Raw genomic sequence first — 56,946 nt, forward strand, 5'->3', positions numbered from 1 at the left:
ACAATTCGGCGGCCTCGAACCGCACCCGTTCCCGCCGGGCCCGTTGCTCCGCGGTCAGACCACCACCATCGGAATACCGCATCCCACCGGCATACACCCACCGGCATACACCCACCGGCATACACCCACCGGCAAGAGCAACCGTCACCCCGAAACGAAAAGATCGGTAACAGGTGCGCTGATTCACACCCTGATTCACCCAATCGTATGGCACATGGGGAGACGCCGGTTCTGGTTTTATGTGACGGTGCACGACGACTTACACAGAGGGATAGCGATGGGCCGGAGAACCCTGACGCGTAGGGGTGGACTGGCGCGGGTGGGGCTGGCTGGTCTGTTGCTGGCAAGCAGCGGTATCACGGGGGCGACTGCCGGGACGGCTGCCGCGTCGGCGACGGACGGCACGTTGACGGTCCAAGTGTTGCGGGACTTCTTCGGCACCGGCGTGATCAACACGACGATGGACGTGCCGCAGCGAGGCATGCACGTCGACATCTCCGACCCACAAGGCCGTCACGTCACCGGTATCACTGATGCCACCGGAAAAGTCGTGGTGCCGCCGTCCACCGTGCTGACCGGCGGCCACTACCGCGTCGATGTCACGGTTCCCGAGCCCTACAGCGGTTATCTGCGGGCGGCGCCGGCGTCGACGGCGACCAACCACTTCGACAGCTTCACGACCTTCGTGGACGTGTCGGACGGCAAGGACGACTCGGTGATCACCGGGGTCTGGAACCCCGTCCACTATGCCCTGCCGGATTCCCGTTATTTCGTGCCGATCCAGAACGCTGCCAACGGGCAGGACACCCGGGCATTGGTGGCGTTCGGTGTGAACGCCCGCGGTACGTGTCCTGACGATGTCGCGTGCCCGACCACGCTCGCCACCCAGGACCAGGTGGGCACGACGTTCGGGCTGGCCTACGACAAGGACCGGCGCCGGCTGTTCCAGAGCGCGTTCGCCCGGCGGCACACCCTGTACGGGCCGGAGGGCGCGGACGCGATCTACACCGTTCCGGTCGACGGCGGCGGCGAACCGACCCTGTTCGCGAAGGTGCCGGGCGCCGCGGTGACGCCCCACGACACCACCAACATGATCAAGGACGGCGGGTTCACCGACGCGCCCGGCAAGGAGAGCATCGGCGGCCTGGCCCTGTCGGAGGACGGCTCCACGCTGTACGCGCTGAACCTGCTGACCCGGACTTTGGTCAGCTTCGACGCCACCGGGACCACCGCCTCGGCGCCCGCGGCCACGGTGCCGGTCCCGGACCCGGGCTGCGCGGCGCCCACCGACTGGCGGCCGTTCGCTGTCGCCGCACACGATGCCACCCTGTACGTCGGTGGTGTGTGCAGCGCGGAAAGCACGCAGAACCGCGCGGACCTGAAGGCTGTCGTCTACACCTACGACGGCACGCGATTCACCACGGTGCTGACCCAGTCGCTTGACTTCGAGCGCGGCGATGTCCTCACCGGCCGATCTGACCCTCCCCAGACCAACCACTGGAACCCGTGGAACACCGACCTGTCGACCTGGGAAGAACACGACGTGACCGGTGACGGCACGATGGTCGACCCGCAGCCGCAACTGGCCAGCCTGGCTTTCGCGCGTGACGGGTCGATGATCCTCGGCTTCCGCGACCGGTTCATGGACGTGGTGGGCTGGGATGCGCTGGACCCGCGGCCGGGCAACAACGCCAACCAGCGCGGCTTTTCCGGTGGCGACATCAACATGGCCTGCGTCAATCCCGCCGGTGGATACTCCTGGGAAGGCACCGCAAACTGCCCCGACCACGCGAACGACATCAACGACGGCGATCAGGCCGGCGGCGTGGTCGAGTACTTCCCGGGTGACTACTTTTCTCTGCAGGGCCCCGCAGGGCGCGCGGCGCACCAGGAAGCCGCGCTAGGGTCGGTTGCCTACATTCCGCAGCTGCAATGGGTCGTCGGCACGCAGATGGACCCGACCGTCAACGCCGCCACGGCCGGGACCGGTTACTACGACATCACGACCGGCGCGGGGCCTGGTAACAACCCTCCGTCCAACGCGTACGAGTTCGTCGGTCGGGGCCGGAACGGGAACGGGTTCGGCAAGGCCGGTGGGCTCGGGGCCATCGCGTACCAGGCGGCGAACGCGCCGATCCAGATCGGCAACCTGGTGTGGTTCGACGGCGACCACAACGGCGTCCAGGACCCGGCGGACGTGCGGCTACCGGACGCGACGATCAACCTGCTGGACTCCACCGGCAAGCAGGTCGCCACGACCAGGACCGATGCGGCGGGCGAGTACTACTTCGGCGGTGTCGGCGCCGCCTACGAGCTCACGCCGGGCGCGGAATACACGGTGCAGTTCAATGTCTGCACCGCGGACACCGGCACGGTGCCAAGTCAGCCACCGGCTACCGACCTTCGGTTCACGCTCCCGCTGACCGGCGACGACCGGGTGCACGACTCCAACGTGACCCCGCCGACCACCGGACAGCTGTGCAACGGATACGCGCCTGTCACGGCACCGGCCAACCCCGGCGAAGTCGACCACACCATCGACGCCGGCGTGTACATCCCACAGCCGGAGCCGACCACGACGACGCCGCCGACGACGTCCGAACCGCCGACGACCCCGGCCCCGACCACGACGGTCCCCGCCAGCAAGAACACGGGTTCGCTGGCCGACACCGGTGTTTCCGGCCTGCCGTGGGCGGTCCTCGTCGGTGTCCTGGTCCTCGGTGTGGGCGCGGCACTCGCGTTCGTGAGCCGGAAACGCCGCACCAAGCAAGGCTGAACAAGGTCTGCCCGCCCGCGATCCCCGACTCGCGCGGGCGGGTAGACCACCTGTCCCGGTAGACGACAACGGGCCATTCACGTGGCCGACGAGATCGGCCGGCCCGAGGTGGTCGCAGAGCGTGTCGCGATCAACGGCACGGCCAACAACGCGGGGACGAACCCTGCGGCGAAGGTGATGTCGCCGCAGGGGAGCCGTGTGGCGGCTGGATCGACTTCGTCTACGGCTGGCGAGCTGTAAGTGGTCTCGACTACGTCTAGTGTGAGGAATCTGCCTTCGTCGGGCGGGTTGCTCCGGCGTGGTCGTCGCCGTTGTAGCGGCAGTTGTCGATTTGGGCTGGCCGCCCTGATCGGGTGCGTGGATCATGTGGCCGTTGCCGTGTAGAGACCAACGTGGTGGATGTTGTCGGGTGTGCCGTAAGAGATGAGGTCGCCCGGCGGCAGCGGCTGTCTGGCCGGGACGCGTGAGCCTGCGTCGAATTGGGTCTGTGCGGTGCGGGGCAGGGTACTCCGGCCGCAGCGTAGGCGGCTTGGTGAACCCGGAGCAGTCGAAGCCGCCGTCGTGGAGGCCGTCGTCGCCCCAGACGTAGGGCAGGCCGCGTTGTCCGCAGGCGTAGTCGATCGCGCTTCGCGGTTGGGTGCCTGGATGGCGTTACAGTCTCCGCTGCCGATCACGGCTTCGGTGTATCTGGTGGCTTGGTCGAGGACCTGGTCGACGTACCAGTCAGCGTCGTTGTAGGCGCGTAGGGCTGCGCGGAGGTCGCCTCGGTCTACTCCGTGGTCGCAGAGGTGGAAGGCGGCGGCGCGGACGGCGTCACGAGGGTTGTAGCGGACGGTGGCGTGTCGCCGCCGGGGTGGGATGGTGTGAGTGGCGGCGACCTCGTCGAAAGTCGGGGCGAGGAACTGCATGGGTCCTGCGGCTCCGGTGTGGGTTTCGCCATCCAGCGCAAGCCCCGCGCCCGCAACCGCGTGGCGATCTCGGTATGGGTGTGGGAGACCGGAAGCGCCAGGTGAGCGGGCGGCCGTAGACGCGGATCTCACGGAGCGTCTGGTCTCGGACCTCGATCTGTCGGACCGGTTGGTTCACGTCGCCGCAGATCAACGGTTTGGGCTCGCCCTTCTGGGGGTCTTGACCTCACGGATGCGGTATTCGGCGCGCTTGACCGTGGACCAGGCTCAGTGGCAATCCGCCTTGACCCCGTAGGGCACAAACCGGACCTGGGCTGACCTGCGACTTCGTATCCCGGTGCCTACTGCGGCCTTGCAACGGGACCTGGGCTGACCTGCGCAAACACTTGATCAGTTGAGTGCCCCCGGCAGGGCGCCAACCTGCGCAGCTCCGCGGTGAGCTTGCTGTCTTCGCGACGGTGGTGGTGTTGTCGTGATCGCAGGACGGCTGCGGAGTTACATGCGGGAGTTGGGCGTCGACGTGGGGGAGTGGCGCGAGGTGGCTGATCTTGCGTCCGTCGGGATGGTGTGGATTGGTTGGCGTGGCGGTCCGGTGGAGGACTGGCATGCGGTTCCGTGGTGTCGGATCGACACACCCGAGCTGGTGCGGGCTTCTGTGGCGACGACCCGTGCGGTGCGAGGGATGGTGCGTGTCCGGCTGCCGGAGCAGGTCTGTTCTCCGGTGGCCGGTGGCGAGTCGTCGGAGCACGCGTATGAACTGCTCGGGGACGTCGGTCGGGTGATCGCTGATCCGGGACGGGTGCTGCCTGACGGGAGGACGGTGGCCGAGGTGGCGCCGAGTGAGGCGCATGCGGGGGAGTTCGTGGGGTTCGTGGATTCGGTTGTGCGTCGGTGGGCGGCGTTGGCGTTCGAACACGGGTTGTGCGCGGTGGTGTTGATGTTGGCGTCGGTGGCGGCTCGGTCGGCTCGTCACTGGTGGGGGACGCCGTGGTGGCCTGTACGGGTGGAGGAGTTCCTTCGACGTCTGGACGACCCTGACCGGTGGGGCGATCCATTGGTGACGGCCCATGTCCGTCTGGTTCGGGAACGGTTGCAGGGGATCGATCGCCGGGAGCTTCGGCGAGAACTGCTGGTAGGGCCGGATCGGCTGGATCCGACGGTGTTGGCGTCGTGTCTGTCCGCTGGGTTGGGCGATGGCTTGCTGGTGGACAGGCCGCGTGTTGCAGGGACGTGGTTTCGCGATGTTGCCGCGTTGCTCGAGCCGGAGACGCCAACCGCGGTCAGAAGTCGCGCCGAAGCCGCGTTGACGATGACACCCGCAGGACAGGCCGAGGAAGGATTTCGAGTCGCCATCGGGACTGAACGTCCTCCTGGGTGATTGGTGCCGGAGCGGTCCCCAGTTTGTGCGTGGTGGTGGAGAGCAGTGTCCGAGTCGTCATCGATGGTCTTGGTCGGCTCCAGCGCGGTCTCTGCGCGGCTGGTGACACAGCCCGGTCGGCGGGTCGCCGTAGATCGTCGAAAAGTCGGCGGACGCGTGTCCCCGGAGGGGCCGATTTTCGGAGTTCAGGGGTGTCACAGCGCAACGTCTCGACGCGGCGCACCGCCCTCTGACGGGAGGATCTCCATGTCCCGGCTCGTCCCGCAACCACGCTCCGGCGGGCACTCGCCCTGCTCGTCACGGTCCTGTCCGGTAACGATGGCGCGGCTCGACAGGTCCGTTCACGCAACGTCCAGGCGTGTGCTCGGCATGACAAGTCGTGGTGCCGTGCGGCGGAGTGGGAGCGCACGGTGATCGCCGACTTCGCTGCGGACGACGGCGGAGCGCACCCGGCCGAGGGTTCCGCCGAAGTGGATGACCAGTGGGCGTTGCGGCTCTACACACCGGCGCAGGCCGCGGAGATGTTGGCGGTGAAGGAGAGCTGGCTTCGGCGCAAGGCCGGGCTGCGTGCGATTCCGTCCACGTTCGTCGGCAAGCATCTGCGGTTTTCGGCAGCGGATCTGCGTGCCATCGCCGCGCTCGGTACCCGCGCCGCGCGGGACTCCCGGAAGCATCCGCAGCGGCGCTGACCGTCACCAGCGGAACCGATGGGTTTCCACCAGGTCGGGACGGCCGCCACCGAAGGCTGCTTCACACCGGAGACCTGTCGGCTCCTGCACGACGGCGCGCCACGCGGGACAAGTGCGTCCGCGAGCGACCACATACGGCTTGACATTCGCCCCGAGGTCGGCGGCAGGCTGGTGCTCGGTCCGCCCAAGACCCGTGCCGGGGTCCGCGCGGTGCACCTGCCGCCGTTCCTGGTCGAGCTGCTCACCGAGCACCGGGCACAGCAGGACCACGAGCATGTGTTCACCACCACGGACGGCGGGGGCCTGCTGCGGCGGTCGAACTTCCGCCGTCGGGTCTGGCTGCCCGCCGTCGGCGGTGACTCACGACGAGGGTGGGCGCCGCTGATGCCCGGCCTGCACTTCCACGACCTGCGTCACACGCACAAGACGTGGTTGATCGAGGACGGTGTGCCGGAGATCGCCCAGTGCAAGCGGCTGGGGCATCGGCTGCCGGGCGTGCGCGGCACCTACTCACACGTGACGCAGGTCATGGTCGATCAATTGCTGCATACGCTCCCGAGCAGGAGCGCCCCAAGATCGTTTGCTCCCAATCTGCTCCCACGACAGCAGAACAGCCCGTCGGTGAAGATCACCGACAGGCTGTCTGACCTGCGTATATCGCTGGTGGACGATACTGGGATTGAACCAGTGACCCCTACCGTGTCAAGGTAGTGCTCTCCCGCTGAGCTAATCGTCCGAGGCGGAGACGGGAATCGAACCCGTGTACAGGGCTTTGCAGGCCCTTGCCTAAGCCACTCGGCCACTCCGCCACGATTCCTGAAGGCTAGCACCCAGGAGTCTGGCCTGAGCCCAAGGGGCCCTCTGCCGAGCGGATGACGAGACTCGAACTCGCGACCCTCACCTTGGCAAGGTGATGCGCTACCAACTGCGCTACATCCGCATGCTCCGTGGATTTCTTGGAACTTTTCCCTTTTGGGGCTTGTCGTTCCCGTCTTCCCCGGTGCGAGAGGAACTTTATTACATGCACCGCAGCGGGATCAAATCGGGGGTCACTTGATCCCCTGGGAGGCCCGCTACCTGCACTTTTAGGTCAGATCGTTGGAGATCAGGTGGGTCAGGGCCTCGTCGACGTCGACCCACAGGTGCTCGTTCCCGGGCACCACGACGTCGTACGTGCGGTCGAGGAAGTCGGCCAGTTCCTGTGCCGAGGCCTCGAACATGGCGTGGCCGGACGGCGAGCTCAGTTCGATCACCACGACCTCGGGGTCGTCGGCGGCCGGGCGGATCCGGACGTCGCCGTCTCCGGCGTCGGCGATCAGGCCGTCGGCGAGCAGGTCGCGGGCGAACACCCACTCCACCCATCCGGCACGGCCGGTTCGGAACGCGGCGACTACCGCGTACGGATCTTTCGTGTCGTAGCGGAGCTCCACTTGCACCGGGACAGCCGGGGTCCTCGGCGCCAGCAAGTCGAACACCGCTGTCGAGCGGAGTGTCACGTGGTCGTTGCGCATCGTCGTTACCCTCTTCTCCCTTCCCGGCCAATCGAACGACCGAGCTCTCTACATGTGACGTATATGTGGCGAGGAACGCTCGACTCTGCGGGGTTTATCACCCGATTGGGGTCATAACACTCCACTGGGCGACCGTGTCGATGCGTTCCGTGTCCACTGCGTCCGGCTTGCCCCCATCTTGCTGGGTTTAGCCTGAACCCGGTACCGGCTGTTGCGCGAATGTTGGACGTGAGGACCTCTCTGGTGGCTGACTCGCCCGCCCCGCCGCGACACCAGCCCGACCGACGTCCCACCGACGTGGAGCTCGTCGGACGGGTCACGGCGGGTGACCGCGCGGCGTTCGGTGAACTCTACGACCGGTTCGCGAAACCGGCGTACTCGCTCGCCCGGCGCATCTGCGTCGACCCCGACCTCGCCGAGGACGTGGTCCAGGAGGCGTTCCTGGCCCTCTGGCGCAACCCTGCGGGCTACGACCGTTCACGCGGCGGCTTCGGCACGTGGCTGATGACCGTCGTGCACCACCGCGCGGTCGACGCGGTGCGCCGGGAGAACACACAGCGTAGACGAAACGTCCCGCTGACCGACGAGGTCTCCGAGTGGAACGTGTCACCGGCCGAGGGTGCGGACCACGCGGCGTTGACCGGTGTGGTCGGCGCGGAGGTGCGGGAGGCGCTGAAAGGGCTGCCCGAGGACCAGCGGCAGGTGATCGCGCTGGCCTACCTGGGCGGCTACACGCAGATCGAAGTCGCGGCGTTGACCGGCGTACCCCTGGGCACGGTGAAATCGCGCACATTCGCCGCCATGCGCAGACTGCGCGCGGCACTGCACTCGGCATGGGCTGGGGAGACCGGCGGCGACACGCCGGGCAGGACGACGGGAGCACAACGGTGACCGGGGTGCAGAGGGACGATTGGTGCCCTCACGAAGAGCTCGCGGTCGGTTTCGCGATGCACGCGCTCGAACCGGACGACGAGGCCTGGCTGCGCGCGCACCTGCCGGAGTGCGCACGGTGCCGGCAGGCGGTCCGCGCCACCCAGGAGGTGACCGCCACGCTGGGCGGGTCGTTGCGCCAGTACGAGCCGCCGCAGCAGCTGCGGACTCGGCTGATGGCCGCGATCGAGAACACACCGCAGGTGCGTGCGCCCGTGGCCGAGCCGATCGCGCTGGAGTCACGGCGTCGCCGTCGGTCCGGTGGGTGGGGGCGCAAGCTGGCCGTGGCCGCGGCGGCGCTCGTCGTGGTGGCGGGGATCGGCGTCGCGGGCGTGCGGTTCGACCAGTTGAACGATCAGGTCGCGCAGCAGGACGTGCGTGCAGAGCAGTTGGAGCGCGCGCTGCGGGTCGCGGCCGACCCGGAGACGAACCGGGCCGTGCTGCGGACCAAGTCGGGCGACACGTTGGCGGTGCTGCTGTCCGGTGACGACGCCGCTGCGGTCGTGCCGGTGAAGCTGCCGTCCAACGACGTGGCGGGGCAGACTTACGTGGTGTGGGGGACCAGTGCGGCGGAGCCTGTGGCATTGGCCACATTCGACGTCGCGGCGGACGGTTCGGACGTGCGGCTGCTGGCGTGGTCGCCGGACGCGCACGAGCACAGCGGGTTCGCGATTTCCCTGGAAGCGGGCCGTCAGGCGCCCGTGAAGCCTTCGGCTGTACTGGCATCCGGCCAGGTCGGCACCGCGTGAGGGACGCATGAGCGATGATGTGCGCATGACCGCAGAGCAGCGCGAAGAGACCGAGGGTGCGGAGCACCGTCACTGGTTCCGCCGCAACCCCGCGCTGAACATGACCTACCGCATCGGTGTCGGCGTAGTCGGCGGCCTGGTGCTGGTCGCGGGTGTGGTGATGATCCCGTATCCCGGGCCGGGTTGGCTCGTCGTCTTCGCGGGTCTGGCGATCCTGGCCACCGAGTTCGAGTGGGCCGGCCGGGTGCTGAGGTTCGCCAAGCGCTACTACGACGGGTGGGTCGCGTGGTTGAAGCGGCAGAACGTCGTGGTGAAGGCGCTCGTGCTGGCCGCTACCGGGCTCGTGGTGGCGTTGACGTGCTGGCTGCTCGGTGCGTTCGCGCTGGTCGGCGGCTGGTTCGGGCTCGACTGGGCCTGGCTGCACAGCCCGATTTTTGGTTCGCGGGGATGATGTTGTAAGCTATGGCCACACCGCGAGAGCGGGAGCGAGAACCGAATACGGGCGTTTAGCTCAGCGGGAGAGCGCTTCGTTCACACCGAAGAGGTCACTGGTTCGATCCCAGTATCGCCCACGCAGGTCAGAGGCCCGGAGCCATTCACGGTTCCGGGCCTCTGACGTTGTGCAAGCAGCGAAGTACAGCAGCGGGTCAGATGTCGAGGCTTTCGCTCAACTGCTGTAGCGCCTTTCGCGTCGCCTCGTCGGAGACCTCGGTGTAGATCTCCATCGTGACCTTCATGTTCGCGTGACGCAGGATGCGCATGATCACCCGAGGGTGAACGCCCAGCTCCGCGAGTAGCGACGCGCAAGACCGCCGCCCGTCGTGCACGGTGATCTTGGGTACGCCCGCTTTCTCGCAACGTCGATCCCACGAGCGGTTGAAGTTCCGAGGCTCGATCGGCGTGCCGTGTCGAGTCGTGAACAGCAGTCCGCTCTCTCGCCAGGAGACATCGGCGTGTTTTCGATCGGCCACACGCTGCAACCGTCGTAGCCGAATCGCGGTCGTCGCGATCGGGGGCATCGGCAGGGCGTCGTCTGAGGCCTCAGTTTTAGTCGCCCGGTGCAGTAGCTCACTGCGGACTCGCTGGAGCTGGTGCCCGATGTCGAGCTTCCCCGTCGACTCGTCCGCCGCGTCCTCGGGCAGACCCAGTACCTCGCCCTTGCGCATGGCCATCGCAATGACCAGTACGTACGCGGCGTAGAACGGGTCATCGTCCTGTCGCGCCGACACCAGAAACGTTTTGGCCTCGTCAGTCGACCACCGCCGTACGTTCCGCTTCCGCCTGCGCTGGCTGTTGCTGGGAACCTTCACCAGCTTCATGACGTTTCTCGTCAGCAACTCCTCCACCATCGCCTGTGACAACGCCGACCGCAGGCAGGCACGGACGTCGGTCAGCGTCCGTACGCTCAGGAAGCCCTTGCAGCACTTCCCGATAGCACAACACCGCCGCTTTTCCTCCGCCCGACGTGCGTCTTTGCCCTGTGCGCAGCACTGGCACGTCTTGGCGAGCGCATTAATCCACTGCTGGCCGACCTGCACCGTGAAGTTGAGCGGCTTCTCACCCAGGATTGGAACGACGTGCAGACGCACGAACGTCTCATACGTCGCGTACGTCAACGGAGCCGAGTTCGGTTTAATGACCTCCTCCAACCAGTTGAGCAGGTACGGGCCCACCTTCGGGATCTTGGTGGTGACCGGTCCCGCCTTGGCGTCGTTGAGAAGCTTGACCCACTTGTCGTGGACCTCGTCTCTGGTCTTTCCGTACACGTACTTACGCTGGCGCTTGCCGTTCGGCAGCGTGACCCAGGCGTACGCCGCGAAGCCGTTGCGGTACGGGTAGATCGAGCCCTCGCCGTTCTCGCGTGCTTTACCGGCCACCTCAGGCCGCCTCTGCCACACGCTGGATGTACTCGTCCACCCACTCGGGCAGCACCCGCCTGTTGCCGCCATCCTTGACCGAGCGGATGCGGCCGGAGGCAACGAGCATCTTCGTCTTGGATAGGCCGTAGCCCAGCAGTTGAGCTACCTCTTTCACCGTGTACCACTTCGGCCGGAGTGTGACCGTCATGCTGCTACCTCCTGTTCGTATTTGCGTTGCCGTTGGTCGCGGTTGCGTTCTGCGATGGCCAGGGCCAGTTCGCGTTCGGCGTCGTTGTCGTAGCCGGTGCCGGTGTAGGTCCAGTCATTGACCAGGAGCACCGTTCCGGGGTCGTGGCCGAGCTGGTCGAGCATTTCGGCGGTGCGGAACGCGCGGCGTTCGGCGCGAATGGCCTTGAAGGTGGTGGAGTAGGCGCGGGACTTGCTGAGGAAATGGCCCCGGAAGGCGAGCATGTGTGCCCAGCGCCGCAGGTTGAGCTTTGAGTACTGGTCGAGGTCTCCGAGGTCCCACGCGGTTTGGATGATCCGGCGGTGGTGGTCGGTGACCCGCAGGTGGTCGATGTCGAGTTGCGAGCGGATGGGCCGGTCGGCGGCCTCGCTCTTGCCGGTGCCCTTGGTGGCGTACTTGGCGACGTACCCCGCCAGGCGTGCCTCGCTGATCTCTCCGGAGTCGTCTTCGACCTCGTGCGCGCCGGCGGGTCGGATACGGCGGACGTCGACCTGCGTGCCCCACCGCAGGCTGACGGGTGTGCCGTCCGGGCGTTCCCGGTCCAGGCCGACCGCGCGGGCGGCGCCCATGATGGCCGCTTCCAGCAGCTCGACCGTGGCCCACGCCGGGGTGGGGTCGGCGGGGCCGTCCGGCCCGTCGAGGCGGATGACGGCGTGGAAGTGGACCAGGCCGCGCCGTTGGTACTCCGCGACCTTGGCGTAGGACAGCCGGGCGTGGTCGGTGAACGCGGTGCGTGCGGGCAGTCCGGCGGCCTTGAGCAGTTCCCGCCGCAGCGCCTGGGTGAACCGGTGCCACAGGTCCCCGGCGTTGGCCTGCCAGAGCACCGAGCCGACGTAGTCGTAGGTGTCGGGGTCGAGCGGGGTGCCGATGGCGGGGTCGTCGGGGTGGTGCCAGGTGCCGCACGCGCACGGCAGGGTCTTACCGCGGTTGGTGGTGCGCCGGTTGTGCACCGGCCCGAACGACGGCGCGGTGAGGGTGGCGAACACGCGCGGTTTCTCGGTGACCGAGGTCGGCACATTCTTGGAGCCGCCGGCCAACCCGGCGTGCATGAGGTGGTAGGCGTCGGCCGCGTAGCGGTCGGAGCAGGAGGGGCAGACCGAGGAGCGGCGGTTGCCGCAGGGGATGAACACGTCCCCGCCGTGCCAGTCCAGCAGCGCGCCCGTGGTGGCGTGCTGGACCTGCCAGCCGCCGGTCATCCGGATGGGTTGGGCACATCCGCCGGTCGCGGTGACCTTGTCGCGCCAGTCCCGGTAGTCGGCACGGCGCAGCCGGTCCGCGATGCGGTCTTCCAGGGTCAGCACAGGTGGCACCTCCTTTCGAGCAGACGAGGGAGCGGGCACGGCCGGGGGAAGTGGCCGTGCCCGCTCGGGAGGGCAGGCGGGTCCTGCCGTGGTTCGAGGGTGGAAGAGCGTTTCTAGGGCTCGTAGAAACACTCCACGTCGTAGCCGTGGTAGTCCTCGCAGTTGGTGCACCAGAACATGCCGGGCGGGACCGGCCCTCTGCCCCATCGGTTGTGGCAGTTCGCGCAGCGCCAGCGGTGTTTCCTGGTGTCGGAGTCCTCGACGTACCAGTTGACCTCGCAGTGTCGGCAGATCGGCGGGGCATCCGACGGAACGTCGGGGTTCCACTCGTGGCCGCAGTCCCGGCACCGGTACTGGGAATCGCGACCGCGTTTCAGCTCCCCCTGCCCGTGCGGCCACTCGCAGGCGGGGCAGCGGGAGGGCGGGTCGTGCAGGCGGACGGGAATCCGTGTCGGCATCATGGGTCCTCCTGGTCAGTTGGTGAAGGCGTGCCCGTTGTGTGCGTGGACTTCAGCGGCGATGCGGTCTGCCAGGTCCGGCGGGACGCGAACGGCGGCCCGCACGTCGTCGGCGGTCAGCGCGCGGCCCTCGGCGGCGACCTGGTCGGCCCTGGCCTTGACGGCGTCGCGGATCTGGTCCGGCAGCTTCAGCCGGGTACCGGTGGCCGGCGCGGCCTGAACGGGTGCGGGCGGCGGTGCGGCCGGTGCGGGTGTCGGCGGGGCCGGGGTGGTGGTGTTGGCGCGGTGGTAGGCATCGGTGATGGCCTGGTTCATCCGGTGCTGAATGACCGGCATGACCTCCGCGACGCCGAACACCACGACCGGCACCATGACGTGAATGGCCAGGTTGCCCACCTCGAACCGTTCACCCTCGCGCACCGCGATCGTGGGGTAGACGTTCATGAACAGCGTCGAGGTCAGCAGGATGCGTTTGAGCCAGTCCACCCATCTGCTGCCGACCTCGACGCCGTGCGACAGGATCTCCGACTCGAACACCAACAACATGATCAGGATGCCCGCCAGCATCGGTTCGGCCAGCCACGCCGCCCACCACAACGGGTCGGTCAGCGGCCGGTGACCGGCGAGGAAGTCCTGAACCCCGGCAGTGGTGAACCCGAGGCCCAGGGCGAGGAAGAACCACATGCCGCGTGTAATCAGCCGCCGCTGGGACTCGATCCGCACCGCGACCATGTCCGGGTTGTCCACCAAGCCCCGCAGTCGCGCCGACTCAGCGACCTTGCGGCGCAGGCCGACGACCCGCTTGGTCACACCGGCCTGAACGTCGATCTCGTCGGATTCGTTGGCCTGCAACGGGTTCACCTCCTCATGTGCAGTGCGGCCATGGAGTGTGCTTCGGCCATGTGCCGGTGGTACTCGGCCAAATCGGAGTAGGCGTTGGCGAGTTGTCCGGCAAGCTCCGCCGCGTGGTCCTGGTCCGCCGGCGACGTGGAGCCGCGACCGATGCGGATCAGCACGTCCACGTAGGGGGCAACGAGCCCCTGCGCTTGCTCACGCAGTTCGTGCCCGGTGACGTCACGCCAGTTCACCGCCCGGCCCGCCTTCCCTCGCGATGGGCCATGGACAGGCGGTGGTAGTGCTCCGCCTCCTCGCTGTGCGCCAGGAACAGCCGGTGCGCGATCTCGGCTGCCTGCACGGCCTTGGCGTCGGGCAGTTCGCCGTGGTCGTCGGCGTGGCGCAGGACCAGGTCGTTGAATTCCTCGGTCAACGCCGGGATCGAGCCGTACAGCGCGGCGGTACGCGCGCCGCTGCCGGTGCGCGGTGCCGGGGCCGTCTGCTTCAGGTCCCAGGTGAAGCGGCTCGCGCGGCTCATCGGGTACCCGCCAGGCGTGACCACCGGATGCGGATCCTGTGCCCGGCGTTGGTGAGCTTGACCAGGTAGAGGTTCTTGCGCACCGCGCCGTGCCGTTGGGTGGTGAACTCGCCCTGCGCGGCGAAACGCTGGCTGATCAGCGACTCGACCACGTCCGCGACGTCGTCGGCGGCGTGGCGGCAGTGCCCGTCACCGTCCAGCGCGACCACCCTGCCGGACGGGTCGAACTGCCCGATCCGGCCGTCCTGGATCAGGTCCAGGATCGTGACCAGCAGGTCCGGGGTGCCGCCGTAGCCGGACGGCTTGCCGCGCTCCACCGATCCGGTGTCCGCAACGGGCTGGTCGTCGGAGTCCGCGAACAGGTCGATCTGGTCGGGGTGCGGTCGGCGGGCCATCACAACCGCCCACGGCGGTGCTCGATCTCGCGGCGGACGAAGTCGCGCAGGATGTAGAACACCGCCACGACACCGGCCAGCGCCAGCACGAGCGTCCAGACGAAGAACGCGCCGGTCCCGTCGACCTGGTAGACGACGAACAGCACCCCGGCCGCGAAGGCGAGGAACAGCGCGAACCGCCACGCCGCCCACAGCCGGATACCCAGGTTCCACATGACTGTTTCCTCCACTTCGGATTTGAGCGATGTGCTTGCGCGGCAACGACAACAGCCGCGTGACGTGCGATGTGCGCGTGCGGTGTCAGGCGACCGCGTGCAGGCGCGGGCGGCCCGAGGTGACGAACTCGACCAGGTCGCGGATGTCCTGGTCGGACTGGTAGGAGGCCCGCACGCGCAGCGGGTTGCGGGAGCCCTGCTCCACCACGAACCCGATCCCGGCGTGCGCGGGGTCCAGCGGGATCTCGTCGGCCAGCGCCCCGCGCAGCCGCATCCCGTCACCCAGGACCATGTCCACCTGGTTCTGCGAGGTCACCGACAGGCACACCCGCGAGGTGAACAACTCCCGGACCGGGACGGTGTCCTTGGTCGGCTCCTGGACGTAGCCGCACACCCCGAACCCCGCCGCCCGACCCTGCGTCATGATCTCCGAGAGCAGCTTGAGCACCGCCCGCACCTCCGAGGCCGGGCCGTAGCTGGTCATCATGCCGAGTTCGTCGATCTGCAGCAGCCGCAACGGTGTCTCGGCGGACGCGGTGAACTTGCGCCTGCCCTGCTCCCGCAATACCGCCTGACGGGTCTTGAGTTCGTCCCGGAAGGACTCGACCACGCCGACCGCGTCGTCCCACTCGATGGCGCGGCGGTGGAACAGCGGAGCACCGATCTCGGTCTCCATCCCCTCCTTGAGGTCGATCACGTCCGGCACCACCACGCCGTCCCGCAGCAACGGAGCCATCCCCCGCAGCGGAGACCACAACAGCGAGCCCTTGCCCGACCCGGTCGCACCCGCCACGAACAGGTGCTGCCCGACGAACGACTGGGTCCACGCCGCGCCGTACTCGGTGTCCCCCAGCTCGATCGCACCCAGGTCCACCTCGTCGGCGGCGTGCGGCAGGTCGATCGCCGGGATCGGGTCCGCGTCGAACGGGTTCTCACGCTCGACCACCAGGCCGATCACCTGCGGCTTGATCTTCACCACCGCGACCCGCTCAGCCCGCAACGCGTGCGCCAGGGCGTCGGCGTGCTCCTCGAACATCGACGGGGTCTGACCCCGGTTGATGCGCACGTGGATCGTGTCGATCGACGGCGACACCGACCGCACCCGCAGGATGCGCGGCACCACCACGGCATCGGTGCGACGGTTGACCGTGACCAGGTCGCAGTCCAACAGGATGTCCGCCCACTTCCGGCCCACGTAGGTCACCCAGCGACGGCGGAACGCCCGCAACCACGGTGTGGCCACCTGGTCGAACGACGCCGGGTGACCCCGGTACCACCCCGCCGCACCCACCAGCACCCCGCCGACGATCCCGCCCGTGGTCTGCGCCCCCAGCTCCAGCACGCCAGCGCCCACAGCGGCGGCCAGGCCCGGTGGCACCGTCACCATGCCGGGGTGCCGGAACCCCCACTTGATCGCGCGGAACTCCAACCCCTGACTACGAGTCGGTTTCGGCATGACAGCCGCCCCTTTCTTTGGATGTGGTCGTTGGAAACCAGAGACCCGACCAGCCGTGTTTGGCGTGGTCGGGTCTCTGGCGAGAAATTGCCGAGAATTACGTCCTAGTCGTCTTTCAGGTACGGCTTCACGTCCTGCATCGCGACCAGCAGGTTCGCCACCGCCCGCGTCACCGCCTTGTGCCGACCGGCGAAGCGGAACTTCGCGAACGGCATCCCGTCCACCGCCTCCCCCAACTGGTTCATGGCCTGGTCGATCGCGTCGACCGCCTGGTTCGCGCCGTAACGAGCAGCCACCGTCAGACCCTCCAGTTCCGCGCGACCAGGTCCGCCTCGTACTTCCTGGCGTCCTTCGTGAACTCCTCGATCTCCCGGACCGCCTTGTCGCACAACGACTTCAGCTCGTCCGGCGACGGCACCGCCCACGCCTCAGCCGGGATGTCCGCGTCCTCCGCCTTCGCGATGAACCCCCGGACGTGTTCGTCCACCGTCTCCTGCAACAGCACGATCGCGGCCCTGAACGACGCGTAGTTCTCCTGCGCCGCCTTGTTCACGATCTCCACCACACCACCCCATTTCCGTATCGAACGAGAGATACAAAGCCCCCGGCACCGGACGCCGTAAGTCCCGGGGGCAACGAATCTCCCGGCACCGCCCGCAAGTGCCGGAAAAAGGCATGGATCTATCCACTGTGGAATTCTCAAAGAACAAACGGACACCCCCGCTTGACGGCAACACGGCCTACCCCGACACAGCAGGGCGGTTCACGCGGCCACAGGAGCCCGATTCTCGAAGCGATCAGGGGCCACCGACGGGCAGATCAGCCGAGCGGCTTGAGGCCCATCGCACGCCACGCCAGACCGGACACGACCTCACCCCTGGCGTTCTTGAAGCTGTACGGCGACACCGTCGCGCCCACCAGCTCCACCAGCGTGCCGTCCTCGAAACCCGGACCGGGGTCCGTGCCGAGGATCACGCGGATCTCCTCGCCCTTCTGCCCCTTGGACTTGGCGAACACCGACACGACGAACTGCGACGCACCGTCCCGGTCGGTCACGACCTCCGTCGTGCCGTCCACCTCCCGCGTCTTCATCGCGGGCTCCTCCGTCACCATCAACCGCCAGCCGGTGAGCACCACGGGGATGTCACGCATGTCGCCTCCTCTGTACAGAACTTGGTAGCTATAGATAACCACAGTTCTGTACCGAACTCAAGCGACATCTGTACAGAGGTTGCATATGCGAATACGACGGTCGTGAAGGGTGGGCGTCCCTGAATCTCGGGACGCCTGTCTAGCCCTCAGCAGCGAACTTGTACTCCAGGACGTACGAAGCCGAATCGAGCACCATGAGGTTCACCTCAATCGGCAAGTCCTCAGCTGTGTAAGCGGTTCGCACGATCTCGATGACCGGCGTGCCCTGTGCCAGCTCCAGCGTCTGTCGCTCGTGCTCCCGAGGCATCCGTGTGCGGAGTTCTTCGCGGAACCGCACAGGTTTATAACCCAGCTCCGCAAGCCTGGCGTACGAGCCGCCTTCACCGGTGTTCGGCTGAGTGATCAACGAGCCCTCTACCAGGTGAGCCGGGTAGTAGGACGTAGCGAGCTGAACGGGCTTGTCCTCAACCGCGAAGCGCCGACGTCTCACGACGACTTCGGTACCCTCGTCCAGCTCAAGAACGTGGGCAACGATCGCCGGAGCCGCTTCGGTCACAACCTCCGTGCCCTGGTCAAGCGGTCGAATGCCGAGGTCGGCACTCCAGATCGAGCGACCGGCACCCCAGACCACCGTCTTCAGGCGATCGGGCGACACTCGCCTGATCGGACGGAACTCGCGCACGAACGTGCCAGAGCCGCGCTTGGCGACCACCAGGCCCTCGTTCTTGAGAACATCCAGTGCACGGCGCGCCGTAGGTTGCTCCACGCCGTACTTAGCCATCAGATCGTTCTCGCCAGGAACCTTCGCACCAGGTTTGAGCTGCCCTGAGTCGATCTCTTGGCGAAGCTCGTCAGCGATCTCCCGGTAGCCCACGCGGGCTGAAGCGTCACCCATGGGCCACCTCCTCTATGACTGGCTGTAGTTCTGTACAGCTCCAAGTTACCCCGTCTGGGTCGCTCCTACGCAACGGCCCCTTCTGACCACACCAACGTGTTCAGAGTTTCTTTTCTTTATCAAGGCGGCCCCTGCCGGGGCCGCTCGCGCCGCTCCGACTTGGCCGCTCGGCAAGGGCCAGGGGCCCGGCTACGCCACCCTGGCCCGCCGGCGGCCCCAGGCGCGCCCGACCCCGGCAGCCGCCGCAAGAGGAAAACATGTCCTCGCCGGACGGGCAGGCCAGCAGGATGGTCGAAGGGCGACGTCAGCTTGCGCGCCGTGGTGGTTCCGGGGTTCGCACCATCCCGCCGACCTCCCCGAGGGCAACCACACGTGTCAAGGGGGCAGATCCAGCCAACGGCTCCGGTAGCGTCGGATGCGCCCCCTTGACACGCGCGGTTGGGGCGAGCCAGGTCGGCGGGATGGTGCGAGCCCCTCGGTTGAGCAAGGACCGGGACGATCGGGCGGTTGAAGGCCCACGTCGCCGACTGCTGTACAGCAGCGAAGTACAGCAACCGCATCGGTCGAAGGTGACCACGAGGGACCAGCATCGGCCGTCTGACCTCGGCAAAGACCATAGATGACCTTCCTGCCGGTAGTTCACACCGAAGAGGTCACTGGTTCGATCCCAGTATCGCCCACAATGTGTTGTGCCTGGTCAACGGCCTGTAGACGATCTTCGTCTGCGGGCCGTTGATCGTTCGTGGGAGCAATATGGGAGCAACTGATCTTGACCGCAGTTGTTGCTCCGAAGAGGTCACCGTATGTCGCTCCCGTATTGCTCCCACCGAGTCTGCAATCCGGCGAGCATGGCGTCGACCACCGGCCGGGTCACGTGTAAGTAGACGCCCATGACGCCGCGTAACTTGTGCCCGATCCGTTTGTGCTGCAAGACCTCAGGGACACCGTCCTCGATCAGCCACGTCTTGTGGGTGTGACGCAGGTCGTGGAAGTGCATGTGCGGCTTGATCGGTGACCAGCCCAGCGTCGTGTCGCCGCGCAGGGCGGGCACCCAGACCCGGCGGCGGAAGTTGGACCGCCGGTGCAGGCCGCCGTCCTGCCCGGTGAACACGAACCGTGCCGTGGGTTTGTCACACCGCAGCTCCGCCAACAGCACGACGAGGAACTTGGGCAGGTGCACCGTTCGCACGCTGGCCGGCGTCTTGGGCGGTCCGAGTTCGAGCTTGCCGTGCAACTCGTGCAGGGCGCCGTCGCGGGCGTCGATGCGGATCTCCTGCTTGTCCATATCGACCCGGTCCCATTGCAGCCCGGCCAGTTCACCCCACCGCATGCCGGTGTAGGCCGCGGTGACGATCAGGACCGCGTTGTCGGCCGATACCCGTCCGGCCAGGGCGGTCACCTCGTCGGCGTCGGCGTGCGGCTGCTCGGGTTGATCACCGGTGTTGAGCCGCAGCTTGCGGCAGGGGTTCGATCCGATCAGTCCTTCGTCGACTGCCTCGCCCAGGATCATCGACAGCCCGACGATGTCGGCGACGCTGCGCTCGCTCAACCTGCGCCGCAACGTCTTCGCCCACGCCTTGACCACGATCCGCGACAGGTCGCCCAACTCGGTCGCGGCGAAGCGGGGAAGGACGTGGTTGCGCAGGTGTGAGTCGTAGGTCGCCTGCGTGACACCGCTGACGTCGTGTGCCTCGATCCACCGCCGTACCCACTCGCCGACCGTCGTCTGCGCCAACCGTGGATCGACGAGCCTGCCCCGCCGGTGATCCGATTCCACGTCCGCGGCCCGGTCGTCCGCCTCCCTGCGTGTGGCGAACCCGTCTCGGAGTGCAGCGAGCCGTCGGGAAGCCTGTACCGCACCCGGAACCCGTCACCGTGTTTTTCAGCCCATGCCATCGAAAACCGTCCTTTGCGAGTATTGTGGACCGGTCGGAATCGACTGGACATACAGTGACGCTCGGATATCGGTGGAAACGCGCCGGCGGCGACACGGGCGACCTGATGCTGCTGCTCGGCTGGACCTCCGAGGATATGCCCCGGCACTATGGAGCCGGCGCGGCGGCCGAGCGGGCTCAGGAGACCCAACTCCGGATGGGGATCGGGGAACATGTCTGAGATCCGGAGTCGCGTCGAGAGGGTGCGCAGGTTCGAATCCCCGGCGGGATCACCAAAGGGTGGGCCCTGGGCTGACCGGCGGTTCTACACCGGCAGTCTAGTGGTTGAGTGTCAGTTCGGACTGCCTTCGCGGGACTGACCGGCCGTTGTGGGCGGGATCCTGCGGTTTCGCCCACAACAGCGAAGCCGATCTTCGAGGTTCGCTGCCGCGAACTCGGTCGGCGTATGGGACCAGCTCTTCATCTTCGCCGATGGTGAAGCGCATGAGGGACACCAGGTCGGTGGGGGTGTGCCGGGTGCTACGTCGGACGCGACCGGCCTCGATTGCTTCGTAGGCGGCCCAGATCACATCGGGAGTCCAGGCTGACTTCGTCGATGACCTGATCGTGAGCGCGCCGCAGTTCGAGGATCCGGTTGCGCAGCTCGGGGTTGGCCGCCAATGGCTGGATCGCGAGGTCGAGGAGCTGCTGGACCACAGCGGCTGGGTCGGCGGCCCCTGGACGGCGTGGGCCTGCTTGTCGGGGTTGTGGACGAGCACGGCGGCCGGTTTCAGCGCGGGATGGGCCTCGACCGCACGGATGGTGGCACGGCCGACGTTCCCGGTTCCCCGCACCACTGTGGCGATCACGCCTTGCAGATTATAATAACCAGAACACGTTCCAGTGCATGGTGCCGCAGGCGATCCCGGTCCAAATCTCCACCCGCGGGGAGCGGTCACGAGTTTCTGCGTCTTACGAAACTGCGGGAACATGAGTTGCGCGGGCTGCATGTCCTTATGGACTCAGGGAGCGCTTTCATCGTCGCGAAAGTTCGGTGAAAGCGCCGCGGAGATTCTTGTCATGTCGTCGGCCAGGGGGGCCGAAGGACACCGAACAACTCGGAGGTTGTACGACATGGTCAAGAAGGTAGCTCTCACGCTCGGCGCGCTCGCGCTCGCCTTTGGCAGTGCGGTGTTGGTCACGCCGGCGGCGCACGCGGACAGCAGCGCCAGCACCACTGGCGCCGAGGCGACCTTCACCTCGGACGGTGAAATCTTCCGCCTGTACGACACCAAGTGCGACGGCAATCCCGTGTACCTCGTGTACAAGCTCCGCGGCGGCTCCGAGAACCGGATGGACTTCAGCGGCGGATGCGACAAGAGTGCCAAGTACGACAAGGATTTCGCCGAAAACTCCAGGGTCGAGTACAAGGCCTGCGTGAACATCAACAATGCCGTTGACAAGTGCTCGGGTTGGTCGACTGACACGGCCTGACGAGCCGATTCGGCAACCGGTGGCAAGTGGACCGCGGGCGATTCACCAGGAGCGACCCTCCTGGTGAATCGCCCATTGTGCCGATGTCCTCGGCGACCTCGCCCGCGGAGCTGTGCCCACTTCTTCCCGCGCTGCCCGCGTTGGCGGAGTTCCGGCGATGTCCGGTGAACGCCTGACAGTCCCGGCCGGTCGGGAAAGCTGGGATGGAGTCACCGAGCAGCCGCCTGGGCACGCGACGGATAGTCGATGCGGCTGCCCGGTGGCCGAGCTCGAGAAGTTCGCCCTGGATCCTGCGGTAACCCCAGCCGACGTTCTCCCTCGCCATCCGTTCGATCAACGTCACCACGGTGTCGTCGATCGGCGGGCGCCCGTTCCGGTTCGGATAGGCCCACTTCCTCGCGACCAGGCGCCGATGCCAACGTAAGGACAGCGCCCGGTGTCACCAACCGATGCTCGCGTAGCCAGTTGGGTAGTCGCCGAGCCAGTGCGGCGAGCACCGCGCGATCGGCCCAGTCCACCCGCGGACGAGGAGTGCTCCGGCGCAGCACGGCGACCTCATGCCGCAGCAGCAGTAACTCAACGTCCTTGACCGCTGATGAGCGGCCGAGCAGGACCAGCCAACCGGCGAACCGGACGGAGATCAGGTACAGCAGTCGTAACGCCACGCTCACGATCATGCTCCTGTGGCGCGGTCACGACGGACCTCTTCAATCTGATCTGGTGCATGCGCTTTGATCCCGTCGACCGCTCGGTTCAGTACTCCGTTTCGAACCAGCCTTACAGCGCGGCCTGGTTGAGCTCGGTCAGTGTGATGACGCCGTCGTCGAGCGCTCGGGTGACGAGGTCGCTCTTGGTGCGGGCGGCACGGCCGACGTTGGCGTACTTCACCCGTGCCCTGGTGATGTGCGTGTCGACGGTCTTCACGGTGATGTGGAGCTTCGCGGCGACGAGCTCCTTGGACATCGAGGCGAACCAGGCACGCAGGACCTCCACCTCGCGCGGGGACAGGCGCGGCCTACTGGGCGCGTCGTCCGCGCCGGACGGTGGTGGAGCGGGGTAGGGCATGCCCCGCGCGGCCGCGCGGATCGCCGGTATCAGGTGCTCCGGGCCTTCGCGCTTGGTCAGGTACGCGAGCGCGCCGAGGTCGAGGCACTTGATCGCGGTGGCGTTGTCGGTGTGGTGCGAGTACACGACCACCCGGCGTCCGCTGTTCACCAGCCCGCGGAGTTCGCCGAAGTCCGGCTTCCCGGGCACCAGCTCCAGGTCGATGATGACCACGTCGGCGGCGGCGCCCGGCCCGGTCCAGATGTCGGCGAGCCGTGCCCCGGCGTCGACGAGCGCGATCGGCGGGTCGGCCTGCTCGCACCAGTACCGCACGCCCGCCGCGATCGCCGCGTGATCGTCCACGATCACCGCCGTGATCAACTCGGCTGTCATTGGGTCTCCATCCGGGAGATGCGTGAGACGTGAGCCGTGTCATGTGCTAGTCCTCCGAGCCAACCGACCACTGGCGACTGGTCGCCGGCCGACGAGACCAGGATCGTGGCGGTGCTTTCGTCGCACTTTCACACCGGGGAAAGCCTGGGTGCGCGAGACTGGGAGGCTGGTCGGAGGGGGCGGGGGCTCATGGAGTTTCGGGTGTTGGGGGCGCTGGAGGTACGGCACGGCGAGCGGGTGGGGGTGCTGTCCGGGCGGCTGCGGCGGACGCTGCTCGGCGTGCTGTTGGCTCGGGCCAACCAGCCGGTTCCGGTGGACGTGCTGACGGACGCGCTGTGGGGTGACCGGCCGGACCCGCGGGCCGGGCAGAAGCTGCAGCTGCACGTGCACCGGCTGCGCGGTGTGCTGGACGACCCGGCTCGGCTGTCGTTCGGCGCGGCGGGCTACCGGCTGCGGGCGCGGCCGGAGGAGGTCGACGCGGAGCGGTTCGAGGCGCTGGTCGGGGCGGGGGTGGCGGCCGCGGAGCGGGAGCCGCAACGGGCGATCGAGTCGCTGCGGGCGGCGCTGGCGCTGTGGCGTGGCACTCCGTTCGAGGACGTGGAGGTGCCGGTGCTCGCCGACTGGGCACGGCGGCTGACCGAACGCCGCCTCACCGCCGCCGAATCGCTCTACCAGGCCCAGCTCGCCTGTGGCCTGCACGAGGCGGTCATCGGTGAGCTCGTCGAGCTAGTGGCCGAGCACCCGTTGCGGGAGCGGCTGCACGGGCTGCTGATGACCGCGTTGTACCGGGCCGGGCGCCGGTCGGAGGCGTTGGAGGTCTATCGCCGGGCACGGGAGACGTTGGTGTCCGAGCTGGGGCTGGAGCCGGGGCCGGAGCTGCGTGAGCTGCAGTGCCACGTCCTCGCCGACGATTCGCCCGAGCCGGCGCCGGCCGACCGGGCGGCCCGCCGCGAGGTGCCCGCCCAGCTTCCGGTGGACGTGCGGGGGTTCGTCGGCCGGGAGGCCGAACTCGTGGAGCTGGACGGGTTGCTGTCCGCCGAGGCGCCGGTGGTGATCTCGGCGGTGGCCGGCACCGCGGGGGTGGGCAAGACCGCTCTCGCCGTGCGGTGGGCGCACCGGGTGCGCGACCGGTTCCCGGACGGGCAGCTCTACGTGGACCTGCGCGGCTACGGCCCGGACGAGCCGGTCCTGGCCGCCGACGCGCTGGCCGGCTTCCTGCGCGCGCTCGGTCTGGACGGCGCGGCGATCCCCGAGGACCTCGCCGAGCGTGCCGCCCGCTTCCGCACGCTGGTCGACCAGCGCCGGATGCTGGTCCTGCTGGACAACGCCCGCACCGTCGAGCAGGTGCGCCCACTGTTGCCGGCCAGCCCGTCCTGCTTCACGCTGGTGACCAGCCGCGACTCGCTGGCAGGGCTCGTCGTCCGGCACGGCGCGCACCGGCTCGTGCTGGACCGGCTGTCCCCGGCCGACGCGGTCGGCCTGTTGCGTGAACTGCTCGGCGCGCGTGTCGACGCCGAGCCCGCGGCGGTCGGGAGCCTGGTCGAACGATGTGCGCGGTTGCCGCTGGCGCTGCGGATCACCGCGGAGCTGGTCCGGTCGCGGCCGGGACGCGCCGTCGGCGAGCTGGTCGGTGAGCTCGCCGAGGCGCAGGACGCGCTGGACCTGCTGGACGTCGACGGCGACCCGCACACCGCGGTGCGCGCGGTGTTCTCCTGGTCGTACCGGCAACTCGACCCAGCCGTGGCCGGGGTCTTCCGGCTGCTCGGCCTGCACCCCGGGCACGACATCGACGCCCACGCGGTGGCCGCCGCGGCCGGGACCGGGCTGCGGGAAACCCGCCGGGCACTCGACGTGCTGGTACGCGCCCACCTCGTCGACCGGACCCCCGGCGACCGGTACCAACCACACGACCTGCTGCGCGCCTACGCCGCCGAACTGGCCGAGGCCACCGACTCCGCGACCGACCGCGACGCGGCGCTCACCCGGCTGTTCGGCTACTACCTCGCCACCGCCTCCGCCGCGATGAACGTCATCGCCCCGCACGAGGCCGAGCGCAGGCCGAAGGTCGCCGCGCCGGACGCCGAGTCACCGGTGTTCGACAGCTACGACGCGGCGTTCGGTTGGCTGGACCGCGAGCGGGCCAACCTGCTCGCCACCACCCAGCACGGCGAGCCCGACTACGTGGTCAAGGTGTCGGACACGGTGTGGCGATACCTCAGCATCGGCAGGTACCACGACGACGCCATCACGCTGCACACCAGTGCGCTGCACGCCGCCCAGGCACTCGGCGATACCGCCGCGGAGGCCGACGCGGGGCGGGTGCTCGGCGCCGCGAAGCTCCGGGTCGGGCTCCTCCCGCAGGCCGCCGAACACCTGGAGCAGGCGCTGGCCCTGTACCGGCAGGTCGGCGACCGGTTCCTGCAAGGCTCATCGCTGAACAACCTCGGCATCGTGCACTGGCGACGAGGGGCCCTCGCCGCAGCGGCGGACTGCTTCCGCCGGGCTCTGGCGCTCTTCAAGGACGCCGGCGTCGAACACCTGGGAAGTCCGGCGATGAACAACCTCGCGCGAGTCCTGTGCATCGTGGGCCGGTACGACGAGGCGTTGGACCTGCACGAGCGTGGGCTGGTCATCGCGCGGGACGCCGGGAACCCGAGCCATGAGGCCAACGCGTTGTGCGGTAAGGCGGAGGTCAACACCGCGATCGGTCGCTACCAGCAGGCGCTGGACGACGCGCGGCAGGCCGTGACCGTCGCGCAGAACGCCGGTCACCGCGTCCTTGCAGGCGCCGCCCTGTGCGTACTCGGTACCGCACACCGACAGCTGGGAGACCATGGGCTGGCGGTGCACCACCTCGAGTCGGCGTTGCGGATCGCCCGTGCCGTGGGCGACCCCTATGACCTCATCGCCGCGCTGAGCGGACTGGCTGCGGCGCACGCGTCCGCCGGGAACCCGAGCGAGGCGCTCCAGCTCTACCGGGAGGTCCTGACCACCGAGAACGGGCAGGCACACCAGGACGAGTTCGCGCACGCCTTCGCGGGCATCGGTGACGTCCACGCCGGACTCGGCGAGCACGACCACGCCCGCGAGTACTGGCAGCGGGCGCTGGTGATCTACCGCCGGCTCGGCATGCCACAGGTCGACGCCGTGGCGGCCAGGCTCGACCGGCCGGCAGCGCCGGTCGAGCCGTGACGGCCCGTGCACGACATGCCGGTCGCGCTCAGTTCCGCCCGCCGATGGACTCGACGACGGTCCGCACCAGTTCGACGTCCGCCGACCGCAGCTCGGTGACCGCTCCGACGTCGACCCCGTAGACGCGCTCCGACGTCGACCCCGTAGACGGCTGTGACCGAGACGACCTGCGCATCGAGGTTGACCCTGGCGTCCGGGGAACGGGCATCCGTGACGAGCAACCGGGCGCCGTCGCCGATGTCGGCGTGGGTGACGGCGTCGGGTCTGACGGTTCCCTCCCGACCAGGTCCGGATCGGTCACCACGGCGGCCTCGATGTTCGCGTCGCCGCCGCTGAAGAAGCAGTAGGCGGCGTCCTCGTCGGACACGACGCTGGCTGAGCGGCCGTACCTCGTCGAGGCAGCCTGGAAGCCCCGCTTGGTCGAAATGCTGACCGACGGCGACTACGACGTGGTCGTGTGGGGTGTCAAAGTCGGTTTCACTGTGGCTCAGGTGGCGGTTCGGGAGCAGACGATCAATGTCTGCAGGCCATTGATCGTTTCGGGGAGCAAATGGGGAGCAGGCGATCTTGACCACACTCGTATTTACGAAGGCGGTCATGGTGTCGTGCTCCCCGTCTCCTCCCAGCGTCGTTGCAGTCCGGCGAGCATGGTGTCGATCATGGGCTGGGTGACGTGGGAGTAGACGCCCATGACACCGCGGAACCTGTGGCCGATCCGCTTGTGTTGCAGGACTTCGGGCACGCCGTCCTCGATGAGCCACGTCTTGTGGGTGTGGCGCAGGTCGTGGAAGTGCATGTCCTTGGCGTTGCCGATGGCCAGTGCGGGGGGGGCATCGGGATCGCGCGCTGGATGCGGTCGAGTTGCTCCTGGATGGCCGTGGGGTCGGTGAGCGCGGCCAGGGACTGCAGAGGGCCGCTGACGGTGTGCTGCGCGTCGGCTGTCGCCCGTGTACGCCTCGTCGGCGGGCCCGACGGGGCGTACACGGGCGTATGGGCGGGTTGTCCTCGTGTCCGGTTACTGCCAGCGGTGCCAGTAGGGGGTGGCGTCGGGGCCGTAGAGCACGAGGTTGGAGTCGTTTTGCACGACCAGGCGATCGGCTGCGGTGCCCCAGGTGCGGGTGCTCCACTTCGCTTCACCGGTGGGGGTGTAGACGACGAGGTTGCCGTCGGGCTGGAGGATCGCGTAGGTGGCGCCGGAGCCGTAGGTGTGGGTGTGCCACAGTGCCTCGCCGGTCGCGGTGTAGAGCACCAGGTTGCCGTCGGGCTGCATGGTCAGCCGGAACCTGCCGTCCGGCGAGGTCCTGGACTGGCCGGTGGTCAGGCGCTCGCCGCGCAGCAGCTGGTCGCTGCCGGGGTAGCCTCCGCTGACGATGTCGATGACCGAGACGTGCTCGTTCCCCTGCTGGAGTACGTAGGCTTCGGCGCCGTTCGGCGTGATGGCCACAGACCTCGGGTAGCGGTAGACCTGCATTGTCTGGGAAACCGTGTTGGTGGCCACGTCGATCGCCGTCAGGGTGTGCCCCTCATGACCGGTGACGTGAACCTGGCGACCGTTCGGTGCGGCGGCCACGCCCAGAGGGTTCCCGGGTACGTCCACGGCAGCTCCGACGTAGTTGCCGGCTGTGGCGATCATGTACACCTTGTTGCTCTGGTAGCTGGTGACGTACACGCGCAGGCCATCCGGCATGATGGCGATGTGGTTGGGAGTGGTGTCCAGCTGCACGGTGGCGATCACGCTGTTGGTCGCGGTGCTGACCACCACGACGCTCTTGGTGTGAAAGTCCGCAATGTAGACGCGAGAGCCGTCAGGCGTGACTTTCACGTCTGTGGGCCGTTGTTGCCGATGTAGATCGGGCTGGCGATGTTGGTCGCGGTATCGATCACCGACAGGTAGCCGTAACCGATGACATAGGCCCTTTTTCCATCTGGCGTGACGGCGACCGCTTGCGGGGATCTCAGCGGGGTCACCGAAACAGTGCCGGTGACCTCTTTGGTCGCGGTATTGATCACCGATACCGAGCCCTGATCGGTGTTGTGGTCGCCGGCATTCGTGATATAGGCGGTGCGACTGTCCGGGGTGAAAGCGATGCCCTGAGGCTGCGTGCCGACGTTGATGGTGCCGGTGACCGTCTTGCTCGTGGTGTCGATGACCGACACCGTGCGGTCGTACGCGTTGGTGACATACGCGAGGGTCCCGTTCGGGCTGATCGCGACCGAAATCGGATTCCTCCCGACGCTGATGTTGGTCGGCCAACCGGCGGCTGTCGCCACGGTGGGCACCGATGCGATCAGGCCTGCGGTCAGCAGGACGCTGAGCGCGGCTGATCTTCGCCGAATTCTTCGTGTTTGACCGTGCATAGCGCACTACCCCTTTAGGTTGTTCTTTGTCGTGTCACTGGTTTGTGCCGGCCCGCCTGGGTGAAGCTTGATCACTGTCCTCGCGGGACGGCCTCGCCGTGTCGGTGTGTGTTCGACTGTCAGGCACTCAGCCGCGGCCGTTGACGAACGCCACGACCTCGTCAAGCCCGAGGTGTGGCCATCGTGGTGTCGACCTCGATCCACGAGGCGTCCACCGAGACGCGGTCGAACGAGCCGTGGCCCGGCGACGGCGCGGCGGCGCCGTCGTGCGCCCGGCGCACCGGATCTTGCCAGACGGGTGCGCCGGTCCGGGGCGGAAATGGCCGACCCCGCAACCGCGAGGGTGAGACGAGCGGGACGACGCGGTCAGAACAGGGGGTCGCGCACACGCAGCGGCCCGGAGCCGGTGGGACCGAGCTGGACGAGTTCGCCCTCGACGTCGACCTCGATCGCGCCGAAAATGTTGATGTCCTTGCTGTGCGCCGGGGAGGTGTGGGCCTGTGGGGTTCCAGAAGTAGGCAACAGCGTCTGACTTGCGCGTTGGGCTGCCGCAGGTTCGTACCCGTTGATCAGGCCGCCGAGGATCGGTCGACGGCGTACCGACGTGCGGGTCGACTGTGGGATCGCATGATCCGGTCGTGGTGGCGTGAGTTGTCGGGCACGGTGAGGTCGGTGGTGGTTGTAGTGGGACGTATAGCGGTCCAGCACTGACTTCTGGTGATGCTCGTTGACAATGAGCAGTCGGTCGGTGAGCGCGCGTCTGACGGTGCCGACGAACCTTTCGGCGTAGCGGTTCGCCCGCGGACACCGTGGCGGGATCTTCACGACCTGGATACCGGCATCGGCGAGGACGGTGTCGAACGAGGCGGTGAACTGCCCGGCCCGGTCGCGGATCTCTTCGGTTGGCCGCGCTGCTCGCCGGCGGGCAATGAAGGCGCGGTGCGCTTCGATCGCCTCGGTAGGGTAGGTAGCTTTGTATCCCATTGTCGCGCGGGAAAGGGGTGGGTTGGAGGAGTTGCAGTGGGTGTTCGCCGCTGACCACTGCGCCTGCTTGCCGAGTGACGCGGGCCAGTCCGGTCAACGAGTTGGTAGGACGGTTGGGGAAGCCCGGTTCGTGCTCAGCCCACTTCGATTTTCCGGGTGGGTGGGCGGAAGCCGTAGCTGCCCACCGCAGCGACGACCGGCGCGGCCCACATCCAGGGTGTTCCCCAAGTGTAGTAAGCCGTTACAGCGGCGATGACCGCGAACAGCAGCAGCCCGATCTTGTGGCGGACGTTGAGCACGACCAGCACGGTGCACAGGGCGAGCAGCCAGGGCGGCCCACCGATCAGGTAGGTCACGATGCCGGCCACCAGCAGCGCCAGGGTGAACAACCGGATCGCCACGGAGTGCAGATGCCGCGCCGTCGGCGAGAGGTCCTCGTCGTGCTTCTGCAAGTTACCCACGGGCACCAGCGTGGTGAGCACTCGGACGGCTACCGCCCATCCGACGAACAGCCACCACGGTGCGCCGAAGTGGGCCAGCACGGGGATCACCGGGATCGTCAACTCGAGCAGGCACCCGGCGAGACCTGGCTTGGTGGCGTTCGTCGTGACGCTGGTCGGGGTCGGCTCGTCCGGTTCCTCGACAGGTGACATTGCGGCGGGCACGCTGTCGAGCCACTCGCGAATCGCCGCGGCCTGGGCGCGTTCACCGGTGTCCAGCAGGACCTCGATCGCCTCTTCCCCGATACGGGCGGCGGCAGTGTGGCGGCCGGTTGCGGCGAGGGCCCCGGCAAGGGCGCGTAGTTCGAGCGCTTCCCGGTGGCTGTTGCCCAACTCCCGCCAGATGTCGACGGCCTTGCGGTGCACTGTGCATGCCGCGCCGAATTTGCCGCTGTCGGTGAGGAACACCCCGAGCCGGAAGAGGGCCTCGCCCTCCTCGGCACGATTCCCCGCGGCCCGGCACATCTCGACGACCTGCTGATGAGCGGCGACGCCTTGGGCGACGCTGCCCAACATCGCGCCGACCATCCCGATGTTGGCAAGCAGCGTGCTCTGCCCGCTCTTGTCGCCGAGAGAGGCGTACAGCCGGCGCGCGTTTTCCGCCGCCACAGCCAGTCGGCGGCGTTGACCGACCTGGGCGTGCAGCACGGCGAGGTTGGCCCAGGCGTAGGCCTCGAACTCGGTGTTCCCGGAGGCTCGGCACACCTCGACCGCCCGGTCGAGGGTCTGCATCACCTCCGCACCGCGGTTCGCGGCGCTGAGGGCAACGGCGAGATTGCACAGCAGGGCGCCCTCGGTGGCGGTGTCCTGCCGTGCGCGCGCGAGATCGATCGCTTGGTGCAGGGTGGCGATGGCCTCGTCGGGGCGGTGCAGCGTCACCAGGGCTTCGGCCAGGTGGGAGTGGATCGTCGTGCGAGACCTGACCGGGTCGTCGGTGCGGCACAGGGCCAGCGCGGCCCGGTAGGTCTCGACCGCCGCTTCGGCCTGCCTGTCCTTGAGCAGGAATTGACCGAGCACACACATCCTATTGGCGGATTCGACGCGGGTGAGGGTCAGGTCGACTGCCTGCCGTTGCGCCTCGATCGCCTCCGGGAGGCGCCCGCCGAGCCACAGGAGCCGCGCGAGCCAGGTGAAGGCTTCGGCGTGGCGGTGGTCGTGCCGCTGCGCCACCGCGACGGCCAGGTTGGCCAGAGCGATGCCGGTGTCGAGCGTGTGCCATGCGTTGAGTACCTCGTTCACCAGCACGTCCACGAGGTCCAGGACGATGTCGTGCAGGTCTGCTGCGGCCGCGAGCGCGACCACTGCGGTCAGGTTCGGCAGGTCGGCGGCCGTGAGGATCCGGTCCCGCGCGACGTGTAGGTAATGCCGCGACAACCGGGCCACGGCGGCCGGATCCGGTGCGGCGGTGGCCTGCCCGCCGACGTGGAGGCGGACCAGGTCATGCAGCCACCACCGCCCGTCGAGCTGTTCGAGCAGGTGCGCCCGACGAAGGGCACGCAGATGGGTGAGGGTCGCCGCGGGAGTGTCGTCGAGCAGGGCAGCCGCGGCGTCGGTGCCCAAGCCTGGACCGGGGTCGAGGACCAGCAGTGCGAGCAGTCGCGCGGCGGGTGGTGAACGGGCGAGCAGCCGCCTCCAGGACACGTCGAAGGCGGTGCCCACGGCGGACGCACCGTGCTCCAGCCGGGCCAGCCTGATGCCGGCGTCGTCCAGCTCGGCGGCGAAAGCCGCGACGGTCAGCGTCGGCTCCTCGGCCAACACGGCAGCGGCAATACCCACGGCCAGGGGCAGCCCGGCGCACAGGCGTACCAGCCGCTCGGTGGCCTCCGGCACGTCGGTGGCACGCGGGTCGTCGTCGAGCAGCCGCACCAGTAGGTCCCGCCCCTCCTCGGCGCCCAACGTGGTCAGTTCAAGCACATGGGCGCCCGGCAGGGGGATGGTGTCTCGGGTGGCGACCACGGCGCGGTGCAGCGGGTTGCGCGGCAGCAGGCCGTCGAGCTGATCGCGGGCGGCGACGTTGTCCAGGATGAGCAGGACCCGCTCTTCCCGCGAGCCCATCGAATCCAGCACACGCTGGTAGACCACCGCCTGTTCGGCCGCGGTCGTCGGGATCTCGTCCACTCCCAGTGCGCGCAACGCCGGCGCGAAGACCGCGCTCGGATCCACTCGCCGGTCGGCGGCGTCGTAGCCGAGCATGTCGACCACCACGACGCCGCCCGTGAACCACTTACGGCGCTCCGCCAGGGTGGCCGCGTGGTGCACGAGCGCGGTCTTGCCGACGCCGCCCATCCCAGCCACGACGGACACCGCACGCGTTCCATGCGTGTCGGGCGACCAGGTGTCGAGGAGTTCGCGCACCTCGTCATCACGGCCGACGAACACACCGGTGGCCGGTACGGCCGGCAGAACCAGCGGTAGCGATCCGCTGCGGGGGTGGTGGATGTGGATCCCGCCGTGGACCTCCCCGGCCTGCACCACCATGCCCGACACATCGCCGTGGACAACGTTGACCACGCCGGGGCCGCATAACTGCGGATACATGCGGTGGCGGTCGGGTGAACCTGTACGGCGGCGAACCGAACCCGACGTCGCAACGGTCGCGACCTGATTCAGTTTCCGAGGTGGTGACCGGACGCAAGAACCTGATCATCGGGCGCAAGGGCTCAGGCAAGAGCGCGATCTGCATGCGCCTGTCGACGGGGGACCTGAACTCCGGGGAGACCTGCTTGATCACGCCCGACGACGCCGCCGGTGAGGAACTCCGCCGGTTCGTGCTGGGAGGGCTCACCGGGCCTGCCGCCAAGGCACTGCTCTGGCGGTACGTGTTCGCGGTCCACGCCGCTCGTTTCCTGGTACGGCACGCCAGTGGTGACGACCACCGGCGTCGCCGGCCGTCGTCGATGGGAACTCTGGAGCGCTTCCTGCGCGACAACGGCGAACTCGCCGAGGAGAACCTGTACCACCGGGTCGCCAGGGCCGGCCGTGGCCTGATGTCGTCGTTCTCCCTGGAGGCGTTCGGTGTGAAGGTCGCCGTCGACGCGAACAACGCACCCCAGGGTGTCCGCGCTTCCCGACAGCTGGAGATCGTCGAATCGGGTGTGCGGAAGGCCTTCGCCGACCTCGGGTGCACCGAGGAACACGGGAGCCTGCTGGTGATGGTGGACCAGTTGGAGCAGGTCTGGTCGGGCGAGTCGGAGAGCGAGGCTCTCGTCATCGGATTGCTGCTGGCCGGGAAACACACGGCGCTCACCTACGGCAAGTCGCTCCGTTGCGTCCTCTTCCTGCGTTCGGACATCTACGACGCGCTTGACTTCAGCGACGCCGACAAGTTCCACAGCGACGAGATCCGCATCAACTGGACCGCCCGCCAACTACACCAATTGGCGATGATCAGGGCAGGCGTCGCCCTGGGGCGCAGGCTCGATCCGCACGAGCTGTGGGGAGAGGTCTTCCCCGCCACCGTGATCACTTGGTGGTCATCTGTACGCGGAAGTGGTCAAGTGTGCGCGGAACGTGCAACAGCGGCAGAAGAAGATGTCGGCATTGTTCGAACAACGGCCAGAGAGTGCGTTCCAACCGAGTCCCACAGCCCCGGTGACTCGACATGGGCTACGGGCCACTGTGGATGAGCGGGGCCCACAGGTGGGGCTGGTTGGGGTGCTCGGCGCGTAGTTCACGCGTGACCTCGTGCAGGGCGAGCGCCGCGCCGTCGGCGGATGGGCCGGCGGGCATTCGGCGGTAGAAGCGGTCGGCGGCTGTGGCGGCGACGCGGTCGGCGAGGGGCCACAGGCTCGCGATGACGTGTCGGAACCCGGCGAGTTGGAACGCGGACGCGAGGTGGATCGACTCATCGGCGTGCTGTGGGCCGGCGTGGCCGGTGGAGCAGGCGGACAGGTACGCCAGTTCCGGCTCGGGCAGGTCGAGACGGCTGACCTCGGTGATCGGCAGGAGGCCGTCGTGGAGGTGCAGGCCACCCATGGACGGCGCGTCGGGGTTCGTACTCGCGTGGCAGGCGAAGTGTGCCCAGCTCGCGCTATGCAACGCGGAACGCACGCGCTCGACCGTGGCCCACTCGTTGACGAGCGGCGGCAGGTCGGCCGGCAGGTTTGCCGCCTCGGCGGTGGTGGCCGGCAGGTCGGCCAGGCCGGGCGTGCGCTCCAGGGTGACGGTGAGCTGGCGGCGTGCCGCCGCCGCCGGTCGCTCGCCGGATCGGGCGAGCGCGCGCAACGTGGGTGCGTACGAAGAGATCACTCGGTCCAGCGCACCAGGCTTGCCCGGCTGCCCGGCCGCGTGCAGCGGTAGCAGGCCGAGCACACCCGTCGGCAGCCACCACACCCGGCTGCCGGGCGCTACGAGATCGAGGATCGGTTCGACCGTGGTGTCCCACAGCCAACCGAGCAGCTCGGTCAAGACCCGTTGCCGGCGCAACTCGCCGGTCAGCGGGCTGGGATCGTGCGTGGCCTCGCGCAGCTCTGTGGCGTACCGCTCGACGTCGTCCAGGCGCAGCTTTGGCAGGGGCACCAGCACCGGCGGGCCGGCGGTGAGCACGATCGCGTCGGCACGCAGCCGGCTGGCGTTGAGCAGCACCACGGTTCGGCCCGCGACGGCCTGCCGCAGCTCGACCTGACCGGGTGGCGCGGCGACCGGGACGCCCTGCGCGTGGACCTCCGCCAGCACGGCGTCGTACTCGGCCCACAACCGCTTGCTCCAGCCGACGACATCTCCGTCCACAGTAGACGGATCGAAGGCGTTGAGGCGCTCCCGCGCGAGGTGCAGGCGACGGGCCAGCGCCGGGAACCTGGTGTAGAGACCTGCAAGGCTGGTGCGGAGATTCAGTTGCGCGGCCAGCAGGATGCCCCGCCCCTGCTCGCCGACCTCGACCGCGCCGCTCGGGTCGTTCAGCGCGCAGTGCACGGCGATCGCTTCGCCGACAAGCCCGAGGTTCCCGCCGAGGTGGAGTTCCTGGTCCGCCCGTGAGGTCTCCCGCGCCGCGGTCGACGGCAGCAGGCTCACCGCCTTGTCCAGCGCGCGCCGCGCGGTGTGCAGGTCGCCGAGCGCGTGAGCCATCCGGCCGAACACCCAACAGGCCCGCACTCGCAAATACGGTCGCCCGGTTGTCGCCGCGATGGCCTGCTCCGCGCGCGCCGCGACCTCGGCGACGCCGGCGTCTCCCCGGCTCTGGTAGCTGAGCCCGAGGTAATACAGGTGGTCGGCCCGGAGCGGGTGGTCGGTCGGGGTTTCCTCGACGGCGCGCTGGTGGAGCTCGATCGCCTTGTCGAGGTCGGCCGCGTCGTCGGTCACCTGCCACCGCAGGTGGGACGCATGCCCGAGGAAGGACAGGAACCGGGCCTGGTCGGGGCCGTTCGTGGCGGCGAACGCCTGGTGCCCGAGGTCCATGGCGCGGTCGAAGTCGGCCGTCATCCGGGTGAAGTAGCCGCGTGCCAGGTAGGCCTGGCTCAGGCCGGACAGGCTGAACACGCGGTCCGCGTGGTCGCGCGGAGTGGCCGCGACCGCCTGCCCGAGTACTTCGATCGCTCTGTCCATATCGGACTTCAGGCCGACGCGCTCCAGCCGTTCGAGGTAGGCGTGCCCGAGATTGGACAGGCGCATTGCGCGGGCCGGGTGGTCGGTGGGTGTCGCGTCGACCGCGTGTTCGTTGTGGGCGATCGCCAGGTCCAGGTCGGCCATGCTGCCGATGTGGTCGGACCGCGTCCGGTGGGTGACACCGAGGTTGGCCAGGTATCCGGCGAGGTCGGGATGGCCGGCGCGGGTGGTGGTGACTGCCTGCTTGGCCGCCTCGACGGCGCGGTCCAAGTCGGCGACATCACCCACCCGCTTGAACAGTGCCATCAGGGTCACGCTGAGGTTCGACAGACGCAGCGCCCGGTCCGGGTGGTCGGCAGGTGTTGCGTCCACCGCGCGCTCCACGTTTTCGACGGCACGGTTCATGTCGGACACGTTTCCGGTGCGCTCGAACCGCTTGTCGAAGGCCGCACCCAGGTTGGCCAGGTACAGCGCGCGGTCGGGGTGATCCGCCGGTGTGACGGCGACCGCCCGGTCGTAGGCCCCGATCGCTCTGTCCAGGTCGTCCGGCTGTCCCATTCGGTCGTACCGCGTCAAGCGGGCCGTGCCGGCGTTGGACAGGTGCAGCGCCCGGTCCGGGTGGTCGGCAGGCGTTGTGCTCACCGCACGCTCGGTGTATTCGACTGCGCGGTCCAGGTCGGCCACGTCGCCAAAGCGCCCGAACCGAATTCGAAAGGCTTCGCCGAGGTTCGTCAGGGCCTTCGCCTGCTCGTGATCGTCTTCGGTGCCGGCGGCGACCGCATGCCACAGGTGCGTGATGCCGTGGTCCAGATCGGACACTTCGCCACTTTGGCCGTACCGCACCAGGTAGACCGTGCCGAGGCCGGCAAGGCGGGTCGCGTGGTCGACATCGTCGTTCGGGGTGGCGGCAAGCGCATGCTGGTGACACGCGATCGCTCGTTCCAGGTCGGCATGGTTTCCGGTCCGCTCGAATCGCTCGTGGTGAGCGGTGCCGAGATCGGTCAGGGATTGTGCGTAGTCCGGGTCATCGTGGTCGAGAGCGGCGACCGCCAACTCCCCGAACCTGACTGCTTTGTCCACATCGGACAGTTGGTCGGTGTGGTCGAACCGTGTCAGGTAGGCGTTGCAGAGATTGGACAGGACCATCGCACGATCCGGATCGGCCACCTGGAAATCCGCCATCGCGTGTTCGCCGAGCTGAATCGCCCGGTCCAAATCGGACAGTCGGCCGTACTGCTCGAACCGCGCGACGTAGGCGGCGCCGACCTCGGACAGCACCAGCCCACCGTTCGGGTCGCCGGCGGCGACGGCGGCGAACGCGGCCTCCCCGACCTCGACGGCCCGGTCGGCGTCGCCTGGACTCCCGATTCGCTTGAACCGCTCGCGATAGGCCGCGCTCAGGTTGGACAAGCGGACCGCGAGCATGGGGCCGCGATCTGTCACCGAGGCGTCGTGCAACTGGATGCTCGCGTTGAACAGCACCGGGTCGCCGGACTGAACGGCCTCCTCCAGCAGGGCGTTGGCGATGCTGGACTGCTGGTCGGGGTCCGCCTCGGCGCCGAGGAGCCAACGCAGCGGCTCGGGCACGGCGGTCCGGACGCCCGCCGACAGGACGTACACGATCGCCCTGGCCAGCTCGACCTGGCCGGACTCCTCGGGCAGCGCGGCGTACCGCTGGACGTGCAGCCAACCCAACAACTGGCCGGCGGTGGCCAGCCGGGCCGCTTCGTCAGGCGTGGGATGGGCGGGATCGGCCGGCTGGGCGGCGCGCCACAGCTCGTCCGCCTCCGTGAGAACCGTCTGGTCCAGCAGGACGGCGGGACTACCGTTGAGTCGTCGCCGCAGCCGGTTGAACCAGTACTCGAACGACATGCGGACACCCCTCACCGGCCAAGTCACGTCGGTGACGTGAGACTATCGGCCGGTGGATCCCGAACGGTCGGCCTTGACGGAACTGTGCGAGGAGTTCGACGCGCTGGTCACCGAGGCCAGGCAGCACTCGCCTCAGCGCCAGGAGTTGCTGGCGAAGATCGCGGTCGAGGCGCAGGCCCGCCGCCCGGTGCTCGACCTGCTGGGCCAGTTGCTCGGCACCGACCGGGACACCACCGTGCGCACGCTCTCGGCCGGCCTGCCCGGTACCGGTCCTGGTAACGCCCGTGCGGAGGCGTTCCGGTGCCCGGACGGCGCCTGCGACCGGACCGCGGTCCCGCCGCCCGCCGGCGCGATCCCCCGCTGCGCGGTGAACGGGCTGCCGATGGAGCGGAGGTAGCGCCGGTGGGCGGCTTCTTCCAACAGCTGGCGAAGATCCTGGCCGACCGGTGGATCAGCCTGCTCGTGCTACCCGGCGCGTTCTTCCTCGGCGCAGCATGGGTGGCCACCGGCCTCGGACAGTCCCACGCGTGGGACGTCCCGCTGCTCGCCGACCACGCCAATCGCGCCGCCGCGCGCGGCTCGGCCCTCCCGGCCGGGGCGCAGGCCCTGCTCCTCGTGGCGGTACTGCTGGTCGCCTCGGGCACGGGCCTCGTCGTGCAGGCGCTCGCCGGCCTGACCCGCCGTGTCTGGCTGGGGCAGTGGTACCGCCCGTTCAGGGCACTCGCGGCTGCGCGGACAGCGAGCCGGCGAGCGCGGTGGCACCGGCTCGTCGAAGCCCGCCGGGCACTCGAAAAGGCGCACCCGGCCACCCGCACCCGCGGGCAGCAGGACGAGATCAACACAGTGGCTGAGCGAGCCAACCGGCTCGCGCTGGCGGAGCCGGGAAGGCCGACGTGGATGGGCGACCGCATCCACGCCGTCGAGTCGATCGCGTACCACCGCTATGGGCTCGACCTCACCTTCGGCTGGTCGCGGCTCTGGCTGGTGCTGCCGGAAACCACGCGCGCCGAACTCACCGCCGCCCACGCGACGTTCGCCGCCGCGGTCGCTACTGGCACCTGGGCGCTGCCCTACCTCGTCCTCACCGTGTTCTGGTGGCCGGCCGCGCTGGTCGCAGCCGGGATCGGGGTGACCGGATGGGTCCGCGCCCGCGCTGCCGTCGCGGACCTGTCGACCCTGACCGAGGCCGCAGTGGACCTGCACGGCCGCACGTTGGCACACGCCCTCGGCATCGGCGACCCGGCCGAAAGCAGCGGCCCGCTCACCCTCTCCGAGGGGGACCAGGTCACCGACCTCGTGCGGAAGGGCCGGTAGGAGATCTCCTACGGACCCGGTGGTGTTCCTGCCCTGGCCCGGTCCGGACGGCGGCATCAACGGCGACGTCGACCGTGCCCGTCGGATCGCCGAGTCGTGCTGGACAGCAGCGGCGACCCCGATCCCCGCCGGGTGGCACGCGGGTGGGCCGCCAATTTCGCCGTGGGCGGGTCACCGGTCGCGAGGGCCCAGCCGTGAGCGCTGGGACGTCGAGGTCCGTGTCGCAACGATCGTGGTGCGTCCGGCAGGCATCGGCACTCTCTGTCGTCGAATGTCGCTTGGAGTGATGGTAGCCCGCGGAAAATTTCTTCGACTATTTTCGGCCCGCGATGTCGATCTGGGCCTGCGCCGTTCGTCGAAGGGGTGACAGGAGACGATCGAGACCTCGGGAGACGACGATGAGGGCAGGACGACGCGAGTGGTTGGGGCTGGCGGTGCTGGCGCTGCCGACGCTGCTGTTGTCGCTGGACATGAGCGTGCTGCACCTGGCAGTCCCGCACCTGGCCGCCGATCTGCGGCCGAGTAGCACCCAACTGCTGTGGATCATCGACATCTACGGCTTCATGATCGCTGGTTTCCTGGTCACGATGGGTACCCTGGGCGACCGGATCGGCCGGCGGAAACTGCTGATGGCCGGCGGTGCCGCCTTCGGCGTGGCGTCGATCGTGGCGGCTTTCACCTCCAGTCCGGAGATGCTGATCGGGGCACGGGCCGTGCTCGGGGTCGCCGGAGCGACGCTGATGCCGTCCACGCTGGCGCTGATCAGCAACATGTTCCAGGACCCCAAGCAGCGCGGGACCGCGATCGCGGTGTGGATGAGCTGCTTCATGGGCGGCATGGTGATCGGGCCGGTGGTCGGTGGTGTGCTGCTGGAGCACTTCTGGTGGGGCTCGGTGTTCCTGATGGCCGTGCCGGTCATGGTCCTGCTGCTGGCCACCGCGCCGAAGCTGCTGCCGGAGTACCGCGACACCGCCGCGGGGCGGCTCGATCTGGCGAGCGTGGCACTGTCGCTGGGCGCGATCCTGCCGATCGTCTACGCCCTCAAGGAGACCGCCAAGGACGGCGTGTCGTTGGTCAAGGTGGTCGTGCTCGCCGTGGGCGTGGCGGTCGGCGTGGTGTTCGTCCGCCGTCAGCGCAGCCTGGCCGACCCGATGCTGGACCTGAAGCTGTTCCGGGTGCGGGCGTTCAGCGCGGCGGTGAGCATCATGCTGGTCGGCGCGCTCACCATGGGCGGTGTCTTCCTCCTGGTCAGCCAGTACCTGCAGATGGTCGCCGGGCTGACCGCGGTGGAAGCCGGGCTCTTGCTGGTACCGCAGGCCGGTGCCGTGGTGGTCGGCTCGCTGATCGCGCCGCGGCTGGCGCAGCGGTTCCGGCCGGAGTTCGTGCTCGGTTTCGGGATGCTGGTCGCGGCAGGCGGGATCGTGCTGTTCACGCAGGCCACCGGTGCCGGCGGGGTGGCGTTCGTAGTGGTGGGCATGTCGATCGCCAGCTTCGGGATGGGGCCGCAGGGCGTGCTGTGCACCGAGATGGTGGTGAACTCGGTTCCACCGCAGAAGGCCGGTGCTGCTTCGGCGATGTCGGAGACCAGCGCCGAATTCGGTATCGCCATGGGAATCGCGGTGTTCGGCAGCGTCGGCACGGCCGTCTACCGCGACCAGGTCGCCGTTCCCGCACAGGTACCCGCCGAGGCCGCCGCGTTGGCGACGGACAGCATGGCCGGTGCCCTGCAGGCGGCGGGCACTCTTCCCGGTTCGCTGGCGGACGGTTTGCTTGCCACCGCACGGGATGCCTTCTCGTCCGGACTGCACACCGTTGCCGGTATCGGTGCTGCGATTGTCGTGGTGTTCGCGGTGGTCGGCATGATCGCGCTGCGCCGGACTCGCCCGGTGGCCGCCGAAAAGCCGGTTCCCGTCCTGGAGAACCCCTGATCGTTCTGGTACCGAGCCAGATGTGCGCTCTCTTCGAACAAGGCTGGACGACGGCCCCGCCGGGCGTCTCCGCGCCCCGGCCAACCCCACGCGCGGCATCCCGCGGGCAACTGCTGGGCGCCGGCGGCAGGCCGTGGGACATTCACGGCCGTAACGGCTTCAGCACCTGCTTGCGGGGGTGGAACGAGGACGCCGTCAGGGATGTGGTATGCGGCTTCGTCGCCCGGCACCTGACCCCGGGCGGCAGTGCACCGGCACGGCCGGACGGATCGAGAACGCGATCGTCGCGGTCTACGCCTCGTACGCCACTACCGCCGGGCACGTCCTGATCGACCGGGACCTGTACGTGCAGGCCGAACGCGCCGCCGGGTCAAGGGGGGCGCAGGTTCAAATCCTGTCGTCCCGACGGCCATTGACCAGCGGGTTTGCCTTTCGGAGCGGGCCCGCTGGTGTCGTTTTCGGGCTGTTGTGGTCGCAGTGTGGTCGCGTTCTGCCGGTCAGGCGGCGTCGGCCGCTGCGCCGACCACCGCGACGTCGAGGGCCCGGTTTCGGACTGGCGCGAGGCGCTGGACGTCGGGCTGGGACAATACGGGTATCAGCTCGCACGACGACTCCTGTTCGTGCGTCCGCGCATCCGGATGCCCACCGGCTGATCGTGATCGACACGGTGGAGCCGGACGGCCTGCCGGCCTCCCATGACCGCACGATGAAGGACTGACACTGTGGCACTGCCCTACGAGCCCGACGACGACCAAGCCGCGGACCGGTTCGTCAACAACGCGCTGCGCAGCCGCGACCCCGAGGTGTGGCGGCACCTGGCTTCCGACGCCTACGTCGAGCAGACCGACCGGGTGTTGCTGGCGATGCTGGACCGGATTGCGGTGGACCGCGCGCACCGGAAGGCCGAGCGCGACACCGCGCGTGCGCGGTTGTCGGCGAGGGAGATCACCCGGGCCGACCACGACCGCGACCTCGCCGAGGACGGCGAGCGGGCCAAGAAGACCGCGCACTTCGAGGCACTGGTGCGGGAGCAGCACCGGCTGATCGCCTCCCAGGTGCGCCGGCTGCGCGGCGACGACGTCCGCGACGAGCTGATGAGCCTGGTGATCACCCTGGGCGCCGCGATCGACACCCACCGGGCCGCCGTGCTCGGCGAAGGGGGCGAGCCCACCGAGGCCGATCGGGCGTTGTGGACGCGGCTGACGACGCTCGACGTGCCGGGCACGACCGGCGCGACGAGCCGCACGTCGTTGGAGGCGCTGGTCAAGCACCACGCGGCGCAGCAGGACGGTCACGGGCGCGTGCTGGCCGAGATCATTGTGGACCTGACCGGTGACACGACGTCGGTCGCGCGCGCCGACCTGCTGGACGTGTGGAAGAAGAAGGTCGCGCCGACCCTGACGCCCGAGGAGAAGGCCGACTTCGCGGCCAGGGGCAAGGGCTCGCTGGTGACCGAGAGGCTCAGGAAGGCGATGGGCCTCCTGGAACGGCGTGGTCTGGTCGCGCGCTCCGGCCCGCAGGGCGACCAGCGACTCGACGTGCTCGACCGCCCCGGCCTGGTGGACCTGGCAGCCACACGAACGCCGTGAACACCGGGCATGCGCCTACCGGGTTGCACTGTTCGGGGCGGGACAGCCCCACTCCGGCCACCGCCTCGGCTGGTGTAGGTAGGTGCCGATACCTCGTCCGTGCTGGTCAAGCGGCGTGGTGGTACTCGTGGAGGATGCCGGCCGATCTTGTCGTCCGACGTCGAGGTGGGTGAGCGTGTTCGGGTCGGTGATTGCCGTGGGTCGTGGGCGGGTGGGTGCTGCGGCCAACCTCATCGCACGCACGCTCCTCCGGTGCTCGCCGATGTCGGTTATCTGCAAAGTACGACACGAAACCTTTTCGGTCCATGGTCGGCGGACCGCGGAAACGGTCCACATCGGACTGCTGTGGAACAAGACGCGGTGTCGGGGGTGATTCCCCTTCGGGCGCACCCTTGACGCTCCATTTCGGGCGTCAGTAACGTCGTGCACCCTGCATGTCATCTGGCACCAATGATGGTGGAGAACTGGATGAACAAGGATTTCTCCCGGCGCCGAGTCCTCCGAATGGGTGCGTTGGCCGCCGCGGCCCCGGCAGCTCTGCCGTTACTGCCCGGTCAGGCGCACGCCCAGCCCGCCGGAGCGGCCACACCGCCGAGTCCGGCCCCGTCGAACGGCTTCCCCGACCCGCGCAGCTGGCGAGTGCGGCCGTTCGACCTGGGCCAGGTGACCCTCGGCGACAGCGTGTTCCGGGAGAAGCGCGACCGCCTGCTCCACTTCGCCCGCGAGTACGGGCCGAGCGTCGTGAACGGCGTCCGCGACGACCGGCGCGGTCCCGACCGGATGCTGCGCAGCTTCCGCGTCAACGCCGGGCTCGACCACAAGGGCGCCGTCCCGATCGGCAGCTGGGAGAGTCCGGACGGAAACCTGCGCGGTCACTACACCGGCCATTTCCTGACGCTGCTGGCGCAGGCCTACGCGTCGACCGGTGAGCAGATCTTCAAGGACAAGCTCGACTACATGGTCACGGCCCTGGGCGAGTGCCAGGACGCGCTGGCCGCCGCCGCGAGCCGGCCGACTCCCAGGGTGACCGGCCGGTCCGGCACGGCGATCCGGTTGACCGGCACCCCGAACGGACACGTCACCGGCGACGCGGACCACATCGCCGCGCCTGCCGGCGTCACGACCGGGCTGACCGACTTCACCGTGGCCACCTGGGTCAACCTGGCGGTCCGGGACGCGGACGCGCGGATCTTCGACTTCGGCCGGCCGGGAGACAGCGCCGCCGACTCGACGGTCCGGATGTACCTGTCCGCGCACACCTCCAGTGGTGGCCCGCGGTTCGCGATCACGACCAGCGGCAGCGCCGGCGAGCAGCGCGTCGACGCCACCACGCAGCTGGCTGCGAACACCTGGGCGCACGTCGCCGTCACCAAGGCCGGCAACGTCGGCACCGTCTACGTCGACGGCGTGGCCGCCGGTACCGGCACCATCGACCTCCGCCCGGCCGACCTGGGCGACACCACCAACTGGATCGGCCGGGCCCAGTTCCCGCAGGCCAACATCAAGTTCCTGAACGGGACGCTCGACGAGTTCCAGATCTTCGGCCGCGCCCTCACCGGCGCCGAAGTCGCCGCCGTCGCGCAGAACGCCGACGCGGTGGGCACCACCGACCTGGTGGTGTGGTACCGATTCGACGAGGTACCTGGTAAGTCCATTGTGGACTCGTCTGGGCGAGGCAACGACGGCGAGTTCTTCGGCGCCACCGACGGGCGGCGGCACGCCGGGTTCCTGTCGGCGTACACCGAGGCCCAGTTCATCAGGCTGGAGGAGTTCACGAACTACAGCGGCGCCGGTATCTGGGCGCCGTACTACACCCTTCACAAGATCGTGCGAGGTCTGCTCGACGCGTACCACCTGGCCGGAAGTGCACGGGCACTGGAGATCGCCCGCAAGGCGGGCGACTGGGTGCACAGCCGGTTGTCCGTAGTGGACCGGGAGCGGCTGAACCGGATGTGGTCGCTGCACATCGCCGGTGAGTACGGCGGGATGAACGAGAACATGGCCCACCTCGCCGCCATCGAGAACGACCCGGCCCGCAAGGACGCCTATCTCGAGACGGCGAAGTGTTTCGACAACCGCCGCACGGTGTTCCCCGCGGCCGTGGAGAACCGGGATGTGCTGCGGGGTATCCACGTCAACCAGCACGTGCCGCAGTTCATCGGCTACCTGCGCGTCTTCGAGCAGAACCCCGCCGGCCGGGAGTACTTCACGGCGGCGGAGAACTTCTGGCACATGGTCGTGCCGCACCGCATGTTCAGCCACGGCTCGGCCGGCGGCCAGTACGCGGCGGGAGAAGGCCACCCCCAGAACACCAACGCCGAGCTGTTCCAGCCGCGCGACGACATCGCCGGCTCGCTGACCTACCAGATGCGACCCGAGACCGACTCGGGCAGTGGCGGCGGAGAGACCTGCTCCACCTACAACCTCCTCAAGCTGACCAGGAACCTGTTCTTCCACGACCCGGACCCGGCGTACATGGACTACTACGAACGGGGTCTCCTGAACCACATCCTCGGTTCCCGGCAAGACGAGGACAGCGATTCCGAGCCGCTGGTGACCTACTTCCTGCCTGCGCACCCCGGCGCCACGAGGTGGTTCGGCAACCTCGGCACCTGCTGCGGTGGCACGGGCCTGGAGAACCACACCAAGTACCAGGACTCGATCTACTTCCGGTCGGCCGACGGCAAGGCCCTCTACGTCAACCTCTACATCGCCTCGACCCTGCGGTGGGAGGAGAAGGGCTTCACCGTCTCCCAGGAGACGGACTTCCCCCGGGCGCAGACGAGCACGCTGACGGTCACCGGACGCGGTCGGTTGGAGATCAAACTCCGGGTGCCGACGTGGGTCCGGAAGGGCTTCGCGGTCACGATCAACGGCGTCCCGCAGCACGTGAAGGCCGTTCCCGGCACGTATCTCAGCGTGCAACGGTTCTGGTCGCCGGGGGACCGGATCGAGATCTCGGTGCCGTTCAGCCTGCGCGTCGAGCGGGCGCTCGACGATCCGACGGTCCAGAGCCTGTTCAACGGGCCGCTGGTGCTCCCGGCACTGGACAACTCCCGGACCTGGCGGACCTTCTCGTTCTACCGGCACCTCAAGCTCGACGGCGACCTCGGTGCGGCGGTCAGCCCGCTGGGACAGCCGAACTTCTTCAGCACGCACGACCACACGTTGCGGCCGCTCTACATCGGCATCGACGACGCGCACCACATCTACTTCAAGCGGGTGGAGCCGACCGTGGTGTTCGGGTCGGTCGACTCCGGTGTGTCGAACGAGACGGTGGACGACGACGGTTTCTCGTTCCTCGACCGCGTCTGGGCGGCAGCCCCGTTCGCGAACCACGGCCGTTTCGTCCGCCGGGTCCGGGACGTGTCGGGGGAGTGGCAGGCACGGGGCCGCTTCACCCGGGAGGACCGCCGGGCCGTGATCGCCGCCGCGGAGCGTGCCGAGGACAGCCTGCGTCCCTAGGGCTGGTGGTCGGGAGGCGGCGAGTCGGGATGCGAGTCGGCCAGCTCGGCCAAGGAAACGGGTGCGCAGATGGAGCGGTGGGCCAGTGACCGGAGGTCGTCGGCGGACGGTTGGTCGCCGGAACCCGCGGCAGCCAGCACCGCCGTGGCGTAGCCGCAGATCCTGCCCTGGCACCAACCCATGCCGGGTCGGGCGAGCAGCTTGACGGTACGCACGTCCACCGCACCCAGGTCGTCCCGCGCACGGCACACCTCGCCCGCGGTGACTTCCTCGCAGCGACACACCGTCGTCTCCGGGGTCAGCCAATCCGGCCACGCGGCCGGCACGGGATGCGCCAGGTGCATGGCGGTGGCGAACGCGCGACGTCGGCGAATCGCCGCCCGCAGTCGGCCCACCCGCAGTCCGCCCACCCGCAGTCCGCGCACCGGCAGTTCGCGCACCCGCCTGGCCGGACGTCGCCCGCCCAGGTCGGACGCGGCGGTGAGGCCCGCCAGTTCACCCTCGGCGACCGCGAGCTCCGCACCTCCGACACCGGTCGCCTCCCCGGCCACGTACACGCCGGGCGCACTGGCACGCTGCCATTCGTCCACGCACGCCACGAGCGAACCGTCGACGTCCTTGCGTGTGTCCGCACCCACCGCCGTCACCAGCTCCAGCGACGGCGTGAACCCCCAGCCCAGGGCGACGAGGTCCACCTCGACCCGCCCGCGGTCGGTGATCACCCGGCCCTCCGCGTCCACGGCGGACAACGTGACGGCCTCCACCTCCTCGGTGCCGTGGATCGCGGTGACCGCCGTGCGCATCCGGTACGGGACGCGGTGCCGCAGCAGGGCCGCGGCGTAGCCGAGCGCCTCGACGGCCTTGGTGGGGACCGCCATCGCGCCGAGCGGGTTCCGCGCCCAGCCGGTCACGTGGTTGGCCTCGCACACCGCCACCACCTCGACCCCCGCGTCGGCGAGCGCGGTCGCGACCGGCAGCAGGAACGGCCCGGTGCCGGCTATGACCGCCCGCCGCCCGGCGAGCGTCCGGTTGCCCTTGAGCAGCGCCTGGACCCCGCCGGCGGCCATCACCCCGGGTAGGTCCCAGCCGGGCACGGGAAGCTGGCGGTCGTAGCCGCCGGGGCACAGCACCAGCGCACGGGAGCGCAGCACGCCCCCGGCGGCGGTGGTCGTGCCGGTGAACCGCAGGACGTGGCCGTCCTCGTCGCGCTCCACGAACCACACCTGCCGGTCCGGCAGGTAGGTCAGGACACCGCGATCACGCAGCGCCCGCAGCCGACGCCGGAGGTCGCGGAACGTCCGCGTGCCGTGCCCGTCGCGCTGGGAAACGCTCTCGGCGGGGTGCCGCCAGTACTGCCCGCCGGGGCGGGCGGCGGCGTCGACCAGGCCCACTCTCAGTCCCTGCTCGGCAGCTGTTACGGCGGCGGCGAGCCCTGCGGGACCCGCGCCGACCACGGCGAGGTCGAAGCGGTCAGTCATCGCCACCGGCCCCCGAGTCACTGGTCTCCGAGTCACTGGTCTCCGAGACGAGGGTCATGCCTTCGGCCACGGGCAGCAGGCACGCACGCACCCCGGTCCGACCGTCCGCGGTGATCAGACAGTCGAAACACACCCCGATGCCGCAGAAGACGCCGCGGGGCCTGCCGCGCAGGCGCGTGGTCCGCCACGACCGGACGCCCGCGTCGATCAAGGCCGCGGCCACGCTCTGCCCGGCCACCGCCGACAGCGGCCGACCGTCCAATGTGAACTCCACCGGTTCCGTCACGTCGTCTCCGTCGCGAACCGCGCCGGGTCGAAGGGCGCGAGCTCGATGTCGGTGTGGTGCCCTGCCAAGGCTTGGGCCAGCAGCTTCCCGGTGCCGGCCGACAGGCCGATGCCCGCGCCCTCGTGCCCACCCGCGTGCCACAGGCCGGGCGCGCGCGGGTCGGGGCCGATGACCGGCAGGTGGTCCGGGCAGTACGGGCGGAAACCCAGGTAGGCGCGCAGCACCTGGACGCCGGCGAGCACGGGGAACAGGTCGACGGCCTTCGCCGCCAGCTCCCGCAGCACCGGCAGCGCCACCGTCCGGTCGAAGCCGACGCGTTCCCGCGAGGAGCCGATCAGGATCGTGCCGCTGGGCGTGCCCTCGACCACCGGGGACGTCTGCAGGCCGGTGTCGGAGCTCTGCGTGCCGGCCACGTACTCGGCCGCGTACACCTTGTGGTGCACGGTTTTCGGTCGCGGTTCGGTGACGAGCACGAATCCGCGCCGGGGCAGCACCGGCACGTCCACACCGGCCAGCGCGGCCACCTCGGACAGCCACGGACCCGCCGCGTTGACCACGTGTGCGGCCGAGACGTCGCCGCGCGGTGTGCGCACCCCGGTCACCCGGTCGCCGTCGCGGAGGTAGCCGGTCACGGGCGTGCCGGTGGCCACCGCTCCACCGCGTTGCCTCGTCAGGCGCAGCAGGTGCGCGGTCATGAGCATGGGTTGCAGTTGCGCGTCCTGCGGGTAGTGCACGGCCGCGCGCAGGCCCTGGCGGATGTTCGGTTCGAACGACGCGATGTCGTCCTCGGCCACGTCCTCGGCCACGACGCCCGCCGCCCGTTGCCCCCCGGCCAGCTCGGCCAGACCGCGGGCTCCGCTGTCGGTGGCCGCCACCACCAGTCCGCCCTTGGCCTCGAACTCCCACAGCCCGCCGAACTCGCCGAGGTCTTCGCGCCACACCCGGTTCGAGTACCGCGCGAGGTCCAGTTCGGGCCCGACCTCCTTGTCGGACACCAGGACGTTGCCCTCGCAGGCGCTGGACGTGCCACCGAGGACCCGGCCGCGCTCCACGACCTGGACGTCCAGCCCCGCCCGCGCCGCGAAGTAGGCGCACGCCGCGCCGACCGCGCCGGCGCCGACCACCACGACGTCCGCGGTCCGCCTCATGCCTCCTCCGTGCCTCCTCTGGGCTTACAGCAGGAACCCGGCGGGGAACGGGTCCGTCGGGTCGAGCAGGTAATTGGCGGTGCCGGTCACCCACGCGCGGCCGGTGATGGTGGGCACGACGGCGGTGACACCGTCCACCTCGACCTGCTCGACGAGCCGTCCGGTGAACGTGGTGCCGATGAAGGATTCGTTGACGAAGTCGGTGTCCAACGGGAGTTCGCCGCGTGCGTGCAGTTGTGCCATCCGCGCACTGGTGCCGGTGCCGCACGGCGACCGGTCGAACCAGCCGGGGTGGATCGCCATGGCGTGCCGGGAGTGGCGCGCGGTGGAGCCGGGAGCCTTCAGGTAGACGTGGTGGCAGCCGCTGATGTCGGGGCGGCCGGGGTGGACGGGGAGGTCCTGCTCGTTGACCGCCGCCATGATCGCCAGGCCGGCGTCCAGCAGTTGCTGCTTGGCCGCGCGGTCGAACGGCAGGCCGAGGCGGTCGAGGTCGACGATGGCGTAGAAGTTGCCGCCGAAGGCGATGTCGTAGGGCACCTCGCCGAAGCCCGGCACCGCCACCACGCGGTCCAGCCCGTGCGCGAAGGACGGCACGTTGCGGATGGTCACGGACCGCGCGTGCCCGTCCAGGACTTCGACGTCGGCGATCACGAGCCCGGCCGGGGTGTCCAGCCGGATGGTGGTGACCGGCTCCGTCACCGGCACCATGCCCGTCTCGACCAGCACGGTCGCGGTGCCGATGGCGCCGTGGCCGCACATCGGCAACATGCCGGAGACCTCGATGAACAGCACGCCGAAGTCGGCGTCCGGCCGGGTCGGCGGTTGCAGGACGCTGCCGCTCATCGCCGCGTGGCCGCGCGGCTCGAACATCAACATGGTGCGCAGGTGGTCGGAGTGCTCGCTGAACCACTGCCTGCGTTCGGCCATGGTGGCGCCGGGGATCACGCCGATGCCGCCGGTGATCACCCGGGTGGGCATGCCTTCGGTGTGCGAGTCCACCGCGCTGATGACCCTGCTGGACCTCATGCCGGGACCTCCGGGTCGGTCGACGCGGCGGTGGCCTCCGCCGCGCTGTGCTCACGATGGCGCGATGTCATCGGCTACCGGTAGCCCTTCTGGACGGCGGCGTCCGTGTCGTCCCGGATCGTCTTGGCGACGTGCGGGTCCAGCGGCAGGCGCGGCGGGCGGCACGGGCCTCCCCTGCGCCCGACGACGTCCATGGACAGCTTGATCGCCTGCACGAACTCCGTCTTGGAGTCCCAGCGCAGCAGCGCGTGCAGGTCCCGGTAGAGCGGCAAGGCCTCGGCCAGGTCGGCGACGTCGCCGGAGGTCACCAGCCGGTAGAGCTTCATCGTGGACACCGGCAGGGCGTTGGGGTAGCCGGCGATCCAGCCCACGGCACCGGCGAGTCCGAGTTCGAGCAGCACGTCGTCGCTGCCGACGAGCAGGTCCAGGGCGGGTGCCCGTTCACGCAGCTCGTACGCGCGCCGCACGTCGCCGGTGAACTCCTTGACCGCCACGATCAGGCCTTCGCCGTGCAGCTCGGCCAACAACTCCGGTCCGAGGTCCACCTTGGTGTCGTAGGGGTTGTTGTAGGCCACGACCGGCAGCCCTGCCTTGGCCACTTCGCGGTAGTGCTCGACCACCGCCGCCCGGTCGGCCCGGTAGGCGTTGGGCGGCAGCAGGAGCACCGACTGCGCGCCCGCTTCGGCGGCCTGCTCCGCCCAACGGCGTGCCTCCCGCGCCCCGTAGGCGGCGACACCGGGCATGACGCGGAAGCCCTCCGGTGCGGCCTGCACCGCCGTGGTGACGACCCGCTCCCGCTCCTGCGGCGTGAGCGTCTGGTACTCGCCGAGCGAGCCGTTGGGGGTCACCCCGTCGACGCCGTTCGCGGCGAGCCAGGTGACGTGTTCGGCGTAGCCGTCGAAGTCCACGCTCAGGTCGTCGAGGAAGGGCAGGGCCGTCGCGACGTGCACGCCGCGCCACGGCCGGGAGTTGTCCGTCATCACCATCTCCAAAGGGGGATCGGAATCAAGTGGTACGTGACATCGCACTGTTCGGGAGCAGCCACCGGGGCGGCGGCACCGCTCACGTCAGAGCCGGGTGATCCGGACGCCGTCCGCGGTGAACGACCGGTCGTGATCGGGGTGAACAGCGCATGTGACGCCTCCATCCGCGGTTTTGCTCGTCCGGCGGTCATGTCGAGCAGGCGGTTCAGCACGCGATCGCCGGACGCGGTGATCCCGTCATGCTCCCACCCGTTGGTGATCCACGTGCGCAGCGACCCGACCGAATACGCCGCCGCGAGCGACAGCCTGGTGGGCACGTACATGTCGTGGTGGTGGACGACCGCGGCGATCGGGACCGCGCTGGAGCCTCGTCGTGCTTCCGGGACTCGGCAGGCCGGCGCGGTGGCGACCACCTGTCGCCGGGGCTTGGTTGCCGAGGACGTTGCGGATGCGCTGGCCCTTGATCTCCTCGATCCGGCTGAACTCGTCTGTCACCGCGTGGGTGGGCCGCGCCGCCACAACCCCGGATGATCTCGGCGGACGGTGGAGAGCGGAACTGCATCGTGCTTGTCGGGCAGTACCGGGTCCGAACGGGCCCTACCGGGTCGGCTCGTGGTGTTCAAACGTGGGTATTGCGGAATGCCAGAAGATCGCGATCCCGCGTGGGGCGTTACAGGAACATCTGCAGCCGATGAGTCGGGGTTCGCGACGCACGTTCCGAGCGAATTGTGTCGTCGAGGGTAACGATGTGGTCACAGCCGCTAACGGGGGTCGGAAAGGATCGGATCTGGCCGGTTGAGGCCACTACCGCGGAGGAGTGTGCACGTCCGCCTGGTGTGAAAACGACACGAGGCGAGAAATCAGGCGGTGCGGAAATCGTCAAGGCTCGACCTGTTCGGGCAAGCCGTTGTGCTCCGCAAACTCTTGCGCGACCGACATGAACCCGCGACACCGGAGGTAACGCCATGAACTGCGCATGTGTCAGAGCAGGCAAGTCGAAATGCGCGTGGTGCAAGGAGGCCGAGGTGCACAAGATCCCTGCGTCCCGCCACAAGTGCCAATGGGGCAGCTGCTCCTGAACCCGGAAGGGGGCGGCACCTTGCGGGGATGGTGCCGACCGGTCGGTCCGATTCGTTCGCATGGTCGGCACGGAGCGATTGTGCGGGTCGCCTGTTGAGCGACGAACGGTGGCAGTCGACCGCGTGGACCGTTCGTGACGGCCTGGTGGTCGAGGCCCTGCACCTGTGGAGCTTCACCGGTTTGCCGAGCGCCCTTGAGGGCCACGACGCCGCCACCCCCTCCGGCCACGCTTACCGGCCGTCCGCTCATGCCACTGACGTCGGGTCCGCGGACGTGGGCGTGGGGCGCGGTTGGCGTCGATCCGTGCTGTGACGGTGCCGTTGGGGGCCGTTTGGGGCTGTGGCTCAAGTGTCGGGGTTCGCGGTCCGTGGGTCGGCAGTGAAGTCGGAGTCCAGCATGCGGCGGCTCGCTTCGCCGAGTCCGTCGGCGAGCGCCCGTAGTTGGTCGGGGGTGAGGACGTCGATGAACAGTTCGCGGACCAGGGCCACGTGTCCTGGCGCGGCCCGCTCCAGCACGGCCATGCCCTCGTCGGTGAGGCAGGCGTAGACGGCGCGCACGTCGCTCTGGCAGTTGCGCCGGCGCACCAGTCCGGCCTGCTCCAACTGTCCGATCTGGTAGGTCAGCCCGCTCTTGGAGTTCTGCACGGCGGAGGCGAGCTCGGTCATCCGCAGTTCCCGGTCCGGGGCCCCACTGAGCCTGGCGAGGATCTCGTACTGCAGGTGGGACAGGCCGGCATCCCGCTTGAGCTGCTGGTCCATCCGCTGGTTCAGCAACGCGTGCGTGCTCCTGAACGCGTTCCAGGCCCGCTTCTCTTCCTCGTTCAGCCACCGTGGGAGACCCATGTCACAACCCTACTCGTTGTTCAAATTCGAACTCAACTGTAGCGTCGCGCTTGAGTTTAAATTTGAACGACTGGACAGGACTGGGAGCCACCATGCCGACCAGCACTCCCGCCGCCGTGCGCACCCGGGTTCGCATCCCGCTGCGCTTCGCCGACGGCTACTCCGTCACCGCCGAGGTGGTCACCTTCCACGGTTTGGTCGACGGGGCCGAGCACATCGCGCTCGTCCTCGGCGGCCGAACCGGCGGAACCCCGCTGGTGCGGCTGCACTCGGAGTGCCTCACCGGGGACGTGTTCGGCTCGGCCCGCTGTGACTGCGGTCCCCAACTGCGTGAAGCGGTGGCGCGCATCGACGGTGCCGGCGGGGTGCTGCTCTACCTGCGCCAGGAAGGCCGTGGCATCGGCCTGTACAACAAGCTCGACGCCTACGCCCTGCAGGACGCGGGGCTGGACACCTACCAGGCCAACACCGCCCTCGGCCTGCCGGAGGACGCACGCGACTACACGCCGGCCGTCCAGATGCTGGCCGCCCTCGGTGTCGCCGAGTTGGACCTGCTCACCAACAACCCCGACAAGGCGCGGCAGTTGCGTGAGCTGGGCATCACCGTCGCCGAGACCGTGCCGACGGGCGTGCACGCCACCCCGGACAACCTGCGCTACCTGCACGCCAAGGCGGCGCACACCCACCACACCATCGCCCTGTCCGACTTGGCGCACGTGGCCGGATGAGAGGGATCGCCATGAAAGCCGTCGTCATCACCGACTTCGCCACCCGACCCACGCTCACCGACCTCCCCGTGCCCGAACCCGGCCCGGGCCAGCTACTCGTGCGCCTGCACGCCGCCGGGCTGAACCCGTTCGACTGGAAGGTCGCCGACGGCGCGCTCAAAGACGCCGTGCCACACGCCTTCCCGCTGGTCATCGGGTCGGACGGCGCCGGCGTGGTCGAGCGGACCGGGCCCGGCGTCACCCGCTTCCGCACCGGAGACCGCGTCTACGGGCAGTTCATGCGCCTGGAACAGGGACAGGGCTCCTACGCGGAGTACACGCTGGCCGACGAGAACGGCACCATCGCCGGGATCCCCGACACCCTGCCCTTCGCCCTGGCCGCCGCGCTACCCACCGCCAGTGTCACCGCCTACCAGGCCGTCCAGGCCGCGCGCCTGGGCACCGGGCACACGCTGCTGATCAACGGCGCCAGCGGCGGCGTCGGCCAGTCGGCCATCCAGTTCGCCGCCCAGGCCGGCGTCCGGGTGCTGGCCACCGGAACCCCCGACCTGGCCGACCACCTGCACGACCTCGGCGCCCACACCGTCATCGACTTCACCCTCGCCCCCACCCACGACCAGGTGGCTGCCGCGCATCCCGATGGCATCGACGCCGTCCTGGACCTGGTCACCCCCGCCGGTGGCGACGTCAGTGCGATGGCCGACCTGCTCCGTTCCGGCGGCACCCTGATCAGCACCAACTACGCCGCCGACCCGGATGCCCTGGCCTCCCGCGACATCCTCGGCGTCAACTTCGGCAACCGCCCGACCACCGAGGTGCTGGACACCCTCGCCGAACTCGCCGCCACCGGAAACTGCGCGTCCGCGTCGACGCCGAGGTGCCACTCGACGAGGCCCCGACAGCCCTTGCCCGGTCTCGTGCCGGCGGTGCCGGCGGCAAAACGATCATCATCCCCTGAACCGGCGCTTCCGCCGTTCTCCCTGTCCCACGACTCAGGTGTCGCGCAAGCCGCCCGGCGACCCCACTGCCGGTCGATCTGCCCGGGGTGTCCGTCGACGAGACGAACACCCCGTCCTACCAAGCACTCGATGCCACAGGCACCGTGCTGTCCGACATCGGGAGGTGGCGGCACCCGACCCACTCCCGGCCGGTGGTTGCTCATCCGCAGCTGCTCGGTTCGTCCGGGGGTGCCGTCGGGCAACCTGGTGATCGACCGCGCGTCCTCTCCTCAGCGGGAGGGGAAGCCCGCGGTGAGGGGAAGAGATCATGCGCAGAGTCGCGTTGGTGGTCGCCGCGGTGTTGGTGGCGATGTCGGCGGTTCCGACGAGTGCCGGTGCGAGTGCCGGTGCGGGTGCCTGCACGCCGGTCGACTGGGGATCTGGAACGAAGACCGTGTTCAACGGTTCCGGTGGCTTCGTGACGGATGTCCGCTCCGGACGGCACGAGTGCTTCGACCGGCTGGTGATCGACACCAGCCTGGTCGAGGGCGGGTACTACGTGGCCTACACCGACGAGGTCAGGTTCGTCGGGTCCGGCGAGCCGGTTCCGTTGCGGGGCGGGGCGAAGTTGTTCGTGTCGACGTACTCACCGTCGTACGACGAGAACTTCGACCCGACGTACCAGCCGGCGAACCCGGCGGAGGTCGTGGACGTGACCGGGTACGAGACGTTCCGGCAGGTCGCCTGGGCCGGGTCTTGGGAGGGCACCACGGACCTCGGGCTGGGCGTCCGCGCTCGGTTGCCGTTCCGGGTGTTCACCTTGCCCAACCACGTCGTCGTGGACGTCGCCCACCGGTGGTGAGGCGTGGTGGGGCTGCCCCGCCAGGCGGCCCCACCACTCGGCGCGCATGACTCTCGGCCCACACGTCGTCGGGCGTTGGACGAGCAGTTCCCGGACGAAGGTGACCAGGTGCTGCCGCTGCTGTACCTGGACCCGGCGGGGCTTCGCATCGGCGTTGGAGGAGTTCTTCGGCTTGCCTGCCGGCCTGTCCGTCTCGGTGATCGCCTGGTCGACCATCGACTGGCGGGACGAGTGGTGGGCCTTCGGCGGTGGGAACTTGTCCTGTGTGGACATAGATCGAACCGCGATAGCCACCCGTTCCCTGCGCGTGGCACCGGGGGCACAGTCGTCCGACAAGCACGAGCGGTAGGCCGGGCGGCTGTGGTCAGGTTCGGTCCTCCAAGGTCTGTTTGATGACGGCCAGGCCCGCGGGTCATGGCCACGTCGAGCGATGGGGCGAGGCCGTCGGGGAGTACGTCGCGGATCCAGATCAGTCGGCAGCGGTCGTCGCCGTCGGCGAACGTGACGATCCTGCAGACCGCCCTCGCTGTTGGCCGAGACGCCCGTCGGGGCCGAACGCCACACCGTTCGAACCCCACAGCCGGTTCGGCCCGGTGAGCCTGCGGACGTTCCACCGGCTGCGCGGCCCGACCGATGCCCGAACCCGCACCGGTCGCCACGACGCTGCTGTTCTGAAACCCGTTGCCGTTCGGGCGGCTGCATGGAGCTGATCATCGGCCACGGCGCCGGCGCTTGGGGGACAGGGCCAAGGAGCTGGCCGCCTGGGAGTCGATCGAGCTCGACCGCCCCGGCGGCGGCGCGATCACCGTGACGGGCGTGCCCGCCATCCACGGCCAGGGGGCCCGTGAATGAGGTCGAACCGATCACCGGCAGGTCGTCGGCTTCGTCCTGACCGGAGAGGGTCTGCCCACGGTCTGCGTCAGCGGCGACAACGCGCGAACCTTCCCGTGGTGCTCGGGCTCGTGGAGCAACCGGGCGCCACGCGGCCGGACCGCCGCGCGGTCAGCGTTCGGCAGCGGTCTTGAGGTGGCTTAGCCACGCGACCAGGGAGGCGTCGAGTCCCGCCTGCATACCCGCCACGTCCGCTCGCACCGGCTCGCCGTCCCACGACTCCTCGGTCTCCACCAGCACACCGCCGTCCACTTCGGTGAACCTCCAGACGTGCACGCCGTCGATGCCGTGGGCCGGGCCGCCCCAGCAGGTGCGGCGCAGCGGTTCCACCTCGTGCACGGACGAGGTGATGCTCAGCCCGTAGGTCTCCCAGGAGAACGACGCGCCGGGTGCGAACGGGGTGTCGAGGACCGCCGCCGTGATGTCCGACTGCCACGTCGTCCAGGCCGAAACGTCGATGTGCAGGGCCCACGCGGTCTCCAGCGGCGCGTCGATGGTGGTGCTGTGCCGGGAGATGACGGGGGCGTTCAGGTCGATGTCCATGGCGATGTCCTTGATTGATTAGTCACTCACTATGCGGCACGGGCGTAGTGGACGTGATGGTCGGTTGAGATTGCGGGGCGGCTGTAGGTGTTCTGACTGCGCCGTATGTGAGTAACTAATCACTCACATGGTCGGTTGTCAAGTTTGCGGCGCACTCCGGTCCGCCGTGACCCGTTAGCCCGCTGCTTTCACGGGGGATTGGCGTGAGAGTGGCCAGCTCATAGAGAAAGGTGCTCTGAGCTGCAAGGATATGGCTTGTCTAGGGCCTTGTCCGTGCGAGTTCAGGAGCACCTTTCCGGTGA

At 68.9% G+C, this 56,946-nt stretch carries 51 protein-coding genes, 4 tRNA genes and 2 pseudogenes; 20 read left to right on the plus strand and 37 right to left on the minus strand.

What is annotated here, in order from left to right; genetic code table 11:
* The first annotated feature begins 406 nt into the window (after nucleotides 1-406).
* Complete coding sequence (locus FM051_RS44050) at nucleotides 407-2,776, plus strand: SdrD B-like domain-containing protein (protein ID WP_238413101.1); 2,370 nt, start codon at nucleotides 407-409, stop codon at nucleotides 2,774-2,776.
* Between the two features lie 256 nt (nucleotides 2,777-3,032).
* Here FM051_RS44050 and FM051_RS54220 read toward each other — a convergent pair.
* Nucleotides 3,033-3,444: pseudogene (locus FM051_RS54220) on the minus strand (C40 family peptidase); the annotation flags it as partial.
* A gap of 712 nt (nucleotides 3,445-4,156) precedes the next feature.
* On the opposite strand from FM051_RS54220, the gene FM051_RS44055 reads away from it, so the two are divergent.
* Nucleotides 4,157-5,062: a hypothetical protein gene (locus tag FM051_RS44055; RefSeq protein ID WP_158853061.1), complete on the plus strand. Its 906-nt coding sequence runs from the start codon at nucleotides 4,157-4,159 to the stop codon at nucleotides 5,060-5,062.
* Nucleotides 5,063-5,472: 410 nt separating this feature from the next.
* A complete protein-coding gene (locus FM051_RS44060; RefSeq protein ID WP_238413102.1) occupies nucleotides 5,473-5,751 on the plus strand; it encodes a helix-turn-helix domain-containing protein in 279 nt (92 codons plus the stop codon).
* Between the two features lie 3 nt (nucleotides 5,752-5,754).
* Here the strand turns inward: FM051_RS44060 and FM051_RS44065 are convergent, their stop codons facing one another.
* From FM051_RS44065 to FM051_RS44085, 5 genes are all read right to left on the minus strand, one after another.
* The gene (locus tag FM051_RS44065; RefSeq protein WP_158853062.1) at nucleotides 5,755-6,027 is read right to left on the minus strand and encodes a hypothetical protein; all 273 of its coding nucleotides are present in this window, start codon (nucleotides 6,025-6,027) and stop codon (nucleotides 5,755-5,757) included.
* Nucleotides 6,028-6,412: 385 nt separating this feature from the next.
* A tRNA-Val gene (locus FM051_RS44070) sits at nucleotides 6,413-6,487 on the minus strand.
* Between the two features lies 1 nt (nucleotide 6,488).
* Nucleotides 6,489-6,560, minus strand: a tRNA-Cys gene (locus FM051_RS44075).
* Nucleotides 6,561-6,618: 58 nt separating this feature from the next.
* Nucleotides 6,619-6,691, minus strand: a tRNA-Gly gene (locus tag FM051_RS44080).
* 145 nt (nucleotides 6,692-6,836) lie between these two features.
* Nucleotides 6,837-7,262, minus strand: a complete 426-nt coding sequence (locus FM051_RS44085; protein WP_073893954.1) for an SsgA family sporulation/cell division regulator — start codon at nucleotides 7,260-7,262, stop codon at nucleotides 6,837-6,839.
* 243 nt (nucleotides 7,263-7,505) lie between these two features.
* Here FM051_RS44085 and FM051_RS44090 point away from each other — a divergent pair, with 243 nt between their 5' ends.
* The 4 genes from FM051_RS44090 to FM051_RS44105 all read left to right on the plus strand — a co-directional run bounded on the left by FM051_RS44090 (nucleotide 7,506) and on the right by FM051_RS44105 (nucleotide 9,513).
* Complete coding sequence (locus FM051_RS44090) at nucleotides 7,506-8,153, plus strand: RNA polymerase sigma factor (RefSeq protein WP_238413103.1); 648 nt, start codon at nucleotides 7,506-7,508, stop codon at nucleotides 8,151-8,153.
* Between the two features lie 5 nt (nucleotides 8,154-8,158).
* The gene (locus tag FM051_RS44095) at nucleotides 8,159-8,941 is read left to right on the plus strand and encodes an anti-sigma factor (protein WP_158853064.1); all 783 of its coding nucleotides are present in this window, start codon (nucleotides 8,159-8,161) and stop codon (nucleotides 8,939-8,941) included.
* 25 nt (nucleotides 8,942-8,966) lie between these two features.
* Complete coding sequence (locus tag FM051_RS44100; RefSeq protein ID WP_238413104.1) at nucleotides 8,967-9,392, plus strand: TIGR02611 family protein; 426 nt, start codon at nucleotides 8,967-8,969, stop codon at nucleotides 9,390-9,392.
* 49 nt (nucleotides 9,393-9,441) lie between these two features.
* Nucleotides 9,442-9,513: transfer RNA gene (locus FM051_RS44105), tRNA-Val, on the plus strand.
* A gap of 75 nt (nucleotides 9,514-9,588) precedes the next feature.
* Here FM051_RS44105 and FM051_RS44110 read toward each other — a convergent pair.
* The 16 genes from FM051_RS44110 to FM051_RS52570 all read right to left on the minus strand — a co-directional run bounded on the left by FM051_RS44110 (nucleotide 9,589) and on the right by FM051_RS52570 (nucleotide 21,034).
* Nucleotides 9,589-10,818, minus strand: coding sequence for a site-specific integrase (locus tag FM051_RS44110; RefSeq protein ID WP_158853066.1), 1,230 nt, complete (start codon nucleotides 10,816-10,818; stop codon nucleotides 9,589-9,591).
* Nucleotide 10,819: 1 nt separating this feature from the next.
* Entirely contained in the window at nucleotides 10,820-11,008 is a 189-nt protein-coding gene (locus FM051_RS44115) for an excisionase family DNA-binding protein (RefSeq protein WP_158853067.1), read from the minus strand.
* Nucleotides 11,005-12,348 carry a replication initiator gene (locus FM051_RS44120; RefSeq protein ID WP_158853068.1) on the minus strand — a complete coding sequence of 448 codons (1,344 nt, stop codon included), beginning with the start codon at nucleotides 12,346-12,348 and terminating at the stop codon, nucleotides 11,005-11,007. The genes FM051_RS44115 and FM051_RS44120 overlap by 4 nt, the downstream gene beginning before the upstream one ends.
* Before the next feature lie 113 nt (nucleotides 12,349-12,461).
* Entirely contained in the window at nucleotides 12,462-12,809 is a 348-nt protein-coding gene (locus FM051_RS44125) for a cytochrome c3 family protein (protein WP_158853069.1), read from the minus strand.
* 12 nt (nucleotides 12,810-12,821) lie between these two features.
* Nucleotides 12,822-13,667 (minus strand): hypothetical protein, encoded by an 846-nt coding sequence (locus FM051_RS44130; protein WP_158853070.1) that lies wholly within the window; start codon nucleotides 13,665-13,667, stop codon nucleotides 12,822-12,824.
* On the minus strand, nucleotides 13,664-13,894 hold the full coding sequence (locus FM051_RS44135; protein ID WP_158853071.1) for a hypothetical protein: 231 nt from the start codon (nucleotides 13,892-13,894) through the stop codon (nucleotides 13,664-13,666). Before FM051_RS44135 ends, FM051_RS44130 begins: the two co-directional genes overlap by 4 nt.
* On the minus strand, nucleotides 13,891-14,178 hold the full coding sequence (locus FM051_RS44140; protein WP_158853072.1) for a hypothetical protein: 288 nt from the start codon (nucleotides 14,176-14,178) through the stop codon (nucleotides 13,891-13,893). The genes FM051_RS44135 and FM051_RS44140 overlap by 4 nt, the downstream gene beginning before the upstream one ends.
* On the minus strand, nucleotides 14,175-14,573 hold the full coding sequence (locus FM051_RS44145; RefSeq protein ID WP_158853073.1) for a hypothetical protein: 399 nt from the start codon (nucleotides 14,571-14,573) through the stop codon (nucleotides 14,175-14,177). The genes FM051_RS44140 and FM051_RS44145 overlap by 4 nt, the downstream gene beginning before the upstream one ends.
* Nucleotides 14,573-14,788, minus strand: a complete 216-nt coding sequence (locus tag FM051_RS44150) for a hypothetical protein (protein WP_158853074.1) — start codon at nucleotides 14,786-14,788, stop codon at nucleotides 14,573-14,575. The genes FM051_RS44145 and FM051_RS44150 overlap by 1 nt, the downstream gene beginning before the upstream one ends.
* 85 nt (nucleotides 14,789-14,873) lie before the next feature.
* The gene (locus tag FM051_RS44155) at nucleotides 14,874-16,244 is read right to left on the minus strand and encodes a cell division protein FtsK (RefSeq protein ID WP_158853075.1); all 1,371 of its coding nucleotides are present in this window, start codon (nucleotides 16,242-16,244) and stop codon (nucleotides 14,874-14,876) included.
* Between the two features lie 104 nt (nucleotides 16,245-16,348).
* On the minus strand, nucleotides 16,349-16,540 hold the full coding sequence (locus FM051_RS44160) for a hypothetical protein (RefSeq protein ID WP_158853076.1): 192 nt from the start codon (nucleotides 16,538-16,540) through the stop codon (nucleotides 16,349-16,351).
* Nucleotides 16,541-16,542: 2 nt separating this feature from the next.
* Nucleotides 16,543-16,806, minus strand: a complete 264-nt coding sequence (locus FM051_RS44165; RefSeq protein WP_158853077.1) for a hypothetical protein — start codon at nucleotides 16,804-16,806, stop codon at nucleotides 16,543-16,545.
* Nucleotides 16,807-17,063: 257 nt separating this feature from the next.
* Entirely contained in the window at nucleotides 17,064-17,396 is a 333-nt protein-coding gene (locus FM051_RS44170; protein ID WP_158853078.1) for a hypothetical protein, read from the minus strand.
* A gap of 139 nt (nucleotides 17,397-17,535) precedes the next feature.
* Nucleotides 17,536-18,291 carry a GntR family transcriptional regulator gene (locus FM051_RS44175; RefSeq protein ID WP_158853079.1) on the minus strand — a complete coding sequence of 252 codons (756 nt, stop codon included), beginning with the start codon at nucleotides 18,289-18,291 and terminating at the stop codon, nucleotides 17,536-17,538.
* Between the two features lie 796 nt (nucleotides 18,292-19,087).
* Nucleotides 19,088-20,026, minus strand: a complete 939-nt coding sequence (locus FM051_RS44180; protein ID WP_202919361.1) for a tyrosine-type recombinase/integrase — start codon at nucleotides 20,024-20,026, stop codon at nucleotides 19,088-19,090.
* Between the two features lie 477 nt (nucleotides 20,027-20,503).
* Complete coding sequence (locus FM051_RS52570; RefSeq protein ID WP_238413105.1) at nucleotides 20,504-21,034, minus strand: type I restriction-modification enzyme R subunit C-terminal domain-containing protein; 531 nt, start codon at nucleotides 21,032-21,034, stop codon at nucleotides 20,504-20,506.
* A 265-nt stretch (nucleotides 21,035-21,299) separates the two neighbouring features.
* Here FM051_RS52570 and FM051_RS44190 point away from each other — a divergent pair, with 265 nt between their 5' ends.
* Nucleotides 21,300-21,659, plus strand: a complete 360-nt coding sequence (locus tag FM051_RS44190) for a hypothetical protein (RefSeq protein ID WP_158853080.1) — start codon at nucleotides 21,300-21,302, stop codon at nucleotides 21,657-21,659.
* Between the two features lie 777 nt (nucleotides 21,660-22,436).
* On the opposite strand, the gene FM051_RS44200 is transcribed toward FM051_RS44190, so the two are convergent.
* The gene (locus tag FM051_RS44200) at nucleotides 22,437-23,096 is read right to left on the minus strand and encodes a response regulator transcription factor (RefSeq protein ID WP_158853081.1); all 660 of its coding nucleotides are present in this window, start codon (nucleotides 23,094-23,096) and stop codon (nucleotides 22,437-22,439) included.
* Between the two features lie 201 nt (nucleotides 23,097-23,297).
* On the opposite strand from FM051_RS44200, the gene FM051_RS44205 reads away from it, so the two are divergent.
* Nucleotides 23,298-26,288, plus strand: coding sequence for an AfsR/SARP family transcriptional regulator (locus FM051_RS44205; protein ID WP_158853082.1), 2,991 nt, complete (start codon nucleotides 23,298-23,300; stop codon nucleotides 26,286-26,288).
* 28 nt (nucleotides 26,289-26,316) lie between these two features.
* Here the strand turns inward: FM051_RS44205 and FM051_RS44210 are convergent, their stop codons facing one another.
* The 6 genes from FM051_RS44210 to FM051_RS44235 form a co-directional block, all read right to left on the minus strand.
* Nucleotides 26,317-26,463 carry a hypothetical protein gene (locus FM051_RS44210; protein WP_158853083.1) on the minus strand — a complete coding sequence of 49 codons (147 nt, stop codon included), beginning with the start codon at nucleotides 26,461-26,463 and terminating at the stop codon, nucleotides 26,317-26,319.
* A 420-nt stretch (nucleotides 26,464-26,883) separates the two neighbouring features.
* The gene (locus FM051_RS44215; protein WP_420803664.1) at nucleotides 26,884-27,108 is read right to left on the minus strand and encodes a tyrosine-type recombinase/integrase; all 225 of its coding nucleotides are present in this window, start codon (nucleotides 27,106-27,108) and stop codon (nucleotides 26,884-26,886) included.
* Nucleotides 27,109-27,303: 195 nt separating this feature from the next.
* Nucleotides 27,304-28,110 carry a YncE family protein gene (locus FM051_RS44220; protein ID WP_158853084.1) on the minus strand — a complete coding sequence of 269 codons (807 nt, stop codon included), beginning with the start codon at nucleotides 28,108-28,110 and terminating at the stop codon, nucleotides 27,304-27,306.
* Nucleotides 28,107-28,568, minus strand: a complete 462-nt coding sequence (locus FM051_RS44225) for a YncE family protein (protein WP_158853085.1) — start codon at nucleotides 28,566-28,568, stop codon at nucleotides 28,107-28,109. Before FM051_RS44225 ends, FM051_RS44220 begins: the two co-directional genes overlap by 4 nt.
* A 444-nt stretch (nucleotides 28,569-29,012) precedes the next feature.
* Nucleotides 29,013-29,630, minus strand: a complete 618-nt coding sequence (locus tag FM051_RS52575; protein WP_238413107.1) for an integrase core domain-containing protein — start codon at nucleotides 29,628-29,630, stop codon at nucleotides 29,013-29,015.
* Between the two features lie 134 nt (nucleotides 29,631-29,764).
* Nucleotides 29,765-32,641, minus strand: a complete 2,877-nt coding sequence (locus FM051_RS44235; RefSeq protein WP_158853086.1) for a tetratricopeptide repeat protein — start codon at nucleotides 32,639-32,641, stop codon at nucleotides 29,765-29,767.
* A gap of 41 nt (nucleotides 32,642-32,682) precedes the next feature.
* On the opposite strand from FM051_RS44235, the gene FM051_RS44240 reads away from it, so the two are divergent.
* Nucleotides 32,683-33,756, plus strand: coding sequence for a P-loop ATPase, Sll1717 family (locus FM051_RS44240; RefSeq protein ID WP_420803663.1), 1,074 nt, complete (start codon nucleotides 32,683-32,685; stop codon nucleotides 33,754-33,756).
* Here the strand turns inward: FM051_RS44240 and FM051_RS44245 are convergent.
* A complete protein-coding gene (locus FM051_RS44245) occupies nucleotides 33,737-37,543 on the minus strand; it encodes a CHAT domain-containing protein (RefSeq protein WP_158853088.1) in 3,807 nt (1,268 codons plus the stop codon). The genes FM051_RS44240 and FM051_RS44245 overlap by 20 nt on opposite strands.
* A 52-nt stretch (nucleotides 37,544-37,595) precedes the next feature.
* On the opposite strand from FM051_RS44245, the gene FM051_RS44250 reads away from it, so the two are divergent.
* From FM051_RS44250 to FM051_RS44270, 5 genes are all read left to right on the plus strand, one after another.
* A complete protein-coding gene (locus tag FM051_RS44250; RefSeq protein WP_158853089.1) occupies nucleotides 37,596-37,940 on the plus strand; it encodes a hypothetical protein in 345 nt (114 codons plus the stop codon).
* 5 nt (nucleotides 37,941-37,945) lie between these two features.
* On the plus strand, nucleotides 37,946-38,857 hold the full coding sequence (locus FM051_RS44255) for a hypothetical protein (protein WP_158853090.1): 912 nt from the start codon (nucleotides 37,946-37,948) through the stop codon (nucleotides 38,855-38,857).
* Nucleotides 38,858-39,255: 398 nt separating this feature from the next.
* Complete coding sequence (locus FM051_RS44260; protein ID WP_158853091.1) at nucleotides 39,256-40,785, plus strand: MFS transporter; 1,530 nt, start codon at nucleotides 39,256-39,258, stop codon at nucleotides 40,783-40,785.
* Nucleotides 40,786-41,507: 722 nt separating this feature from the next.
* On the plus strand, nucleotides 41,508-42,374 hold the full coding sequence (locus FM051_RS44265) for a hypothetical protein (protein ID WP_158853092.1): 867 nt from the start codon (nucleotides 41,508-41,510) through the stop codon (nucleotides 42,372-42,374).
* A gap of 468 nt (nucleotides 42,375-42,842) precedes the next feature.
* Complete coding sequence (locus FM051_RS44270) at nucleotides 42,843-45,839, plus strand: beta-L-arabinofuranosidase domain-containing protein (RefSeq protein WP_158853093.1); 2,997 nt, start codon at nucleotides 42,843-42,845, stop codon at nucleotides 45,837-45,839.
* Here FM051_RS44270 and FM051_RS44275 read toward each other — a convergent pair.
* From FM051_RS44275 to FM051_RS44295, 5 genes are all read right to left on the minus strand, one after another.
* A complete protein-coding gene (locus tag FM051_RS44275) occupies nucleotides 45,836-47,317 on the minus strand; it encodes an FAD/NAD(P)-dependent oxidoreductase (protein ID WP_158853094.1) in 1,482 nt (493 codons plus the stop codon). The two genes, FM051_RS44270 and FM051_RS44275, sit on opposite strands and share 4 nt — an antisense overlap.
* On the minus strand, nucleotides 47,310-47,603 hold the full coding sequence (locus FM051_RS44280) for a (2Fe-2S)-binding protein (protein ID WP_158853095.1): 294 nt from the start codon (nucleotides 47,601-47,603) through the stop codon (nucleotides 47,310-47,312). The genes FM051_RS44275 and FM051_RS44280 overlap by 8 nt, the downstream gene beginning before the upstream one ends.
* Nucleotides 47,600-48,751 carry an NAD(P)/FAD-dependent oxidoreductase gene (locus FM051_RS44285; protein ID WP_158853096.1) on the minus strand — a complete coding sequence of 384 codons (1,152 nt, stop codon included), beginning with the start codon at nucleotides 48,749-48,751 and terminating at the stop codon, nucleotides 47,600-47,602. Before FM051_RS44285 ends, FM051_RS44280 begins: the two co-directional genes overlap by 4 nt.
* A 24-nt stretch (nucleotides 48,752-48,775) precedes the next feature.
* Nucleotides 48,776-49,777: a proline racemase family protein gene (locus FM051_RS44290; protein ID WP_158853097.1), complete on the minus strand. Its 1,002-nt coding sequence runs from the start codon at nucleotides 49,775-49,777 to the stop codon at nucleotides 48,776-48,778.
* Nucleotides 49,778-49,851: 74 nt separating this feature from the next.
* The gene (locus FM051_RS44295) at nucleotides 49,852-50,757 is read right to left on the minus strand and encodes a dihydrodipicolinate synthase family protein (RefSeq protein ID WP_158853098.1); all 906 of its coding nucleotides are present in this window, start codon (nucleotides 50,755-50,757) and stop codon (nucleotides 49,852-49,854) included.
* 132 nt (nucleotides 50,758-50,889) lie between these two features.
* On the opposite strand from FM051_RS44295, the gene FM051_RS44300 reads away from it, so the two are divergent.
* Complete coding sequence (locus FM051_RS44300; protein ID WP_158853099.1) at nucleotides 50,890-51,291, plus strand: hypothetical protein; 402 nt, start codon at nucleotides 50,890-50,892, stop codon at nucleotides 51,289-51,291.
* 642 nt (nucleotides 51,292-51,933) lie between these two features.
* Nucleotides 51,934-52,152, plus strand: a complete 219-nt coding sequence (locus FM051_RS44305; RefSeq protein ID WP_158853100.1) for a hypothetical protein — start codon at nucleotides 51,934-51,936, stop codon at nucleotides 52,150-52,152.
* Nucleotides 52,153-52,184: 32 nt separating this feature from the next.
* On the opposite strand, the gene FM051_RS44310 is transcribed toward FM051_RS44305, so the two are convergent.
* Nucleotides 52,185-52,682: a MarR family winged helix-turn-helix transcriptional regulator gene (locus tag FM051_RS44310; protein ID WP_158853101.1), complete on the minus strand. Its 498-nt coding sequence runs from the start codon at nucleotides 52,680-52,682 to the stop codon at nucleotides 52,185-52,187.
* Nucleotides 52,683-52,774: 92 nt separating this feature from the next.
* Here FM051_RS44310 and FM051_RS44315 point away from each other — a divergent pair, with 92 nt between their 5' ends.
* The 3 genes and pseudogenes from FM051_RS44315 to FM051_RS44325 all read left to right on the plus strand — a co-directional run bounded on the left by FM051_RS44315 (nucleotide 52,775) and on the right by FM051_RS44325 (nucleotide 55,210).
* Nucleotides 52,775-53,410 carry a GTP cyclohydrolase II gene (locus tag FM051_RS44315; protein WP_158853102.1) on the plus strand — a complete coding sequence of 212 codons (636 nt, stop codon included), beginning with the start codon at nucleotides 52,775-52,777 and terminating at the stop codon, nucleotides 53,408-53,410.
* A gap of 11 nt (nucleotides 53,411-53,421) precedes the next feature.
* Nucleotides 53,422-54,126: pseudogene (locus FM051_RS54225) on the plus strand (NADP-dependent oxidoreductase); the annotation flags it as partial.
* A gap of 550 nt (nucleotides 54,127-54,676) precedes the next feature.
* Nucleotides 54,677-55,210 (plus strand): AMIN-like domain-containing (lipo)protein, encoded by a 534-nt coding sequence (locus FM051_RS44325; RefSeq protein ID WP_158853103.1) that lies wholly within the window; start codon nucleotides 54,677-54,679, stop codon nucleotides 55,208-55,210.
* 1,002 nt (nucleotides 55,211-56,212) lie between these two features.
* Here FM051_RS44325 and FM051_RS44335 read toward each other — a convergent pair.
* Nucleotides 56,213-56,644, minus strand: a complete 432-nt coding sequence (locus FM051_RS44335) for an SRPBCC family protein (RefSeq protein WP_158853104.1) — start codon at nucleotides 56,642-56,644, stop codon at nucleotides 56,213-56,215.
* Between the last annotated feature and the right edge of the window lie 302 nt (nucleotides 56,645-56,946).

The sequence above is a fragment of the Saccharothrix deserti genome (genome assembly GCF_009769385.1).
GTDB lineage: Bacteria > Actinomycetota > Actinomycetes > Mycobacteriales > Pseudonocardiaceae > Actinosynnema > Actinosynnema deserti.

Excerpts from the sequence above, each read along its gene's own strand:
- FM051_RS44295 (WP_158853098.1), bottom strand. The coding sequence starts at position 50,757 with ATGACGGACAACTCCCGGCCGTGGCGCGGCGTGCACGTCGCGACGGCC.
- FM051_RS44140 (WP_158853072.1), bottom strand. The coding sequence starts at position 14,178 with ATGAGCCGCGCGAGCCGCTTCACCTGGGACCTGAAGCAGACGGCCCCG.
- FM051_RS44100 (WP_238413104.1), top strand. The coding sequence starts at position 8,967 with ATGACCGCAGAGCAGCGCGAAGAGACCGAGGGTGCGGAGCACCGTCAC.
- FM051_RS44200 (WP_158853081.1), bottom strand. The coding sequence starts at position 23,096 with ATGACAGCCGAGTTGATCACGGCGGTGATCGTGGACGATCACGCGGCG.
- FM051_RS44310 (WP_158853101.1), bottom strand. The coding sequence starts at position 52,682 with ATGGGTCTCCCACGGTGGCTGAACGAGGAAGAGAAGCGGGCCTGGAAC.
- FM051_RS44155 (WP_158853075.1), bottom strand. The coding sequence starts at position 16,244 with ATGCCGAAACCGACTCGTAGTCAGGGGTTGGAGTTCCGCGCGATCAAG.
- FM051_RS44275 (WP_158853094.1), bottom strand. The coding sequence starts at position 47,317 with ATGACTGACCGCTTCGACCTCGCCGTGGTCGGCGCGGGTCCCGCAGGG.
- FM051_RS44315 (WP_158853102.1), top strand. The coding sequence starts at position 52,775 with ATGCCGACCAGCACTCCCGCCGCCGTGCGCACCCGGGTTCGCATCCCG.
- FM051_RS44290 (WP_158853097.1), bottom strand. The coding sequence starts at position 49,777 with ATGAGGTCCAGCAGGGTCATCAGCGCGGTGGACTCGCACACCGAAGGC.
- FM051_RS44260 (WP_158853091.1), top strand. The coding sequence starts at position 39,256 with ATGAGGGCAGGACGACGCGAGTGGTTGGGGCTGGCGGTGCTGGCGCTG.
- FM051_RS44125 (WP_158853069.1), bottom strand. The coding sequence starts at position 12,809 with ATGATGCCGACACGGATTCCCGTCCGCCTGCACGACCCGCCCTCCCGC.
- FM051_RS44245 (WP_158853088.1), bottom strand. The coding sequence starts at position 37,543 with ATGTCGTTCGAGTACTGGTTCAACCGGCTGCGGCGACGACTCAACGGT.
- FM051_RS44150 (WP_158853074.1), bottom strand. The coding sequence starts at position 14,788 with ATGTGGAACCTGGGTATCCGGCTGTGGGCGGCGTGGCGGTTCGCGCTG.
- FM051_RS44115 (WP_158853067.1), bottom strand. The coding sequence starts at position 11,008 with ATGACGGTCACACTCCGGCCGAAGTGGTACACGGTGAAAGAGGTAGCT.
- FM051_RS44190 (WP_158853080.1), top strand. The coding sequence starts at position 21,300 with ATGGTCAAGAAGGTAGCTCTCACGCTCGGCGCGCTCGCGCTCGCCTTT.
- FM051_RS44285 (WP_158853096.1), bottom strand. The coding sequence starts at position 48,751 with ATGAGGCGGACCGCGGACGTCGTGGTGGTCGGCGCCGGCGCGGTCGGC.
- FM051_RS44065 (WP_158853062.1), bottom strand. The coding sequence starts at position 6,027 with ATGCTCGTGGTCCTGCTGTGCCCGGTGCTCGGTGAGCAGCTCGACCAG.
- FM051_RS44210 (WP_158853083.1), bottom strand. The coding sequence starts at position 26,463 with ATGCGCAGGTCGTCTCGGTCACAGCCGTCTACGGGGTCGACGTCGGAG.
- FM051_RS44085 (WP_073893954.1), bottom strand. The coding sequence starts at position 7,262 with ATGCGCAACGACCACGTGACACTCCGCTCGACAGCGGTGTTCGACTTG.
- FM051_RS44145 (WP_158853073.1), bottom strand. The coding sequence starts at position 14,573 with ATGGCCCGCCGACCGCACCCCGACCAGATCGACCTGTTCGCGGACTCC.
- FM051_RS44270 (WP_158853093.1), top strand. The coding sequence starts at position 42,843 with ATGAACAAGGATTTCTCCCGGCGCCGAGTCCTCCGAATGGGTGCGTTG.
- FM051_RS52575 (WP_238413107.1), bottom strand. The coding sequence starts at position 29,630 with ATGGGATACAAAGCTACCTACCCTACCGAGGCGATCGAAGCGCACCGC.
- FM051_RS44175 (WP_158853079.1), bottom strand. The coding sequence starts at position 18,291 with ATGGGTGACGCTTCAGCCCGCGTGGGCTACCGGGAGATCGCTGACGAG.
- FM051_RS44170 (WP_158853078.1), bottom strand. The coding sequence starts at position 17,396 with ATGCGTGACATCCCCGTGGTGCTCACCGGCTGGCGGTTGATGGTGACG.
- FM051_RS44335 (WP_158853104.1), bottom strand. The coding sequence starts at position 56,644 with ATGGACATCGACCTGAACGCCCCCGTCATCTCCCGGCACAGCACCACC.
- FM051_RS44325 (WP_158853103.1), top strand. The coding sequence starts at position 54,677 with ATGCGCAGAGTCGCGTTGGTGGTCGCCGCGGTGTTGGTGGCGATGTCG.